The organism is Streptomyces sp. NPDC043812 (assembly GCF_056436245.1).
On record NZ_JBWKCY010000025.1, the window covers coordinates 1 to 57,671 of the forward strand.

45 protein-coding genes (1 of these 45 running past the window's edge) are annotated in these 57,671 nt (G+C 69.7%); 15 read left to right on the forward strand and 30 right to left on the reverse strand.

Annotated features, from left to right (window positions below; translation table 11 throughout):
• From AC067Z_RS29870 to AC067Z_RS29885, 4 genes are all read left to right on the forward strand, one after another.
• Positions 1–3,966: RHS repeat-associated core domain-containing protein (locus tag AC067Z_RS29870; RefSeq protein WP_478792754.1), on the forward strand; the 3,966-nt coding region annotated here is incomplete at its 5' end.
• Complete coding sequence (locus AC067Z_RS29875; protein WP_478792755.1) at positions 3,953–4,324, forward strand: DUF6193 family natural product biosynthesis protein; 372 nt, start codon at positions 3,953–3,955, stop codon at positions 4,322–4,324. The genes AC067Z_RS29870 and AC067Z_RS29875, both read left to right, overlap by 14 nt.
• Positions 4,325–4,338: 14 nt before the next feature.
• Positions 4,339–4,671 (forward strand): DUF6193 family natural product biosynthesis protein, encoded by a 333-nt coding sequence (locus AC067Z_RS29880; protein WP_478792846.1) that lies wholly within the window; start codon positions 4,339–4,341, stop codon positions 4,669–4,671.
• Positions 4,668–5,036, forward strand: coding sequence for a DUF6193 family natural product biosynthesis protein (locus AC067Z_RS29885; protein ID WP_478792756.1), 369 nt, complete (start codon positions 4,668–4,670; stop codon positions 5,034–5,036). The genes AC067Z_RS29880 and AC067Z_RS29885 overlap by 4 nt, the downstream gene beginning before the upstream one ends.
• Positions 5,037–5,226: 190 nt before the next feature.
• Here AC067Z_RS29885 and AC067Z_RS29890 read toward each other — a convergent pair whose 3' ends face one another.
• The 4 genes from AC067Z_RS29890 to AC067Z_RS29905 all read right to left on the reverse strand — a co-directional run bounded on the left by AC067Z_RS29890 (position 5,227) and on the right by AC067Z_RS29905 (position 9,273).
• On the reverse strand, positions 5,227–7,440 hold the full coding sequence (locus AC067Z_RS29890) for a peptidoglycan binding domain-containing protein (RefSeq protein WP_478792757.1): 2,214 nt from the start codon (positions 7,438–7,440) through the stop codon (positions 5,227–5,229).
• A gap of 245 nt (positions 7,441–7,685) precedes the next feature.
• On the reverse strand, positions 7,686–8,096 hold the full coding sequence (locus AC067Z_RS29895) for a DUF6113 family protein (RefSeq protein WP_478792758.1): 411 nt from the start codon (positions 8,094–8,096) through the stop codon (positions 7,686–7,688).
• The gene (gene mshB / locus AC067Z_RS29900) at positions 8,093–9,046 is read right to left on the reverse strand and encodes an N-acetyl-1-D-myo-inositol-2-amino-2-deoxy-alpha-D-glucopyranoside deacetylase (RefSeq protein WP_478792759.1); all 954 of its coding nucleotides are present in this window, start codon (positions 9,044–9,046) and stop codon (positions 8,093–8,095) included. Before mshB ends, AC067Z_RS29895 begins: the two co-directional genes overlap by 4 nt.
• Positions 9,047–9,078: 32 nt before the next feature.
• Positions 9,079–9,273 (reverse strand): hypothetical protein, encoded by a 195-nt coding sequence (locus tag AC067Z_RS29905; protein ID WP_478792760.1) that lies wholly within the window; start codon positions 9,271–9,273, stop codon positions 9,079–9,081.
• Between the two features lie 168 nt (positions 9,274–9,441).
• Here AC067Z_RS29905 and AC067Z_RS29910 point away from each other — a divergent pair, with 168 nt between their 5' ends.
• Positions 9,442–11,616, forward strand: a complete 2,175-nt coding sequence (locus AC067Z_RS29910; protein WP_478792761.1) for a S9 family peptidase — start codon at positions 9,442–9,444, stop codon at positions 11,614–11,616.
• A 19-nt stretch (positions 11,617–11,635) separates the two neighbouring features.
• On the opposite strand, the gene AC067Z_RS29915 is transcribed toward AC067Z_RS29910, so the two are convergent.
• From AC067Z_RS29915 to AC067Z_RS29980, 14 genes are all read right to left on the reverse strand, one after another.
• Positions 11,636–12,670: a hypothetical protein gene (locus AC067Z_RS29915; protein WP_478792762.1), complete on the reverse strand. Its 1,035-nt coding sequence runs from the start codon at positions 12,668–12,670 to the stop codon at positions 11,636–11,638.
• Between the two features lie 226 nt (positions 12,671–12,896).
• A complete protein-coding gene (locus tag AC067Z_RS29920; protein WP_478792763.1) occupies positions 12,897–14,036 on the reverse strand; it encodes an ABC transporter ATP-binding protein in 1,140 nt (379 codons plus the stop codon).
• On the reverse strand, positions 14,029–15,060 hold the full coding sequence (locus AC067Z_RS29925) for an ABC transporter ATP-binding protein (RefSeq protein ID WP_478792764.1): 1,032 nt from the start codon (positions 15,058–15,060) through the stop codon (positions 14,029–14,031). Before AC067Z_RS29925 ends, AC067Z_RS29920 begins: the two co-directional genes overlap by 8 nt.
• A gap of 12 nt (positions 15,061–15,072) precedes the next feature.
• Positions 15,073–16,056, reverse strand: a complete 984-nt coding sequence (locus AC067Z_RS29930) for an ABC transporter permease (protein WP_478792765.1) — start codon at positions 16,054–16,056, stop codon at positions 15,073–15,075.
• Complete coding sequence (locus AC067Z_RS29935) at positions 16,049–16,972, reverse strand: ABC transporter permease (RefSeq protein ID WP_478792766.1); 924 nt, start codon at positions 16,970–16,972, stop codon at positions 16,049–16,051. Before AC067Z_RS29935 ends, AC067Z_RS29930 begins: the two co-directional genes overlap by 8 nt.
• 72 nt (positions 16,973–17,044) lie before the next feature.
• A complete protein-coding gene (locus AC067Z_RS29940) occupies positions 17,045–18,673 on the reverse strand; it encodes a peptide ABC transporter substrate-binding protein (protein WP_478792767.1) in 1,629 nt (542 codons plus the stop codon).
• 68 nt (positions 18,674–18,741) lie between these two features.
• On the reverse strand, positions 18,742–19,695 hold the full coding sequence (locus AC067Z_RS29945) for a GNAT family N-acetyltransferase (RefSeq protein ID WP_478792768.1): 954 nt from the start codon (positions 19,693–19,695) through the stop codon (positions 18,742–18,744).
• A 110-nt stretch (positions 19,696–19,805) separates the two neighbouring features.
• Entirely contained in the window at positions 19,806–20,921 is a 1,116-nt protein-coding gene (locus AC067Z_RS29950; RefSeq protein ID WP_478792769.1) for an ABC transporter ATP-binding protein, read from the reverse strand.
• A gap of 14 nt (positions 20,922–20,935) precedes the next feature.
• Positions 20,936–21,997 carry an ABC transporter ATP-binding protein gene (locus AC067Z_RS29955; RefSeq protein WP_478792770.1) on the reverse strand — a complete coding sequence of 354 codons (1,062 nt, stop codon included), beginning with the start codon at positions 21,995–21,997 and terminating at the stop codon, positions 20,936–20,938.
• Between the two features lie 10 nt (positions 21,998–22,007).
• The gene (locus AC067Z_RS29960; protein WP_478792771.1) at positions 22,008–22,985 is read right to left on the reverse strand and encodes an ABC transporter permease; all 978 of its coding nucleotides are present in this window, start codon (positions 22,983–22,985) and stop codon (positions 22,008–22,010) included.
• A gap of 108 nt (positions 22,986–23,093) precedes the next feature.
• Complete coding sequence (locus AC067Z_RS29965) at positions 23,094–24,890, reverse strand: ABC transporter substrate-binding protein (RefSeq protein WP_478792772.1); 1,797 nt, start codon at positions 24,888–24,890, stop codon at positions 23,094–23,096.
• A 103-nt stretch (positions 24,891–24,993) separates the two neighbouring features.
• Positions 24,994–26,031 carry an ABC transporter permease gene (locus AC067Z_RS29970; protein ID WP_478792773.1) on the reverse strand — a complete coding sequence of 346 codons (1,038 nt, stop codon included), beginning with the start codon at positions 26,029–26,031 and terminating at the stop codon, positions 24,994–24,996.
• 778 nt (positions 26,032–26,809) lie between these two features.
• The gene (gene typA, locus AC067Z_RS29975; RefSeq protein ID WP_478792774.1) at positions 26,810–28,717 is read right to left on the reverse strand and encodes a translational GTPase TypA; all 1,908 of its coding nucleotides are present in this window, start codon (positions 28,715–28,717) and stop codon (positions 26,810–26,812) included.
• Between the two features lie 372 nt (positions 28,718–29,089).
• Positions 29,090–31,411 carry an ABC transporter family substrate-binding protein gene (locus AC067Z_RS29980; protein ID WP_478792775.1) on the reverse strand — a complete coding sequence of 774 codons (2,322 nt, stop codon included), beginning with the start codon at positions 31,409–31,411 and terminating at the stop codon, positions 29,090–29,092.
• A gap of 319 nt (positions 31,412–31,730) precedes the next feature.
• Between AC067Z_RS29980 and AC067Z_RS29985 the strand changes: the two genes are divergently transcribed.
• The 5 genes from AC067Z_RS29985 to AC067Z_RS30005 are packed head-to-tail and all read left to right on the forward strand — an operon-like array spanning position 31,731 to position 36,106.
• Entirely contained in the window at positions 31,731–31,973 is a 243-nt protein-coding gene (locus AC067Z_RS29985) for a hypothetical protein (protein WP_478792776.1), read from the forward strand.
• A gap of 54 nt (positions 31,974–32,027) precedes the next feature.
• Positions 32,028–32,849 (forward strand): hypothetical protein, encoded by an 822-nt coding sequence (locus tag AC067Z_RS29990; protein WP_478792777.1) that lies wholly within the window; start codon positions 32,028–32,030, stop codon positions 32,847–32,849.
• Between the two features lie 18 nt (positions 32,850–32,867).
• A complete protein-coding gene (locus tag AC067Z_RS29995) occupies positions 32,868–34,796 on the forward strand; it encodes a fumarate reductase/succinate dehydrogenase flavoprotein subunit (RefSeq protein ID WP_478792778.1) in 1,929 nt (642 codons plus the stop codon).
• Positions 34,793–35,563, forward strand: coding sequence for a succinate dehydrogenase/fumarate reductase iron-sulfur subunit (locus tag AC067Z_RS30000; RefSeq protein WP_478792779.1), 771 nt, complete (start codon positions 34,793–34,795; stop codon positions 35,561–35,563). Before AC067Z_RS29995 ends, AC067Z_RS30000 begins: the two co-directional genes overlap by 4 nt.
• A gap of 48 nt (positions 35,564–35,611) precedes the next feature.
• The gene (locus AC067Z_RS30005) at positions 35,612–36,106 is read left to right on the forward strand and encodes a hypothetical protein (protein WP_478792780.1); all 495 of its coding nucleotides are present in this window, start codon (positions 35,612–35,614) and stop codon (positions 36,104–36,106) included.
• Positions 36,107–36,129: 23 nt separating this feature from the next.
• Here AC067Z_RS30005 and AC067Z_RS30010 read toward each other — a convergent pair whose 3' ends face one another.
• Positions 36,130–37,212: a hypothetical protein gene (locus AC067Z_RS30010; RefSeq protein WP_478792781.1), complete on the reverse strand. Its 1,083-nt coding sequence runs from the start codon at positions 37,210–37,212 to the stop codon at positions 36,130–36,132.
• 98 nt (positions 37,213–37,310) lie between these two features.
• Here AC067Z_RS30010 and AC067Z_RS30015 point away from each other — a divergent pair, with 98 nt between their 5' ends.
• Together AC067Z_RS30015 and AC067Z_RS30020 are read left to right on the forward strand one after the other, a co-directional pair.
• Positions 37,311–39,437 (forward strand): TPM domain-containing protein, encoded by a 2,127-nt coding sequence (locus AC067Z_RS30015; protein ID WP_478792782.1) that lies wholly within the window; start codon positions 37,311–37,313, stop codon positions 39,435–39,437.
• A gap of 41 nt (positions 39,438–39,478) precedes the next feature.
• On the forward strand, positions 39,479–40,189 hold the full coding sequence (locus tag AC067Z_RS30020; protein ID WP_478792783.1) for a PspA/IM30 family protein: 711 nt from the start codon (positions 39,479–39,481) through the stop codon (positions 40,187–40,189).
• Between the two features lie 44 nt (positions 40,190–40,233).
• Here the strand turns inward: AC067Z_RS30020 and AC067Z_RS30025 are convergent, their stop codons facing one another.
• The 5 genes from AC067Z_RS30025 to AC067Z_RS30045 form a co-directional block, all read right to left on the reverse strand.
• On the reverse strand, positions 40,234–42,825 hold the full coding sequence (locus AC067Z_RS30025) for a SpoIIE family protein phosphatase (RefSeq protein ID WP_478792784.1): 2,592 nt from the start codon (positions 42,823–42,825) through the stop codon (positions 40,234–40,236).
• 147 nt (positions 42,826–42,972) lie between these two features.
• Positions 42,973–43,389 (reverse strand): ATP-binding protein, encoded by a 417-nt coding sequence (locus tag AC067Z_RS30030; protein WP_478792785.1) that lies wholly within the window; start codon positions 43,387–43,389, stop codon positions 42,973–42,975.
• 126 nt (positions 43,390–43,515) lie between these two features.
• A complete protein-coding gene (locus tag AC067Z_RS30035; RefSeq protein WP_478792786.1) occupies positions 43,516–43,932 on the reverse strand; it encodes a (deoxy)nucleoside triphosphate pyrophosphohydrolase in 417 nt (138 codons plus the stop codon).
• A 121-nt stretch (positions 43,933–44,053) separates the two neighbouring features.
• Positions 44,054–44,233, reverse strand: a complete 180-nt coding sequence (locus tag AC067Z_RS30040) for an SPOR domain-containing protein (protein ID WP_478792787.1) — start codon at positions 44,231–44,233, stop codon at positions 44,054–44,056.
• Between the two features lie 469 nt (positions 44,234–44,702).
• Positions 44,703–45,455, reverse strand: a complete 753-nt coding sequence (locus tag AC067Z_RS30045) for a GntR family transcriptional regulator (RefSeq protein WP_478792788.1) — start codon at positions 45,453–45,455, stop codon at positions 44,703–44,705.
• A 242-nt stretch (positions 45,456–45,697) separates the two neighbouring features.
• Here AC067Z_RS30045 and AC067Z_RS30050 point away from each other — a divergent pair, with 242 nt between their 5' ends.
• The gene (locus AC067Z_RS30050; protein WP_478792789.1) at positions 45,698–47,053 is read left to right on the forward strand and encodes a glycoside hydrolase family 18 protein; all 1,356 of its coding nucleotides are present in this window, start codon (positions 45,698–45,700) and stop codon (positions 47,051–47,053) included.
• Positions 47,054–47,187: 134 nt separating this feature from the next.
• Here the strand turns inward: AC067Z_RS30050 and AC067Z_RS30055 are convergent, their stop codons facing one another.
• Complete coding sequence (locus AC067Z_RS30055; protein WP_478792790.1) at positions 47,188–48,762, reverse strand: S8 family peptidase; 1,575 nt, start codon at positions 48,760–48,762, stop codon at positions 47,188–47,190.
• Positions 48,763–49,226: 464 nt separating this feature from the next.
• Here AC067Z_RS30055 and AC067Z_RS30060 point away from each other — a divergent pair, with 464 nt between their 5' ends.
• Positions 49,227–49,721 carry a hypothetical protein gene (locus AC067Z_RS30060; protein WP_478792791.1) on the forward strand — a complete coding sequence of 165 codons (495 nt, stop codon included), beginning with the start codon at positions 49,227–49,229 and terminating at the stop codon, positions 49,719–49,721.
• Positions 49,722–49,770: 49 nt separating this feature from the next.
• On the opposite strand, the gene AC067Z_RS30065 is transcribed toward AC067Z_RS30060, so the two are convergent.
• The 3 genes from AC067Z_RS30065 to AC067Z_RS30075 form a co-directional block, all read right to left on the reverse strand.
• Positions 49,771–51,585, reverse strand: coding sequence for a hypothetical protein (locus tag AC067Z_RS30065; protein WP_478792792.1), 1,815 nt, complete (start codon positions 51,583–51,585; stop codon positions 49,771–49,773).
• Positions 51,586–51,733: 148 nt separating this feature from the next.
• A complete protein-coding gene (locus AC067Z_RS30070; protein WP_478792793.1) occupies positions 51,734–52,561 on the reverse strand; it encodes a class I SAM-dependent methyltransferase in 828 nt (275 codons plus the stop codon).
• A gap of 54 nt (positions 52,562–52,615) precedes the next feature.
• The gene (locus tag AC067Z_RS30075) at positions 52,616–53,422 is read right to left on the reverse strand and encodes a class I SAM-dependent methyltransferase (RefSeq protein ID WP_478792794.1); all 807 of its coding nucleotides are present in this window, start codon (positions 53,420–53,422) and stop codon (positions 52,616–52,618) included.
• Between the two features lie 300 nt (positions 53,423–53,722).
• On the opposite strand from AC067Z_RS30075, the gene AC067Z_RS30080 reads away from it, so the two are divergent.
• A complete protein-coding gene (locus AC067Z_RS30080; protein ID WP_478792795.1) occupies positions 53,723–54,172 on the forward strand; it encodes a hypothetical protein in 450 nt (149 codons plus the stop codon).
• A 113-nt stretch (positions 54,173–54,285) separates the two neighbouring features.
• Here the strand turns inward: AC067Z_RS30080 and AC067Z_RS30085 are convergent, their stop codons facing one another.
• Complete coding sequence (locus AC067Z_RS30085; RefSeq protein ID WP_478792796.1) at positions 54,286–54,684, reverse strand: Imm7 family immunity protein; 399 nt, start codon at positions 54,682–54,684, stop codon at positions 54,286–54,288.
• Positions 54,685–54,688: 4 nt separating this feature from the next.
• Positions 54,689–57,671 carry the 3' portion of a putative T7SS-secreted protein gene (locus AC067Z_RS30090; RefSeq protein WP_478792797.1) on the reverse strand. It continues 1,682 nt past the right edge of the window, so only the last 2,983 of its 4,665 coding nucleotides appear in the window; the start codon falls outside the window, past its right edge; it ends in the stop codon at positions 54,689–54,691.

A 57,671-nucleotide genomic window follows, 5' to 3' on the forward strand; every position in this document is an offset into this window, starting at 1 on the left:
AGGGGCGGCTCCAAGACCCACAAGGACACCGACGGCGACGTCCGCGACCGCGTCAAGAACATCCTCACCAAGGACGGCAAGGACGACGACGGCCTGGGCGGGCGCAAGGGCAGCTCGGGTCCCGAGGGCCGCCGAGGAGCCGACGACAAGCGGACGAAGCCGGATCGCCTCGACACAGCCAAGGACGACGCCCGCCGCAACGGCATCTCGCTCGAGAAGAAGACCTGTGAGAACGACCCGGTCGATGTCGCCACCGGCGAGATGACGCTCCCCCAGACCGACCTGTCCCTGCCCGGCGTCCTGCCCCTCGTCCTCCGCCGCACGCATCTCTCCGAATACCGTTACGGCCAGTGGTTCGGCCGCAGTTGGGCTTCCACCCTGGACGAGCGGATCGAGCTCGACCCGCTGGGCGCCGGTGCGGTCTGGTCACGCGAGGACGGCTCGCTCCTGATCTATCCCCGGCTGCCGCTGCCGGACGACACCGACGGCGTCCTGCCCCTGGAGGGTGCACGGCTGCCCCTCCTGTACGGCGGACAGGACAACGCGGAAACCACCTACCACGTCACCGACCCGCACTCGGGTCTGACGCGCTCCTTCAGGGGAAGCCCGTACAACGAGTCCCCGGCCTACTGGCTCGCTGAGATCGAGGACCGCAACCTCAACCGGATAGCGTTCGCCCGCCGCGGCGACGGCAGTCCCACGGCTGTCACCCATGACGGCGGCTACCGGGTCACGCTGGCCGTCGAGGACGCCCGAGTACGCGGACTCGCCTTGCGTACGCCCGACGGTCCGGTCACCGTCATGCGCTACGGCTACGACGCGCAGGGCAACCTCGACGCCGTCATCAACTCCTCGGGGCTGCCGCTCCGCTTCACCTACGACCCGGACGCAAGGATCACGTCCTGGACCGACCGCAACGACTCCACGTTCCAGTACGTGTACGACACCGCCGGCCGGGTCGTCCGCACGATCGGCCCGGACGGCTACCTGTCATCGACGTTCGCGTACGACGTCCACCCCGAGACGGGCGACCGCATCACCCGGTACACGGACTCGGCCGGCGCCACGAAGGTCTTCCACTTCAACGACCGCCTCCAGGTCACCGCGGAGACGGACGCGCTGGGACACACGAAGCATCAGGCCTTCGACCGCTACGACCGCCTTCTCTCCCGCACCGACGCACTCGGCCGGACCACCGCATACACCTACGACGACCAAGGCAACCTCACCCGCGTCGACCACCCGGACGGGACCGCGGCCACCATCGAGTACAACGAGCTGAACCAGCTCACCTCGGTCACCGGCCCGGACGGTGCGACGTCACGGCAGGAGTACGACGAGCGCGGCAACCCGACCCTCTTCACCCGCCCGAACGGGTCGACGACCCGGCTCACCCACGGTGCGCGCGGCCAGCTCATCGGAGTCGACGACTCCCTGGGCGCTGTGGACCGGGTGCACTGCAATGTCGCCGGTCTTCCGCTCGCGATCCGCGGCCCGCTCGGCACGATCACCCGCTACGCACGTGACGCGTTCGGTCGCGCGGTCAAGGTCACCGATCCGCAGGGGCGCACCACCGAGCTGGAGTGGACCGTCGAGGGCAAGCTCGCCCGCCGGACCGATCCGGACGGCTCGCAGCAGTCCTGGACGTACGACGGAGAGGGCAACTGTCTCGTCCACACGGACGCGGTGGGCGGCGAGACGCGCTTCGAGTACACCCACTTCGACCTGGTCGCCGCCCGCATCACGCCGGACGGTGCACGCCAGGAGTTCCAGCACGACACGGAGCTGCGCCTCTCTGCCGTGACGAACCCGCAGGGTCTCACCTGGAGCTACGCGTACGACGAGGCGGGCCGTCTCACCTCCGAGACGGACTTCGACGGCCGCACGCTCAGCTACACCCACGATGCGATGGGCCGCCTCTCCTCCCGTACCAACGGCCTGGGGCAGTCGGTGCGCTTCGAGCGCGACTCGGCGGGTCGCGTCGTCACCAAGGACGCCGAGGGGGCGGTCACCCGCTTCACCTACGACATCCACGGCAACCTCGCAGGTGCCGTCGGTCCGGACGCGGAACTGAGCTTCGTACGCGACAGCTCGGGCCGGATCCTCCAGGAGATCTGCAACGGCCGGGAGCTGGCCAACGTCTACGACGAGACCGGCCGCCGTGTCCGCCGCACCACTCCGTCCGGAGCGGTCAGCGCCTGGTCCTTCCCCGCGGACCTCCACGCCGAGCTGAACACCTCCGGCCACCAGGTGGTCTTCGAGTTCGACGAGACGGGCAGGGAGGCCACCCGCCGCATCGGCGACTCCCTCGCCATCGAGCACGCCTACGACGCGGTCGGCCGCCTCACCGAGCAGCGGGTCCGCGGCGCCGACGACCGGACTCTCCAGCACCGCTCGTACACGTACCGCGCGGATGGCCATCTGACCGCGGTCGACGACCGGCTCGCCGGCAGGCGGCAGCTGGAGCTGACGCGCGAAGGCCGGGTCACGGGCGTCACCGCCGAGGACTGGAGCGAGCGGTACGCCTACGACGAGGCCGGAAACCAGACAACGGCGTCCTCGCCCGGCGACGGCGACGCCAACGGCTCACGCGAGTACACCGGCACCCGCATCACCCGCGCGGGGCGGGTCCGCTACGAGCACGACGCCCAGGGCCGGGTCGTCCTGCGCCAGAAGGCCCGCCTGTCGCGGAAGCCGGACACCTGGCACTACGGCTGGGACGCCGAGGACCGCCTGGTCTCGGTCACCACACCCGACGGCACGCGCTGGCGCTACCTGTACGACGCGCTGGGCCGGCGGATCGCGAAACAGCGTCTGGCGGCGGACGGGGCGACGGTCGCCGAAGAGGTGGCCTTCACCTGGGACGGCGACACCCTGTGCGAACAGACCACCTCGTCGGCCGGCTCCGCCGACGCCGTCGCCCTGACCTGGGACCACGACGGCGTGAAGCCGGTCACCCAGGTGGAACGCCGCCTCCTGGACCAGTCGGAGGTCGACCGCCGCTTCTTCGCGATCGTCACGGACCTGGTCGGCACGCCCCGTGAACTCGTCGACGAGCAGGGCGAGGTGGCCTGGCGCACCCGCGCGACGCTGTGGGGCACGACGACATGGAACCGCAGCGCCACCGCGTACACGCCGCTGCGCTTCCCCGGCCAGTACTTCGACCCCGAGTCGGGCCTCCACTACAACCGCCACCGCCATTACGACCCGGAGTCCGGACGGTATGTCTCCCCGGACCCGTTGGGCCTGGTCCCGGCCCCGAACGCGGTCACGTACGTCGACAACCCGACGCGGTGGATCGACCCACTGGGGCTGGCGGGGTGCCCGCATCGCAACGGCGACCACAGGCACAGCGTGGTGCTCGGCGTGGACATGGAACCCCACCGGCAGTCGGAGTCCCTGGCGAGATACCTGCGCAACGATCCTGCTGACCCCGACCATGATCCGAATCGGCCCAGGGACCCGGGGGCACACACCTACAACGGCCCCGACTACGCCGGGGAGGAGCCAGGCGGGCCCATCTGGATGACGAACGTCATGGCCGCCGTCGGAGACCGGAACACAACCCTGTCGATCACTCTTGACGGAATGCCGAACAGCGACGGCAGGGTCGGAAACTGGAGCAGCCCCGCAGACATCGTGGACGCGTTCCAGGCAGCGGCACAGCACGGAGCCCAGTTCAACACCTCTCATGAAGACCATTACCCGGGCCGTGGTTCCGGAACGGCCTGGGAAATGAGCGAGGTGGCTTACGCGGTGCGCAACTACGACGGGGCCGCTGCGTGGGGAGACGCTGACCATGAACGCCCTGGCCGACCTTGGGAAGAAATCCAGTGGTACACCCGCGACGAGGAGAACGGAGGGTACAAAGAGGTCAAGGTGCCCAAGCCTGACATCCCAGAGATCCAGCCAGATCTGTCGAAACTACCGAAGCATCTGAGGGACGCGCTAGATGGCGAATCATGAAACAAATCAGGACGCTGCAGAGATTGTCGCTGCAGAATGGCGCAGCGTTCTGGCTTACGGTCCGGACAGGGTCGACCCTGTGGTCCCCCGCACCGCGTATGCGCACCCCGCGTTGCGAGAGCTCTTCCCCATGGTCAGCCATGGAGTTCTTTATTTGAGTCGTTGCACGAAGTACCCGTGGACCCACGATGTCGGGACCGCTTTTCCCCAAGCGGCCGGTGGTTACCGAGTGCGCCGCAAATCCGACAACACTCTCCTCGGCGTGGTCGAGACCGTCGGGGAGGCCTACGAGTTGATCGCCGCCAACCTCCCGGAGGGCTGCGGCCCCGCCGTCGACGGCACCCCGGACGACCTGTGACCGCAGATCGCGTGGTGGCGGAATGGCAAAACCTCCTGGAAGGGAGCCATGATCTGATCGACGCGGAAACCGTCCGCGCAGCCTGTGCGCAGCCACAATTGCGACACCTCTTCCCGATGGTCAGCCACGGAGTGATGTACTTCAGCCGGTGCACCGGACTGCCGGCAGCCCATGTCGGCGGCCAGGTTTACCCGCGAGGAAAGGACGGACGGTTCTGGGTTCGGGGACCCATGGGTGTAGGGACCGTTGGCCGGGCGGAGACCCTGGAGGAAGCGTTCGCGTTGGTCTCGGCAAATCTCCCGGAAGGGTGCGGGCCCGCCATCCTTGGCACAGCGGAGGACGTGTGACGCAAGGAAGAGTCGAGGATGCCGCTCGGGTCGTTCGCGCCGAATGGCAACAAGTCCTCGCGTACGACGATGACCTGGTCGACCCGGCGGTGATTCGCGCCGCGTACGCGCAGCCTCGGCTGCGGGAGCTTTATCCCGCGGTGAGCCACGGCACCCTGTTCCTCAGCCGGTGCACCAAGCTCCCGGGGTCTTTCGTGCCAGTGGTGTACCACAAGGTCGAAGGCGGCTATCAGGTATCCGCCCACGGCGTCGGCAGTCTCGGCGAGGTGGACACCGTCGAGGAAGCGTTCGCGCTCGTCGTCGCCCACCTCCCCGAGGGCTGCGGCCCGGCCGTCATCGGTACGGCGGACGACGTTCCTGGCTGAGGTCGCCGGTTCGGACGGCGGCGGCCCCTCCCGAACCGGACCCGACCCGGCCGACGCCGAGGGGTGTCGCCCCTGCCCACTCCTCGCTCCGAGGAGGGGCGCAACACGCTGCGTAGGGCCGAGTACCGGCTGCACGGAAAGCGTCGGAGCCCCTTGCCCGGGACGGGCAAGGGGCTCCGACAGAAGCGACTCAGCTCGGGTCGAGCTCGATCACCGCGACCCGCTCCGCGGGCGTCTTGCCCCGCAGCGCCGGGCCCATCGCCTGGGCCACGTCGTCGGCCGAGACCTGGTGCTGCTTGCCGTCACCCTTGGTGATCATCACACCGTCGAAGACGCCCTCCAGCAGCTGGTCGATCGCCTGCTTGTTGTAGACCTCGACCAGCTTTCCGTCGATGGCCTTCATGGACAGGATCTTGGGCAGGGACTTCGCGGGGCCGAACTGGATCTCCTCGGTCCCTGCCTTGATCGTGATCAGGCCGGACATCGCGGGCTCCGCGAACTCCTTCATCGCCCGGTCCAGCTCCGCCTGAGTGACCGTCGGTTCGCGGGTGGCGACCGGCAGGTTCACCACGTTCGGCTTGCCCGTCTCGACCTGTGCGCGGTACGCGTCCTTCACCGCGATCATCGAGGGGCCGATGTCCAGCGCCCGGCCGGCCTTGCCCGGTACGGGAACGGCCTTGCCCGGCTCGAACCGGATCGTGCCGTCGGTGGCCGAGCCCGAGGTGCCCGCGAGGTCGGCGAGCGCGACGCTCAGCTTCTCCTCGTCGACGTTGATCACCGGCTCGGTGACCCGCTCGCCGCCGAAGAGGGAACCGATCACGGACACCGGGTTGTAGTCGCTGCCTGCGGCGGCGCGGACGGTCGCCTGGCTGTCCAGGGACAGTCCCGCCTTGTCCGGGCCCAGTTCCGCCTTCTCGCCGCCGACGGAGAGCTGCAGCGGGCTCCTGGCACGATCACCGAGCTTCGCCTCGAGCTTGACGACGGCCTCGTCCTTCGTACCGCCGCCGATGTCGACGCCGAGGACCGTGGTGCTCTTCGGTACGTCGGAGTGGTTGAGCAGCAGGCCGGCGCCGTACGCGATGCCGAGCAGACCGACCGCACCGGCGCCCGCGAGCACCAGCTTGGAGCGGCCCTTCTTGGCGGGCGCCGACGAGGAGGCCGTGGCGGAAGCGGGCCGGGGCGCAGGGGTGGGGTCCGCGCCCGCGATCGGCCCGGCGGGTCCTGCGGGGCCACCGGGTCCGGCAGGGAACTCCGGTACGGAGAAGTCCGGGTCGGGTCCGTGCGGGCCGGAGCCGGGACCTTGGGAAAAGATCGGGTTGGGGCCTGTGCCGGGACCGGACTGAGGGGCGCCGAGCGGCGGGAACGGCGAGCGGTGCTCGCTCGGTACGACGGGGATGCCACTGGTCAGCGTGTCCCCGGAGACATGGCCGCCACCCGACTCGGGGGCGGGCTTCTGTGGGGTGAGCACGGCGGTGTCGTCGGACATCCGGGGCGCGCCGCCGGGGCCGGACTGCGAGGCCATCGGCGCCATGCCGCCGGTGGCGGGTCCGGAAGTGGGACCGGTCGGACGGCCGGAGCGGTCCGGCCCGATGGGCGGGCGGACAGTCGGCGGGGGTGTGCTCCGTCGAGAGGCGAAGCCGTTGCCGTCGGGGGCGTGGCCGCCCTGACCGCCGGCCGTGCCCTGACCGCCCTGCGACGCGTCCGGGGAGTACGGCGCCCCCGTGCCGCGGGCGGTGCCGCTGCCGCCGCGGGGACGGGTCGGGAGTTCGGGGTTGCCCGCCTGCTCGGCCAGTGCCGCCAAGCCGGACTTCGGGGCGTCGGAGCCGGGGCCGCCCGTGCCGACCCCGTTCGTCGACGGACCACCTGTACCGCCCGAGCCATTGGTGCCCGGACCGCCGCCGGACGGACCGCCGCTCTGCGGGGCGGGCGCGGCGGAGGCGGGCTTGCGCGGTGCGAACCAGTCGCTCGGCGCCGGCTTCTCCTCCGCGGCCGGTGCGGGCGTCTCCGCCTGCTCCCGAGTCGCTCCAGGACGCGGCGTGCTACCCGTGCGTTCGCTGTCGCGGCCGCCCGCGGTGTCCGCGCCGGAGCCGGTGGAGGCGCCGGAGCCGCCGGCCGCCGATCCGGCCCGCGTCGCGGCGTCGGTCTCGCTCATCGGCGTACGCATCACGACCGGCGGGATCGGCCGGGAACCCGGAATGTTGATCCGGATCCGCGTCGTCAGCGTGGTCTCGGTCTTCTTCTCTTCCGGCTGCTCGGGAGCGGCGCCGACGGCCTCGTCCGGTGCGTCCTGCGTCGGATGCAACGACGGATACTGGCGGGATCCGTACGGCGGTGTTCCCGAGGGGTACGCGGCTCCACCGCGCCCCTGGGGGCCGGAGGACGAACTGTCAGTTTCACGACTCAAAGCAGGTTCTCCCGGTTGGCTTCGCCGCCCGTTCTTACTGGAACAGCTACTACTGCGGGCGGCTCGGCGACGCGCACCACCATACTGGCCCATGCCGACGCACACCCGGGGACTGCGGGAAGCGGTCCCTGCCTGCCCTCGGCGGACCATACGGGTACGGCCACTTCAAGGGCATTCCGGCCCCGTTGAGCGACCCACCTTAGGGGTGCGCCGAACCGGCCGCGTGCTGGGGGTACGACGTGTGGCTATCCGCCAAGTCGGCCCTGGCCTGCGCCCGGTTGCGGCAGCCGCGACATCGTGGCACACATCACAGCGGTAGCCATACCGCCCAGCATGAAAACGAGCGGTCCGACCCCACCGGCGAACATGGCGTCGCCCTCGGGACGTCCGACGCTCAGAGCGACGATCGACAGGAGCCAGCCCACCGCCGACGCCGCCACCCCGAGCTGGCCGCCGGTCGCGCGCAGGGACCCGTAGAAGAGGGCCGCCGTGGCGAGCAGCGAGAGCGCCAATCCGCCCGGGAACCAGGCTCCTTGGACCAGTGCGCCGGCGATGCCGACGGCTGCGCCGAGGACGGCCAGGGCGAGATACACGACGACCCGGCCGGGCTTGGGCGTCCCGGTGAGGAACGAACTGCGCATGTCCGGTCCGCTCATTCCGTCACCCCTGTCGCTCCCTGAACTCCCATCGGATCCTCACCTCGTGTAACTCTCCCAAACTCCGCGATTCCCGCGAAGAGGTCACGTTCACGCTCTCCCGCCGGGGCACCCGACTCGCCCACCACCAACTGGTAGTACTCGGTGGTGAAGAGGGGTTGCCCCAGATCGTTGGAGAGTGCGAAGAAGGGGCCGTCCACGGCGATTTGCGTGGCATGCGCCCGCATGGCCGCCGCTTTGTGCCCGGCGTAAGCGGCGCCGTCGATCTCCGTGGTGATCTCGAAATCCTCCACTACGCCCGGAATGTCGCCCACTTCGGCAATGCCGGGAAAGCCCGCACCTGCTGCGGCGCGCAGCCGGGCGAAGCCCTCCTCGGCCACCGACCGGGGGACGCGGTTCCAGTAGATCTTGGTGAGGGAGTGGGGTGCGCCGAGATCGCGCCGGTAGGCGCGTTCGGCGGCCAGCTCGGCGGCGCGCATGGCCACGCGGTGCGCCTGGATGTGGTCGGGGTGCCCGTATCCCCCCTCGGGGTCGTACGTCACCAGCACCTGAGGGCGGACCGAGCGGATGATCTCGACCAGATGTCCCGCGGCGTCGTCCACGTCGGCGTTCCAGAACGCGCCCTCGCGGTGGTTCTGCTCGACGCCCATCATCCCGGAGTCCCGGAACCGGCCCCGGCCGCCGAGGAAACGGTGGTCGGTGACGCCCAGCTCCTTCATCGCGGCGGTCAGTTCGCCGGCACGATGGGGACCCAGCCGGTCCTCCCGGTCGGGTGCGAGATGAGCGAGATCGGCCGGAATGACCTCGCCCTCCTCGCCGAGGGTGCAGGTCACGAGGGTGACCTGGGCACCGGATGCCGCATAGAGGGCCATCGTGGCGCCGTTGTTGATCGACTCGTCGTCCGGGTGCGCGTGCACCAGGAGCAGACGACGGGCGGGAAGATCCTTCATACGGGACAGCCTAGAGCGCGGCGTACAACCGCCTAGAACTTGATGCCCCCGATCATCCCCGCGACATTCGTGGTCAGCTCGGTGATGGTCGGTGCCACCGAGGAGCTGGCGAGGTAGAACCCGAGCAACACACAGACCGCCGCATGTCCTCCTTTCAGTCCGGATTTCCGGATCAGCAGGAAGACGACGATCGCCAGCAGCACCACCGCCGAAATCGAGAGTGCCACGGCGGTTCACCTCCACAGATATTCGGTCGGGACGGTCCCGTTGCATGTGCCAGGAGGTTCATACCCACCTTGCGCTACGGATCATAACTATCCGTACCCACGCATCGATCGGTGCACGGCAGCACACGGGGGCGCACAACGGAGGGCCTGTGCCCTAGTTTCGGACCCATGACAGCGACGCAGCCCTCCGCCCCGCTCTCCTTTCCCCGTCAGTCGGCGCGGACCCAGCGCTTCACCCTCGGGACACCACGCGCCTTCACCGTCTCGCCCGACGGTTCACGAGTGGCGTTCCTCCGGTCGGCTTCCGGGACCGACCGGACCGGCCTGTTGTGGGTGCTCGACCTCGACGCGACCGACGGCGACTCTCCCCGCGAACGGCTCGCCGCGGATCCGAGGGAGCTGCTCGGCGGCGCCGAGGAGCGGCTGTCCGCCGAGGAGCGGACCAGGCGCGAGCGAAGCCGCGAGGGGGCGGCGGGAATCGTCGGCTACGCGGTGGACCGGGCGGTCGAGCTGGCCGCATTCACGCTGTCCGGGCGGCTGTTCACCGCCGAGCTGCGGGCCGGGACGGCGCGTGAACTGAGCACGCCGGGCCCGGTGCTCGACCCCCGGCCCTCTCCCGACGGGCGGCACATCGCCTATGTCGCGCGCGGCGCGCTGCGCATGACCGGCGCCGAGGGTGACGGGGACCGCGCACTGGCCGAGCCGGAGGAGGAGAACGTCTCCTGGGGTCTGGCGGAGTTCGTCGCGGCCGAGGAGATGGGGCGTTCCCGCGGCTTCTGGTGGGGTCCGGAGTCGGACCGGCTGTTGGTGGCCCGGGTGGACGACAGCCCGGTGCGACGCTGGTGGATCGCGGACCCCGCCCATCCGGACCGGCAGCCGGCCGAGGTCGCCTACCCTGCGGCGGGGACACCCAACGCCGAAGTCCGGCTGTACTTCGTCACCTTGGACGGGGAGCGCACCGAGGTCGCCTGGGACCGGGCACGCTATCCGTACCTGGCCAGGGTGCACTGGTCGGCGGCCGGTCCGCCGCTGCTTCTCGTGCAGTCCCGGGATCAGCGCACGCAGCTGTACCTCGCCGTCGACGAGGAGACGGGCGGCACCCGGACGGTGCACGCGGACGAGGACCCCGCGTGGCTGGAACTGTTCCCGGGCGCTCCGGCCTGGGCCCCCGAGTCGTCGTACGCACATGGATTCGGCAACGGAAGGCTCGTCCGGATCGCGGACGAGGGCGGCGCCAGGGTGCTGGTGGCCGGCGACCGGGCGCTGACAGGGGCGCAGTTGCAGCTGCGCGGGGTGCTCGACATCGGGGAGAGCGATGTGCTGGTGTCGGCGGCGGCAGGTGCCGGGGCCGCGGATCCGGAGACCGGTGAGATCCATGTGTACCGGGTCAACGAACTGGGGGTCGAGCGGGTTTCCGAGGGGCCGGGAGTGCACACGGCCATCCGCTCGGGTGAGGTGACGGTGCTCTCGTCGTCGCGGACGGACGTGAGCGGGGCACAGGTCCGGGTGTTCCGGGAGGGCAAGCCGGTAGCGCTCGTCGCCTCGTACGCCGAGCAGCCGGTGCTGACGGCCCGCCCGCGTCTGGTCGAGGCGGGCGAGCGCCGTATCCCGTGCGCGGTGCTGCTGCCGGCGGGCCACAAGGAGTCGGACGGCCCGCTGCCGGTGCTGCTCGATCCCTATGGCGGGCCGCACGGCCAGCGTGTGGTCGCGGCACACAACCCGTATCTGACCTCCCAATGGTTCGCCGACCAGGGTTTCGCCGTGATCGTGGCGGACGGCCGAGGCGCACCCGGCCGCTCCCCCGCGTGGGAGAAGGCGGTCAAGGACGCGTTCACCCTGACCCTCGACGACCAGGTCGAGGCGCTGCACGCGCTGGCGGGGTCGTATCCGCTGGATCTGGAGCGGGTGGCCGTCCGGGGGTGGTCGTACGGCGGGTATCTGGCGGCCATGGCGGTGCTGCGCCGCCCGGATGTGTTCCATGCGGCGGTGGTCGGCGCTCCGGTCACGGATCTGCGGCTGTACGACACCCACTACATGGAGCGGTACCTGGGCGACCCGGCGGAGCAGCCCGAGGTGTACGCGGCCAACTCCCTCGTCGGCGACGACGGGTTGACGGTCGCGGAGACACCGCACCGGCCGATGATGATCATCCATGGCCTTGCGGACGACAATGTGGTGGTGGCACATGCACTGCGACTGTCGTCGGCGCTGCTGGCCGCCGGGCGCCCCCATGAAGTGCTGCCACTGTCGGGCGTGACCCATATGACGCCGCAGGAACAGGTCGCGGAGAACCTGCTGCTGCTCCAGGTCGACTTCCTCAGGCGCTCGCTCGGCCTCGCCTGACGGGGTGCGCTCGTCCCGGCTACCAACCAGGTGGCCGGGACGACGGCGGCGACGGATATCCGTGACCGGACGGCGTGGATGTCCCGCTGCCCCAGGACCCGGTCACCGGGTCGCTCTCGCCGCGGCGCAGCAGCGCCACCAGCAGCACGATGCCCGCGGCGAGCTCGAACAGCCAGGTGACGGTGAGCAGTTGATGCTCCAGACCCAGTTCGCCGAACCGCTCGAAAACCCTTTGCCGCACGGTGAAGTCCAGTCCCACCGCGCCGTCGGCGACCAGCAGCGCGGCCACGACCGCTCCCAGAGGCCGTGTGTGCACGGCCCGTACGAGTCCACCGATTCCCGCCACGAGGGCGAGGACGACGACCAGCGCGGCCAGCCATGCCGACGGCGGTTCGAGCAACAGCAGGGGTGCACGCTCGCTGCCCGTCAGCCGGTCCAGGTAGACATCCGTCCCCGACGTGTACGCCCAGCGGATCTGCCAGGCCGCCGTGACGGCGGCGGCGGTGCCCAGCAGAAGAAGGGCGAGGACCGCGACGGACTGGGCCGGCCGCGTCGGTGTGCGCAGATGCGCGGCGCCGGCGTTGCGCGGGGAGTAGCCCTCGTCCTCCAGGTGGGCGTCGGCGGGCCGGCGGCCGGCGGCGGCCGTGATGAGCACTCCGACGCCGAGGCCGAGTACGGCGAAGGTGCTGTACAGCGCGCGGGTGCGCAGCGCGTCGGTGGCCTGCAGGTCCATGTAGGAGGCGGTGAGCGCCCACAGGGCCGGCAGTCTGACGCCGAGCGTGACGACTCCGGCGGCCACTAGTGCGGCACCCGCGACCGCCGAGCGCGGCACGGCGACGGCCAGAGCGGCGTACACAGTCAGCAGCGCAGGATCGACGATGGTGGTGGTCAGTGGCGCGGTGGCCCGTGTGCGGACGTCGCCCGTCCAGAAGCGCCACAGAGCGAACGGATCCGCCGCGGTCGTCAGGTCCCGTACGATCCACGCTCCCGCGATCAGCGCGAGCAGGGCACACAGCGCCGCTCCTGTGATCCGGGCCCCCCGCGTAAGAGTCACAGCTCGATCGTGCATCCGCCCGGAAGGGCCGACAAGGCCACTCCGGGCCACCGACGGCCGGTTTCCGCCGGCCGGGGACGCGGGTGGCCGGCCGGGCCCAAAGGGTCCCGGCCGGCCCAACGGCACCCGCACGGCCGTACGCAGTAGAGCCTGCCGCGTCCGTATATCGGACCCGCGACGGCGAAGTTGCCACGCTGTTAAGGACGCCGCGGGAACTGAGTCCTCGTCACAGGTGTTTGCCACCAGGCTCGTCGGTGCCGGACGTGTCCCTGCCGGTTGCGCCGGTTGCGCCGGTTGCGCCGGTTGCGCCGGGGCCGGCGGCGTCGGGCCCTCGTTCGTCGGCCCCCGGCACCACTTGACGCTGCTCCGCGAAGTGGCACGCCGACGGATGCTGCACCGGCCCGCCCACCGACCGCAGATGGGCGGGCACGGCGAGCAGCGGCACCTCCTTCGCGCAGCGCTCCTGCGCCTTCCAGCAGCGGGTGCGGAACCGGCACCCGGACGGGACGTTGGTCGGCGAGGGCACGTCGCCGGTGAGGATGATGCGCTCCCTGCGCTCGCGCGCCTCCGGGTCGGGCACGGGCACGGCCGACAGCAGTGCCTGGGTGTAGGGGTGGGTGGGATGGTCGTAGATCTCGGCGTCCTTGCCGATCTCCACGATCCGTCCGAGGTACATCACGCCCACCCGGTCGGAGATGTGGCGCACGATGGACAGGTCATGGGCGATGAACACATAGCTGAGCGAGAACTCGCTCTGCAGCTTGTCCAGGAGGTTGATGACCTGCGCCTGCACGGACACGTCCAGCGCGGAGACCGGCTCGTCCGCGACGATGATCTCGGGCTGCAGCGCCAGACCTCGCGCGATGCCGATGCGCTGGCGCTGCCCGCCGGAGAACTGGTGCGGATAGCGGTTGATGTACTCCGGGTTGAGACCGACGACGTCCAGCAGGTCCTGGACCTTCTGCCGCCGCGAGCCCTTGGGGGCGACCTCGGGATGGATCTCGTACGGCTCGCCGATGATGTCGCCGACGGTCATCCTCGGGTTGAGCGAGGTGTACGGGTCCTGGAACACCATCTGGATGTTGCGCCGGACCGCCTTCAGGGCCCGGCCGGAGAGCGTGGTGATGTCGTCGCCCTTGTACCGGATCGTGCCGGCCGTGGGGCGCTCCAGATGGACGAGCATCCTGGCGAGCGTGGACTTCCCGCAGCCGGACTCCCCCACGATGCCGAGCGTCTCACCCGCGACGAGGTCCACGTCGACACCGTCGACGGCCTTGACCGCGCCGACCTGCTTCCTGAAGAGGATGCCCCGGGTGAGCGGGTAGTGCTTGACCAGGTCGCGGACTTCGAGGATCGCTTCAGCCATGGAGGGTCGCCTCCCAGAAGTGGCACGCGCTCCGGCGTTCCTCGTCCACCTCGTACAGCGGGGGCTCGTCGGTGCGGCACACGTCCTGGGCGAAGGGGCAGCGGGGGTTGAAGGCGCAGCCGGGCGGGATGTCCAGCAGGTTGGGCGGCAGGCCCTTGATGGCGTAGAGCTCCCGGCCCTTCTGGTCCAGGCGCGGGATCGACTCCAGCAGGCCCTTGGTGTACGGGTGGGCGGGCGCCCGGTAGATGTCGTGGACGGGGGCCGACTCCACGATCCGGCCGGCGTACATCACCGCGATCCTGTCGGCGACGTCGGCGACGACACCGAGGTCATGGGTGATCAGGATCAGCCCCATGTCGAGTTCGCGCTGCAGCTCGGCGAGGAGATCCATCACCTGTGCCTGGACGGTGACGTCGAGCGCGGTCGTCGGTTCGTCGGCGATGATCAGGTCGGGCTCCAGCGAGAGCGCCATCGCGATCATGATGCGCTGACGCATCCCGCCGGAGAACTGGTGCGGGTACTGGCCGACGCGTTCCTTCGCGGCCGGGATGCGGACCCGGTCCATCAGCTCGATCGCCCTGAGTCTGGCGCCCTTGCGCGACATCCCGTGGTGGACGGTGAACATCTCGCCGAGCTGTTCCCCCACGCTGAGCACCGGATTGAGCGAGGACAGCGCGTCCTGGAAGATCATGGCCATCTGCGCGCCCCGGATCCTGCGCCGCTCGTCCTCCCTGAGCTTCAGCAGGTCCTGCCCCTTGAAGAGGATCTCGCCGCCGGCGATCCGGCCTGGGGGCATGTCCAGAATCCCCATCACGGCCTGTGCGGTCACGGACTTGCCGGAGCCCGACTCGCCCAGCACCGCGAGGGTTTCACCCGCGTCCACCTCGTAGTGGACGCCGTTGACGGCCTTGGCCACCCCTTCCCTGGTGTGGAACTCGACGTGCAGGTCGCGTACCTCGAGCAGCGGGCCGGACGCGGCGGCCGGTCCGGCGGGCTGCACGGTTTCGGACGAGGTGCTGGGCATGGCGGGCGTCCCCTAACGCAGCTTGGGGTCGAGGGCGTCGCGCACCGCGTCGCCGAGCATGATGAACGCGAGCACCGTGACGGCCAGCGCCCCGGCCGGCCACAGCAGCATCTGGGGGGCGTTGCGGATGTAGGGGGACGCGGCGGAGATGTCGATGCCCCATGACACGGTCGGCGGTTTCAGACCGACGCCGAGGAACGACAGCGTGGCCTCCAGGGAGATGTAGGTGCCCAGCGCGATGGTCGCGACCACGATGACCGGGGCAACCGCGTTGGGGGCGATGTGGCGCAGCAGCATCCGGGTGTTGGACGCGCCGAGTGCCCGGGCCGCCTGCACGTAGTCGTTCTGCTTCGCGGTGATGACCGAGCCGCGGGCGATACGGGACAGTTGCGGCCAGCCCAGCAGCACCATGAAGCCGACCACCGGCCAGACGGTGGAGCTGGTGACGACGGACAGCAGGACCAACCCGCCGAGGACCACCGGGATGCCGAAGAAGATGTCGGTGATCCGGGACAGGAGCCCGTCCCAGCCACCACCGAAGAATCCGGCGAGCCCGCCGAGCACCGAGCCGAGCAGGGCCACACCGAGAGTCGCGCAGATGCCGACGCTCACGGAGGCACGCGCGCCGTAGACCGTGCGGGTGTACACGTCGCATCCCTGCCCGTTGAAGCCGAAGGGGTGGCCCGGCTGGGAGCCCTGCTGCGCCTTGGCGAGGTCGCAGTCGAGCGGGTCCTGCGTGGTGATGAGCTGGGGCCAGATCGAGATGACGACCAGGAAGAGGATGACCAGGGCGGAGACGATGAACACGGGATTGCGTCGAAGGTCGTGCCAGGCGTCCGACCACAGGCTGCGGGGCTTGCCCGCCGGGCCGGCACCCGCCGGGCCCCCTGGTGTCCTCTCCAGGGTCTCGGCTTCGCTCATGGCCAGGTCCGTCGCCCCGCCGGCTCCGGTCGGCGCGATGGCGGAGTCGTCGAACGGTCTCTGGGGCTCAGGCATACCGGATCCTCGGGTCGAGAACGCCGTACAGGAGGTCGACGAGGAGGTTGGCCACAAGGAAGACGATCACGAGCACGCTGACGAAGCCGACGACGGTCTGGGTGTTCTGGCGGAGGATGCCCTGGTAGAGCTGGTAGCCGACGCCGTGGATGTTGAAGATGCGCTCGGTGACGATCGCCCCGCCCATCAGGGCGCCGATGTCGGTGCCGATGAACGTGACGACGGGGATCAGTGAGTTGCGCAGCAGATGGCGGCGGATCACCCGGCCGCGGGGCAGGCCCTTCGCCTTCGCCGTGCGCACGTAGTCGGAACGGGCGTTCTCGGCGATCGAGGTCCGGGTCAGCCGGGTGACGTAGGCCAGAGACACGGAGGCGAGTACCAGGCCCGGCAGGATCAGCTCGCCGAGCGGCGCCTCGGAGGAGACCGACGGGTCGACGATGCCCCACTCGTAGCCGAAGAGCAGTTGCAACAGCAGGCCGGTGACGAAGGTGGGCACGGAGATGACCACCAGCGTCAGGAGCAGGATGCCGGTGTCGACGGGCCTGCCGCGCCGCAGCCCGGTGACCACGCCGAGGGTGATGCCGATGACGATCTCGAAGAAGATGGCGACCAGGGTGAGCCTGATGGTGACCGGGAAGGCGTCGGCCATCAGTTCGGTGACTTCCTGACCGTTGAACGCGGTGCCGAAGTCCCCGGTGAAGACGTTGCCCATGTAGGTCAGGTATTGCTGCCACACCGGCTTGTCGAGTCCGAACTCGCTGCGCAGCTGCGCCTCGGTCGCGGGGTCGCACTGGCGCTCGCCGCACAGGCCCGCGATGGGGTCGCCCATGACGTTGACCATGAGGAAGATCAACAGGGTGGCACCGAAGAAGACCGGGATCATCTGCAGCAGACGCCGGATCACATAACGTCCCATGAAGGGCTCCGGGGGGTCGTGGGAAGGGTGACGGCACGTCGGGGCGGTGCCGGGCCGGTTCCTTCCGTGCCGTCAGTTGACCGTGATCTCGTTGTAGACCGGGACGCTGAACGGGTTCAGGGCGACGTTGGAGAGGCGTTCCGAGTAACCCGCGCTGCCGTTCTGGTACCAGAGCGGGATGGCCGCCATCTCGTCCCGTACGACTTCTTCCGCCTGCTTGAACGTGTCGACCGCCTTGGCCGTGTCGGTCTTGGCGTTGGCCTGATCGACGAGATCGTCGAACTTCTGGTTGCTCCACTTGCCGTCGTTGGAAGAGGCGTTGGTGTAGTAGAGCGGCTGGAGGAAGTTCTGGATCAGCGGGTAGTCCATCTGCCAGCCGGCCCGGAAGGGCCCGGTCATCTTGGAGCCGGTGATCTGGTTGCGGAAGTCGGCGAACGTGCCGACCGGCCGGCCGACACAGGCCCGGTTGTTGCCGACGGCGTTGTTGATGGAGTTGCAGACGGCGTCCACCCAGGTCTTGTGGGAGCCGGTGTCGGCGTTGTACGAGATCGTCATGCTGCCGCCGGGGATCCCGCCCGCCTCGTTGATCAGCTTCTTCGCCTCGGTGGGGTTGTACTCGCAGGCGTCGCCGCACAGGGTGTCGTCGAAGCCACCGTCCTCACCCAGCACGGGTGAGGTCCAGTCCTTGGCGGGCGTGCGGGTCTTCTGGAAGATGGTGTCGGTGATCTGTTCACGGTTGATCGCCATCGACAGGCCGGTGCGGAGCTTGGCACCGTCCGGGGTGTCCCACGCTTCGTCGTAGTACGGGAACGCGAGGGTCTGGATGATGCCGGCGGGCGTGTTGATGTAGCGGTCGCCGATGTCCGCCTGCACGTTCGTCAGCTGGGCGGCGGGCACGTCGTCGACGAGGTCGAGGTTGCCGGCGATCAGGTCGGTGTAGGCGGTGTTGTTGTCGGTGTAGACGTTGAGGTCGATGCCGCCGTTTTGGGCCTTGTCGTTCCCGGGGTAGGCGTCCCACCGGCGCAGCGACATCTTGGAGCCCTTGGTGTACGAGTCGACCGCGTACGGGCCGTTCCCGACCGGCTTCGAGAGCCAGCCGGCGTGGTCGTCGAAGAAGGCCTGGGGCAGCGGCGCGAAGGCCGCGTATCCGAGGGTGTCCGGCCACGTGGAGAACTTCTGGTTGAGCTTGACCGTGAAGGTGAGGCCGTCGACGACCTTGAGCCCGGACAGGGTCTTCGCCGTGGGCTGCCCTTTCTCGGGGTGGACCTGCTCGTAGCCGTCGATCTGGCCGAAGAAGTAGGCGTTGCGCTGGTTGTTGCGCAGGTCGGCGCCGTAGTTCCAGGCGTCGACGAAGGAGCCGGCGGTGACCTTCTCGCCGTTGCTGAAGGTCCAGCCGTCCTTGATCTTGATGGTGAAGTTCGTCGAGTCGGTGGTCTCGATGGATTCGGCGAGCATGTTCTCGGCGGCGCCGGTCTTCGAGTTGTAGCGCTTGAGCCCGCGGAAGATCATGTCGAGGACCTTGCCGCCCTGCACCTCGTTGGTGTTCGCGGGCTCCAGTGGGTTCTGCGGGTCGCCCCAGGAGGAACTGACGATCCCGTCGGCGCCACCGGCTCCGCTGTCGCTTCCACCCCCGCAGCCCGTCGCCGCGAGGGCTACGACGACCGCACATGCGGCCCATGTGGCATGCGTGGCTCCGCGCATGGGGTTCCTCCTGTGTCTCCGGTCCGCCTTAGGACCGAATATCACCCCATTACAGAACTAACGCACTTTCAGGGCGTCCGGCTGGACAGTGCCGTGGTCGCGAGGACGGCTTCCCAGGTGTCGACGGCGTAGTGCAGGGCCATCCCGTGTGCTTCGTAAAGGGCAAGAGCCCGCGACTCGTTGGCCGTGTCCACGCCCAGACCGATGGTGTCGCGCCCACGAGCCGTGTACACGGCGAAGGCGTGACGGAGCAGATGGCCGCCGATGCCCCGGCCGCGGGCCGACTTGCGCACACCGATGTTGCGGATCCACGCCATGGCCTCGCGGTCGTCCCGGCTCAGCAGCACCGCGACGTCGCGCTCTTCCGGCATCGACGCGATCCACACCAGCGACCAGTCCAGACGGTCCCCGTCGATGTCCTCCAGCCACTGCTCGTAGGTGCGGGCGTGGTGGTCGAAGTGGTCGGCGAAGGTCTCCTCGACGAGGGCGTGGGCGATGCGGCGGTCGGCCTCGTCGCTGCAGTCCCGGAGTGTCAGCCCCACGGGGAGAGCTGCCGCGGCGGCGGCCTGTGCGGGCAGCGGCCTGGTCATCACCTGGTAGCGGCGCACGGTCCGCCAGCCGCGGTCCACCAGCAGCGCGGTGTCGAGGGTGGGACGGATGTTGAGGTGCAGATGCACCACGGCCTGCGCGGCGCCGGCCTCGGCAGCCATGCCGGCGGCGCGGGCCTCCATCAGCTCCAGCAGCCGGACGGCGGCTGCGGTCCGGCCGGGCAGGACGTAGTGGTCGATGCCGATGTGCCCGTCGCCGGATTCGCTCCACACGATTCCGTACGCCACGAGGACGGTGTCCTCGAAGGCCAGCCAGGAGTCGCTGGCGAGGTCGACGTCGGCGTGGGAGAGGTCGGACTCGACCGAGTGCAGGTCGGTCTCGGCGCGCCCGATCTCGTACTCGTCGACGGCGTTGAGGAGTTCGCATATGGCGGGTGCGTCCGCGAGGACGGCGGGGCGGACGGTGAAGGACATGGGCCAACTGTCCGTCCCGGCCGCGGGTGGTGCAACGCATTTTCGCCGCCCACGCGTACGCCCCGGCCACCCTTGGGGGTGACCGGGGCGTACGACAGCACACCGGCGCGTCAGTCCTTGACGGCGCCCTTCTCCAGCGCCAGCAGCGCCGGGTCCATGACGACGCTCTTCTCACGCTCGACCGTCGGGTCCTCCGGGAAGTGGCAGGCCGTCAGGTGGCCCTCCCTGTTCCCGGAGATCTGCACCAGCGGGGGCTCCTCCGTCGCGCACTTTTCCTGCGCCTTCCAGCAACGCGTGCGGAACCGGCAGCCGGTCGGCGGGTTGATCGGCGAAGGAACGTCGCCGTACAGCCGGATGCGCTCCTTGTTCGCCGCGTCGACGTCGGCCTCGGGCACGGCGGACAGCAGCGCGTGCGTGTACGGGTGCCGGGGCCGGTTGTACAGCGAGTCCCGGTCCGCGACTTCCACGACCTTGCCGAGGTACATCACGGCCACACGCTGTGAGAAGTGCCGCACCACCGCGAGGTCGTGCGCGATGAAGAGGAAGGCGATGCCCAGCTCTTCCTGGACCTTCTGCAGCAGGTTGACGACCTGCGCCTGGATCGACACGTCCAGCGCCGAGACCGGCTCGTCGGCGACGATCAGCTTCGGCTCGAGCGCGAGCGCACGCGCCACGCCGATGCGCTGACGCTGACCGCCGGAGAACTCGTGCGGGAAGCGGTTGTAGTGCTCGGGGTTGAGGCCCACGAGCTCCAGCAGCTCCCGCACCCGCTTCTCACGCCCGCCGGGCGGGTTGATGCCGTTGACCTCCATCGGGCTCTTGATGATGGTGCCGACGGTCTGGCGCGGGTTCAGGGACGAGTAGGGGTCCTGGAAGATCATCTGGATCTCGGACCGGATCGGCGCCAGCTGCTTGCGGCCGGCGTGCGTGATGTCCTGGTCCCGGTAGGTGATCTTGCCGCCGGTGGGCTCCAGCAGCCGGGTGATCATCCGGCCGGTGGTGGACTTGCCGCAGCCGGACTCACCGACGAGGCCGAGGCTCTCACCGGGGTACACCTGCAGGTCGATCCCGTCGACCGCCTTGACCGCGCCGACCTTCCGCTTGAACGGAAAGCCCCCGTAGATCGGGAAGTGCATCTTCATGCCTTCGACGGAGAGCAGTGGTTCACGCGAACCCGTGCCCTCCGTGTGACCCTGCTGCTCCGGCAGAGTGACGTTGTCGCTCATGTCTCTACGTCTCCTCAGCCCAGCCTGGGCTTGATCTCATCGATGAAGATGGTCTGCTTCTGCTCCGCGGACAGGTGGCACGCTGCCGCGCGGCCCTCGGCGAGCGCCGGACGCTCCGAGGAGCACAGTCCGCCCGCGACCTTGTCCTTGAAGGCACAGCGCGGGTGGAAGGGGCAGCCGGGCGGCGGGTTCAGCAGACTCGGCGGCGATCCGGGGATCGGCACCAGCGGCTCGTCGATGTCGCCGCCGAGGCGCGGCATCGAGCTGAGCAGACCCCAGGTGTACGGGTGGGTGGGCGCCTGGAGCACCTCGCGGACGCTGCCGCGCTCCACTGCCCGTCCCGCGTACATCACCAGCAGGTCGTCGGCCATGTTGGCGATGACGCCCAGGTCGTGGGTGATGAAGATGATCGCGGAGCCGAACTCCTGCTGGAGGTCCTTGAGCAGGTCCAGGATCTGGGCCTGCACAGTGACATCGAGCGCGGTGGTCGGCTCGTCGGCGATCAGCAGATCGGGGTCGCAGATCAGCGCCATGGCGATCATGGCGCGCTGGCGCATACCGCCGGAGAACTGGTGGGGGTAGTCGTTGAAGCGCATCGCGGGCTGCGGGATGCCGACCTTGTCGAGCATCTCGATGACCCGGGCCTTGGCCTCCCTCTTGGAGGCGCCGGTGTGCTTCATGTACGGCTCGGCGATCTGGCGGCCCACGGTGTAGTACGGCGAGAGGGCCGTCAGCGGGTCCTGGAAGATCATCGCGGCCTTGTTGCCGCGGAGCTTCTCGAGGTCCTTCTCGGGCGCCCCGGTGAGCTCCTGGCCGTCCAGGATGATCTCGCCGCCGATGTCCGTGGTCTTGCGGTTGTGCAGGCCGAGGATCGTCAGGTTGGTGACGGACTTGCCGGAGCCCGACTCACCCACGATGCCGAGCGTCTTACCGCGCTCGACGTCGAAGGAGAGCCCGTCCACCGCGTTGACGATGCCGTCCTCGGTGGAGAACCGCACCCGCAGATCGCGCACCGAGAGGAAGGCACCCGACCCGTTCGGGGCCGGTGCGTCTTCGGTCTTGGTCAGTGTGGTCACGGTCGTTCTCCTAGGCGAGGCGCACGCGCGGGTCGATGTAGGCGTAGGCGAGGTCCACGATGATGTTCAGGAGCAGGATGAAGAAGGCTCCGAACAGCATCACGCCCATGGTCAGCGGGAGGTCCTTGGTCAGCGAGGACTCGACGGCGAGGCGTCCGATGCCCGCCAGGTCGAAGGTGAACTCGGTGACGACCGCGCCGGCGAGGAGTGCGCTGAGGTCCATGCCGATGATGGTGACGATCGGCGTGAGCGAACCGCGCCAGGCGTAGCGGAAGAAGACGTAGCGCTGACGCATGCCCTTCGCCTTCGCGGTGCGGACGTGCTCCTCCTGGAGCTGCTCGATCATGGTGGAACGGGCCATACGCGTGTACTGCGCGGTGAAGATGGTCGCCATCACCGCCCACGGGATCAGCATGCCGACGGCCCAGTCCACCGGGTTCTCGGTGAACGGCACGTACTTGGGGTTCTCCATCCAGCCCGTGCTGTAGACGAGAAGGCCCAGAACGATCGGTCCCAGGAAGTAGATCTGGAACGAGCTCAGCACCATCGAGGCCCCGCTGACCGCCTTGTCGATCGCGGTTCCGCGCTTCCATGCGGCGAGCAGACCCGAGCCGAGGCCCAGGATCAGGAAGATGATCAGGCCGCCCACGGTCAGCGACAGCGTCAGCGGGAAGCGGTCCTTGATGGAGTCCCAGACGAAGTTGCCCGTGTCGAAGGAGACTCCGAGGCACGGCGCTGGGCAGTGCCCGGTGGCGAAATCACGGCCGGTGACAATACCGCCCATGAACTCCCAGAACTGCTGCGTGATGGGCTTGTCGAGACCGAGGTTCTCGCGAATGACCGCGATGTTCTCCGGCGTGCAGGTTCTGCCGCAGGCAAGCTCGGCGAAGTCCTGGGGAATTGTGTAGAACAGGAAGAATGTGAAGGCGCCGATCAGGAACATGATGACGACGGCGCCGGTCAACCTGCGGATGAGGAACTGAAGCATCGCGGGAGGCTGCTCTCTTCGGAAGCGGCGGGGTGTGAGGGGCGAGTGTCCGTGGGGGTGCGCTCCGCCGGGCGCGCACCCCCACGGATCAACCGTGCGGTTGTGGTGTTACGGCTGCTTCAGGAACAGGTCGTTGATGTCGATGTAGCTCGACTCCGTGCTGTACCTGACGCCACCGACGTTCGAGCCGGAGAGCTGGATCTGCTTCGAGTAGTAGACCGGGGCGGCCGGGTTGATCTCCTCCACGATGCGGTGGTGGATCTCCTCCCACTTCTTGGCGGCGGCCTCGGGCTCCATCGTCAGGGCCTCGTTGATGCCCTCGGTGACCTGCTTGTCCTTGATGTGCGAGTAGTTCGGCGCACCGTCGGCGACCAGGTCACCGTCGTAGACCGGGGTGATGACGGTGGACGGCGACGGCCAGTCCTGGCCCCAGCCGGTCATGTAGAGGTCGAACTTGTTGTTGACCTTGCCGATCTGCTCGTAGAACGTGGCGCGGTCGATCTCCTTCGCCTGGATGTCGAAGCCGATCTTCTTCAGCGCGTCCTTGATGATGACCATCTGGGCCTGGCCACGCGGGGTGTTGGAGTAGGCGTAGGTGAGCTTCGAGCCCTCCTTGACACCCGCCTCCTTCAGCAGCTCCTTGGCCTTGGCCGGGTCACCGTTCGGCTTCTTCAGCTTGCCGAACGGGTCGTACGTCGGGTCGTAGCCCGGCAGGGTCGGCGCGAGCAGACCGCCGGCGAGCTCGCCGCCGTACTTGCCGCCGTCCGCCTGGATCATGGACTGGTTGGGGATCGCGTACGTGATGGCGTCGCGGATCCGCTTGTCCTTGATGCGGTCCAGGTTGAAGGACATCTGCCACACGTAGGGCTGGTAGCCCTTGACCGTCCGCTTGTTGACGGCCGCGTTGTTGACGACCGACTGGATCTGCGCGGGGTCGACCGAGTCCGTGAACTGGATCGCGTTCTTGGCCTCACCCTGGTCCGCCACGAGGCGCTTGGTCTGGCTGGCCTGGTCGATCGTGGTGGTGAAGTTGTAGCCGTCGACGTACTGGTGGCGCACCACGTCCGTCTTCGGGTCCCAGTTGGGGTTCTTCACCAGCGTGAGGGACTTGCCGGCCTTGTGGTCGGAGATCTTGTACGGGCCGAGGGACTTCGGGGCCTTGTCGTACTTCTCCTTCGTGTCCGCCTTCTCGGGCACGATGGCGTAGCCGGCCATGGCCAGCGCCTGCGGCAGGTCCGGCTGCGCCTTGTCGAAGTTGAAGACGACCGTCTTCTCGTCCGGCGTCGCGAGGACGCTGTCCGGCAGGTGCTTGCCCTTGTACGGTCCGTCCGGCAGGTCCTTGCGGTAGTCACCGCCGGACAGCCAGTCCTGGATGTAGGTCGGGCCGTCGAAGATGACCTTCGAGTACATGCGCTCGATGGTGTGGCGGACGTCCTTGGACGTGATGACGTTGCCGTCCTCGTCCTTGATGCCGTCCTTCAGGGTGTACGTCCAGGTCTTGCCGCCGTTGGACGACTTGCCGGAGTCGGTGGCGATGTCACCGACGACGGTCAGGTTGCCCTTGTCGTCCTCCTGGAAGTTCGTCAGACCGCGGTGGATCAGGTTGGCGAACTGGCCGGCGTCGCTGACGTAGATCTGACCCGGGTCCATGTGGCTCAGGTCGGACTGCATGTAGACGTTGATGATGCCACCGGGCTTGGAGCCCGGGACCTCGGCGGCGGGACCGTTGGAGGCGGCAGCGTCACCATAGGCAACCGGCTTGGACTGCTCGGCCGCGTCCTTCTGGTTCTTGGACTCGTCCTTGCCCTGCTTGCCGCTGTTGCTGGAGCAGCCGGTGAGCGCAAGGGAGCCCGCCGCCGCAGCGACGATTATGGCGCGCGCTGTGCGCGATCGAATGGCCTTCATGATGCTCTGTGCACCTACCTGTCCGTTGTAATCCATCCAGAAGAAGCTGCCTGACCGTCCGGTTGCCCGGCGCGAGGGCGGCAGCTGCCCTCGCACATGGACGTCACCGTCCGGTCTTGGGGTCGAACGCGTCTCGGACCGAGTCACCGAGCAGGTTGAACGACAGGACGAAGACGACCATGGCGATACCCGGGAAGAACATGAACGCCGGGTCCTGCTCGTAGATCTCGGCGCCGATCGCGAACATCCGCCCCCAGTCCGGGGTCGGCTCGACGAAGCCGACACCGACGAAGGAGAGGAACGCGATGCTCAGGATGGCGCTGGGCAGCATGTACGTGCCCTGCACCAGGATCGGCGTGACGATGTTCGGAAGGATCTCCTTGCGGACGATCCGCCATCGGGAGGCGCCGGATACCTTGGCCGCCTCCACGAACTCACGCTCGCGCAGGGAGAGTACGGAACTCCGCACGAGTCGCGCCATACCCATCCAGCCGAGGAACCACATCACGAGGACGATGGCCACGGCACGGAGGTAGGTCGGGGTCTCGTCCGTCGGGGAGACGAACAGAGCGGTCACCACCGGCATGAAGGCGATGAAGAACAGCTGGTTCGGGAACGCCAGGAAGAAGTCCGTCGTCCGGCCGAGCCAGTAGTCGACCTTGCCACCGAAGTAGCCGCCGACCATGCCGATGACGACACCGGTGAGAACACTCAGGAATGTCAGGACCAGCGCCATGTACAGCGACGTGCGCATGCCGTACAGCAGCATGGTGAACACGTCTCGCCCCAGCTTCGGTTCGACACCGAACCAGAACTCGCCGGAGATGCCACCGAGCGTGCCGGTCGGCATGGCGAAGTCGTCCAGCAGGAACGGGTAGTCCGGCTCCTGGGCGTAGAGCGTGTAGGGATCCTTGCCGTACAGGGCGGAGATCACCGGCGCGAGGGCGGAGATGGCGAAGTAGAAGAGCACCACCGCTGCGGAGATCATGCCCGTGCGGTCGCGCCGGAAGCGCATCCACATGAGCTGGCCCGGGGAACGTCCCACCGGATCCTTGGATCCCGCGTCTGCGGTCTTCGGCTCGGTCTGCTTGTCCAAGGCGACAGAGGCCTCGGCGCCCTCGGTCTCAATTGGACTGGTCATGGTGTGTCCATTCACAGGTGTCGGGTTACCCGCGGTCCTGCACGCTGGAACGGTCGAGCGAGTACCGCTCGTACCGTCGTCGCTGCTGCATGACGATTCCCCGGCACCGACCGTCACCGATTACGGGTACGACCGAGGTCCGCCCGCCCGACGGGATCATCCTGCGAGCGGTACGGCTGAAGAAGCGTCAACAGGGTGGATTCCACCCCTAGGAGCGCGAGTTGAGGGGTTGAGCGGGCCTCAGAGTCGCCGGCCGCCGAGGGCGGCGGCCGGACCGGATGAGCCGTGCAATACGAAACCGGTCGTTCGAGCCATCGTCGACGACCCGACCCCACTGGTGCTCGTGGCACCGCGCATGGGTTCCTCCTCATGAGTCCACGTGTTCACTGCAAGTGTGGGTACGCGCGCTCCTCACCGACACCCCTGCAGGCGAAGAGCAGTACCCAGTGTGCTCGTGGGCCTCGGCGCTCCCCACAGCGCGCTTGACCCATTGACCCGAGCTCAATGGAGCCAACTATTAAGGAGGACAGGGCTGTAAACCACACTTAAAGGGTCTCGTTTTGACAACATCGATGGCACGTGGTGGATCGAAATCCGGACAAAGCGATCACAGACAGACACCCGCGAAACGGACCGTTAACACATGTTCCGGAGAGCGACGGCCGATATGCGGACACCTGCACCACAAAAACCCGTTGACGAACGACTCGGCCCCCCACAGTGTCTGCGGGGGGCCGAGCCGTGTGTTCGTTGTTTTTTGCGAGGTTTTGCCGGTCCGTCAGCCGTGCTTGGCGCGCGACGCGGCGCGGCCGCGCTCCTTCTGGTCGAGGACGACCTTACGGATGCGCACAGCCTCCGGAGTGACCTCGACGCACTCGTCGTCGCGGCAGAACTCCAGCGACTGCTCCAGCGAGAGCTTGCGCGGCGGGACCACGTTCTCGGTGTTGTCCGCGGAAGCCGCACGCATGTTGGTGAGCTTCTTCTCCTTGGTGATGTTCACGTCCATGTCGTCGGAGCGCGAGTTCTCACCGACGATCATGCCCTCGTAGACCTCGGTGCCGGGCTCGGTGAACAACACACCGCGCTCCTGGAGGTTGATCATCGCGAACGGGGTGACCGAACCCGACCGGTCGGCGACCAGCGAGCCGTTGTTACGGGTGACCAGCGGGCCGAACCACGGCTCGTGGCCCTCGTGGATGGAGTGCGCGATACCCGTACCGCGGGTGTTGGTCAGGAACTCCGTACGGAAGCCGATGAGGCCTCGGGACGGAACGACGAACTCCATGCGGACCCAGCCGGAGCCGTGGTTCGACATGTTGTCCATGCGGCCCTTGCGTACACCCATGAGCTGCGTGACCGCGCCCATGTGCTCCTCGGGGACGTCGATCGTCATGCGCTCGACGGGCTCGTGGACCTTGCCGTCGACGTCCTTGGTGACGACCTGCGGCTTGCCGATGGTGAGTTCGAAGCCCTCACGGCGCATCTGCTCGACGAGGATGGCGAGCGCGAGCTCACCGCGGCCCTGCACCTCCCAGGCGTCCGGGCGGTCGGTGTCGATGACGCGCAGCGAGACGTTACCGATCAGCTCCCGGTCGAGGCGGTCCTTGACCTGGCGGGCCGTGACCTTGCGGTCCTTGACCGCGGACTTGGCGTCCGCGCCCTTGCCGGTGCCGCCCCGGCCGACGAGCGGCGAGGTGTTCGTACCGATGGTCATGGAGATCGCCGGCTGGTCGACCGTGATCAGCGGCAGGGCGATGGGGTTCTCCGGGTCGGCCAGCGTCTCGCCGATCATGATGTCCGGGATACCGGCGACGGCGCAGATGTCACCGGGGCCGGCCACCTCCGCAGGCTTGCGGGTGAGCGCCTCGGTCATCATCAGCTCGGTGATGCGGACGTTGGAGATCGTGCCGTCACGCTTGATCCAGGCCACGGTCTGGCCCTTGCGCAGCTCGCCCTGCTCGACACGCAGCAGCGCGATACGGCCGAGGAAGTTGTCGGCGTCGAGGTTGGTGACGTGGGCCTGCAGCGGCGCGGACTCGTCGTACTCGGGGGCCGGGACGTGCTCGAGCAGCGTGGAGAAGAACGGCTCCAGGCTGTCGCTGTCGGCCGGGACGGTGCCGTCCTCCGGCTTGGTCAGCGACGCGACGCCGTCACGGGCGCAGGCGTAGACGATCGGGAACTCGATCTGCTCCTCGGTCGCGTCCAGGTCCAGGAACAGGTCGTACGTCTCGTCGACGACCTCGGCGATCCGGGAGTCCGGACGGTCCGTCTTGTTGATGCACAGGATGACCGGCATCTTCGCGGCGAGCGCCTTGCGCAGCACGAAGCGGGTCTGCGGGAGCGGGCCCTCGGAGGCGTCGACGAGGAGGACGACCGCGTCCACCATCGACAGACCGCGCTCCACCTCGCCGCCGAAGTCGGCGTGGCCGGGGGTGTCGATGATGTTGATGGTGATCGGGGCCCCGCCGGCCTTGGGGTGGTACTTCACGGCGGTGTTCTTGGCCAGGATCGTGATGCCCTTCTCACGCTCCAGGTCGTTCGAGTCCATCATCCGGTCGTCGAGGTGCTCCGCTGCGTGCGCGGCGAAGGCTCCGGCCTGCTTCAGCATGGCGTCGACCAGGGTGGTCTTGCCGTGGTCGACGTGGGCGACGATGGCAACGTTACGGATGTCGTGGCGCGTGGGCATGCTGGCTGGCGCTTCTCTCGATCGTGGGATGCGGCGTCGTTCGTTCCTTGTACGCCCGCCGGGCGGACACGCCACGGCTTGTCCCATGGTACGGGCCCGGCGCGTCGGCGGCTTCCCGGGAAGGGATCAGGGGCCGGGAACGAGGCGGGGATCACGCCCGGCAGGGGTGCGGACAAAGGGATCGGCGACGATCGGGGGAACAGCGGGCGAAGCGCCGGTGCCGGACGGCGGACGCGCTGGTCGGGGAGCGCGAGGGCCTGGCGACGGAGGGGAGGAGGCTGGGTCGGAGGACGGCACGACCTTGCCCGCCGGCGCTGCCGGCGGGCAAGGGAATTGAGCGGGTTCAGAGGTTGCGCAAGCGCCCGTGCGGCGTCACTGCTGCGCAGCGGTGGCGGCCTGGGGCTTCTTGTACCCGATGTCCTGGTACTTCGGGGTCGCGAAGCCGAAGGCACCGGCGTTGACCAGCGTGGATCGTGCGGCGACCAGCTCGGGGCGCTGGTAGAGGGGGATGGAGCCGGCCGCGGCCCAGATCCTTGCGTCCGCCCGGCGCATCAGCTCACGGGCGGCGTCCTCGTCCAGCTCGCCGGCCGCCTCGTCGAAGAGCTGGTCGATGTAGTCGGTGCCGACGCGGGTGTAGTTCTGCTCGACCAGCAGGGAGCCGTCCGAGGCGGGGCGGGGCTTGGCGTAGATCGGCCGGGCGTCGGTGGCCGGGAATGCGCTGGCGGGCCAGGAATAGAGGGCGAGGTCGTAGTCGCCCGACGCGATGTGGTCCTTGAAGTAGCTCTCGTCGGCGACCTTGGTGACCTCGGTGGCAATGCCGATGCCTCGCAGCATCTGGGAGATCCTCTCCCCGACGGAGCGCAGCACCTCCGAGCCGGGCCCCGAGGGGAGCACGAACCGCAGGGTCAGCGGCTTGCCGTCCTTGCCGATGGCGCCGCCGGCGGAGACGGGCGTCGGCGCGGCGGTGCCGCGCGGCGCGTAGGCACCGGCCATGCCGTCCTTCTTCTCCTGCGCCTTGGTGTCCGCGGTGTCCGCCGCCCATGCCTCGTCGCCGAGCGCACGCGCCTGGCGCTCGACGGCCCGGCTCTGGAGGGCGGCGGCGGGGGCGGGCGCGAGAACGCGGGTGCCAGCAGGGCCGTGGTCGCGCAGCCGGGTGTCGCCGCCGGGCTTGTCGTCGCCGACGATGTAGAGGCCCTCGTCGGAGGCGGTGTCGGCGTCCGACGGCTTCCCGTCGGTGTCGGCGCCCTTCTCGCCCTTCACCCCGGCGCGGTTCTTCTCGCCGGCCTCTCCGCCCGCCTTGGCCGGTGCGGACTTCTTCAGCGCTCCGCCCGTCGTCCAGCCCGCGTCGGTGAGCAGGGCCTGCGCCTCCTTGGTGTTCGGGTCCCCGAGCGCGCTGCTGCTGTCCTTGTAGACCCGCTGACCGGCGAGCGCGAGGTGACTGCCGGGCGGGTCTGCGGGCAGACCGAGCGGGGCCAGCACCAGTTCGGCCAGTTCCTTGCGGTCCAGGGCGCGGGCGACCGCCCGGCGCACCCGGTCGTCGGCCAGCGGTCCGGACTCCCCGTTCATCGCGAGCTGGGTGTACGCGGGCTCGAGCGACTTGCGGACCTGGAAGCGGCGCAGCACGGACTGCTCCTCGGCGTACTTCTTCTGCGCCTCCGCGGCCCGCTCGCGGGCCTGCTGCGACGCCTCGGCCAGGCCCTCGTCGGACCCGTTGGCCTGCGCCCAGGACATGAGTGCGGCGGACGGGGTCAGCTCGGAGCCGGGGCCGTGCGCCAGCGGGCGGCCGCCTCGGCCGGCGTCCTTCGCGGCATAGGAGATACGTTCCGCCGCGGATCTGTCGATCTCCGCCAGGTCGAGCGAGCCGGAGGTGAGCGCGGCGACGCGCTCCTCGCGCGGCACGGCGGCGAGCACCAGGGTGTCGAGCTTGGCCCGCCGCCCCCACCAGCGGGGATTGCGTACGAGGGTGGTGACGGCGGCCTTGCGGTCGACCTTCGCGACCTGGAAGGGGCCGGCCGTCCTCGCGAGCGCGGTGCGGGCGCCGTCGTTGAAGGTGCCGGGGGTGCCGGTCACCTCCTTCGGGTACAGCGGCGTGAACAGGGCCTGCCAGTCCGCGTAGGGCTTCGTGAAGGTGACCTTGACCTCGAGGTCGCTGTCGCCCCGCTCGATCCGTTCGATCCGGTTGTAGCCGGCATTGCGTGCCGTCCAGTACGCGGAATCCTTGCCGCTCAGCGCGCGCCACTGCGCGAGGAAGTCGGGCGCGCCGATCTCGCGGCCGTCGCTCCACACGGCCTGCTGATTGATCTTGTAGAGCACGACCTGCTGCGGCTCCCGCTCGACGATCTCGGCGGATTCGAGGTAGTCGGCGTTGCGCTCCGGCCTCCCTCGTTCGTCGAGGACGAACAGGGCCGGCAGTACGGCGCCCGCGATACGGCTCGTGGTCGCGTCGGCGTCGGCCTGGAAGGCGTTGAGCGTGCTGGGCACGGAGTCGACCGCCCAGCGCAGGGTGCCGCCGTCGGCGGTGCGGTCCCGCCCGGCGGGAGCGATGTCCTGGGCCGCGGGCTTCGCGTCGCTCTCGTCGTCACCGGCGCCGCAACCGGCGAGAACGGGCAGAGCGAGTACACCGCCGGCGAGCAGCGCGACGGAGCGGAGCCTTCGGGAGCATGTCCGCCCGCGGGGGGCCTCGACCTGGGACATGGCTTGTACCTCTTAGTCCTGGGTTGTCGAATTTGGAGATGATCACACTGATTCCCCCCACTGAAGTGGACGGACCCCGTGCGCCGTCGCAGACACGGCGGCGGCCACTCCAAGCCCACCCGTGCGGCCCAACCGCGAATGAGGCATACAGCTACGGAAAGGACGAAAATGGGCCGAGCGAGACACCAACCACAAGGGGCGCGCCGACAACGCGTGCGCCGGGAATCCCTGCACATCCCTTCACAAGCGGGGATGTGGCGCGCGACACTCTCAGGCGCATGAGCGATGCCACCGCACCCTGCGGAAGTGAGGGCAAGTCATGTCCCAGCAGGAAGAGATGACGGCGATGCAGCAGCGCATCGACGAGTTGACCCAGCGTGTCGGACAGCTGGAGCAGATCGTCGACGAACTGCGGGGGCCCGGGCGGGCCGCTGCCGGCGAACGGCCGAAGGCACAGAGCCGCCCTGAACTGGTCACCATCCCCGACACCCCGTACAACAACGCCCTGTGGACCGACTCGGACGACGAGGGGCTGGGCGCGCGCGACCGGCACGCACCCTGACCGGCCCGTACGCCCGGACCTCACACCCCGATCCCACTCCACCCGGAGTCCTCGTTGGCCACAGGTACCGAACCACCACAAATCAATACGGGCGTGCACGGGGCCGGCCGAGCCACGATCGGAGTCCGCCATCTGCGGACCGACCGCTGGTGGCTCTCCCCGGCCCTGACAGCCGCCGGGCTGTTCGCCTTCATCGTCTACTCGACCTGGCGGGCGTTCGCGAACGCCGACTACTACGCGGCCCCGTACGTCTCACCGTTCTACTCGCCATGCCTGGCCGAGAACTGTGAGCCCATGCGCGGGGGACCCAACTGGGAGATCTTCGGCAGCTGGTGGGGACTGTCCCCCGCCCTGCTGATCCTTATCTTCCCGCTCGGCTTCCGGCTGACCTGCTACTACTACCGCAAGGCCTACTACCGGGGCTTCTGGGCGTCGCCCCCGGCCTGCGCGGTCGCCGAGCCGCACAAGAAGTACAGCGGCGAGACCCGCTTCCCGCTGATCCTGCAGAACATCCACCGGTACTTCTTCTACGCCGCCGTGCCGGTCGCCGGGATCCTCACGTACGACACCGTGCTCGCCTTCCGGGACGAGCACTACGCCTGGGGACACATGGGTCTCGGGACGGTCGTCTTCCTGATCAACATCGTGCTGATCTGGGCGTACACCCTCTCCTGCCACTCCTGCCGGCACATCATCGGCGGACGGTTGCGGCACTTCTCCAGACATCCGCTGCGATACCGCCTGTGGGGCTGGGTCGGCAAGCTGAATGCCCGTCATATGCAGTTGGCCTGGGCGTCGTTGATCAGCGTGGCGGTCGCCGACCTCTACGTCTATCTCCTCGCCTCCGGTGCCTTCGACGATCCGCGCTTCTTCTAGGGGAAGGTGCCTTCGCACATGACAGAGCTCGAACGGCAGCAGTGGGACGTCGTGGTAGTGGGCGCGGGCGGCGCGGGCCTGCGCGCCGCCATCGAGGCACGTGAACGGGGCGCCCGCACGGCTGTCATCTGCAAGTCCCTCTTCGGCAAGGCCCATACGGTCATGGCCGAAGGGGGCATCGCCGCCTCCATGGGCAACGTCAACGACCACGACAACTGGCAGGTCCACTTCCGCGACACGATGCGCGGCGGGAAGTTCCTCAACCAGTGGCGGATGGCCGAACTGCACGCGCAGGAAGCGCCGGACCGGGTGTGGGAGCTGGAGACCTGGGGTGCGCTCTTCGACCGCACCGAGGACGGCAGGATCTCCCAGCGCAACTTCGGCGGCCATGAGTACCCGCGGCTCGCACACGTCGGCGACCGGACCGGACTGGAGCTGATCCGCACCCTCCAGCAGAAGATCGTCTCGCTGCAGCAGGAGGACAAGGAGGAGTTCGGGGACTACGAGGCCAGGCTCAAGGTCTTCCAGGAGTGCACGGTCACCCGCGTGCTCAAGGAGGCCGACAGGGTGTCCGGGGCCTTCTGCTACGAGCGCGAGTCCGGCCGGTTCTTCGTCCTCGAAGCGCCCTCGGTGGTGCTGGCCACCGGTGGTATCGGCAAGTCGTTCAAGGTGACGTCCAACTCCTGGGAGTACACCGGCGACGGCCAGGCGCTGGCCCTGCTCGCCGGGGCACCGCTCGTCAACATGGAGTTCGTGCAGTTCCATCCCACCGGGATGGTCTGGCCCCCGTCGGTGAAAGGCATCCTCGTCACCGAGTCGGTGCGTGGCGACGGCGGGGTGCTGCGCAATTCCGAGGGCAAGCGGTTCATGTTCGACTACATCCCGGACGTCTTCAAGGAGAAGTACGCCGAGTCCGAGGACGAGGGCGACCGCTGGTACGAGGACCCGGACAACAACCGGCGCCCGCCCGAGCTGCTCCCCCGCGACGAGGTCGCCCGCGCCATCAACGCCGAGGTGAAGGCGGGCCGCGGCTCGCCGCACGGCGGTGTCTTCCTCGACGTCTCCACCCGGATGCCGGCCGAGGTCATCCGGCGGCGCCTGCCGTCGATGTACCACCAGTTCAAGGAACTGGCCGACGTCGACATCACCGCCGAGGCCATGGAGGTCGGGCCGACCTGCCACTACGTGATGGGCGGGATCGCCGTCGAATCCGACACCGCGGCGGCGGTCGGGGTCCCGGGCCTGTTCGCCGCCGGCGAGGTGGCCGGCGGTATGCACGGCTCCAACAGGCTCGGCGGCAACTCCCTGTCCGACCTGCTGGTCTTCGGCCGGCGCGCGGGCCTGCACGCGGCCGAGTACGCCGAGGGCGCGGTGCCGCGCCCGGCCGTCGACGAGACCCGGATCGACACGGCTGCCGCCGAGGCGCTGCGCCCGTTCAGCGCGGAGGGCCCGGAGGCGGGTACGGCGCCCGAGAACCCGTACACGCTCCACCAGGAGCTGCAGCAGACGATGAACGACCTCGTCGGCATCATCAGGCGCGCGGGCGAGATGGAGCACGCCCTGGAGAAACTGGCCGAACTCCGGGTGCGGGCACGACGGGCCGGGGTCGAGGGCCACCGCCAGTTCAATCCGGGCTGGCACCTGTCCCTGGACCTGCGCAACATGCTGCTCGTCAGCGAGTGCATCGCCCGTGCGGCGCTGGAACGCACCGAGAGCCGCGGCGGTCACACCCGGGAGGACTGCCCCACGATGGAGCGCTCCTGGCGCCGGGCGAACCTGGTGTGCCGGCTCGCGGATCCGAGCGGCGAGAGCGCCGCCACCGATCCCGAACGCGGCCAGATCGAGCTGGAGCGAAGGACGACCGAGCCCATCCGCCCCGACCTGCTCGCCCTCTTCGAGAAGGAGGAGCTGGTCAAGTACCTCGCCGAAGAGGAGCTCCACGAATGAGCACGTACGACGCCCGGTTCCGGGTCTGGCGGGGCGACCAGGACGGCGGGGAGCTCGAGGACTTCACCGTCGAGGTGCACGACGGCGAGGTCGTCCTCGACATCATCCATCGCCTCCAGGCCACCCAGGCATCCGATCTCGCGGTCCGCTGGAACTGCAAGGCGGGCAAGTGCGGTTCGTGCAGCGCCGAGATCAACGGGCGCCCGCGGCTGATGTGCATGACGCGGATGTCGGTCTTCACGCGTGAGGAGACGATCACGGTCACCCCGCTGCGCGCGTTTCCCGTGGTGCGGGACTTGGTGACCGATGTGTCCTTCAACTACACGAAGGCCAGGGAGGTTCCTTCCTTCGTGCCCCCGCCGGGGGTCGCGGCCGGCGACTACCGGATGAAGCAGATGGATGTGGACCGGTCCCAGGAGTTCCGCAAGTGCATCGAGTGCTTCCTGTGCCAGGACACCTGCCATGTGGTGCGCGACCACGAGGAGAACAAGAAGGCATTCGCGGGGCCGCGCTTCCTCATGCGCGTGGCCGAACTGGACATGCACCCCCTCGACGCGGCCGCCGGGACGGGCCTCGACCGCAAGGTGACCGCCCAGGACGAACACGGCCTGGGCTTCTGCAACATCACCAAGTGCTGCACCGAGGTCTGCCCGGAAGGCATCAAGATCACGGACAATGCCCTGATCCCGCTGAAGGAACGTGCGGCGGACCGCAAGTACGACCCACTGGTGTGGCTGGGCAACAAGATCAGGCGGCGGGAGGGGTGACCGCGGCCCGCTGCTAGTCTTCCCCCTCGTTTTTACCGAGGGGGAGCCATGTCCGACGAGTTGACGTACAGCCTCGATCTGTCGCCGGAGCGCCCCGCGCGCACCTGGCGGCAGCTCTCGATCGCCCTCGTGCCGACGGCGGTCAGCGTGGTCTTCGTGGTGTCGACGTCACTGCCGAACGACCCGAGTTGGTGGCTGCTCACACCCGTTCTCGTGTTTCTGCTGACGTGTCTGCTGCTCGTGGCGATGAATCGGCTGGTGCAGCCTCTGAGGATCGACGCACACGGCATCACCGGACGGCGCGGCGAGCTGGTGCCGTGGAACAACATCCGCCTGGTGCACTTCCAGGGTTCGGTGCTCCAGGTCCGGCTGCACCGGCACGACTCGGTGGCCCCGCTCGTCCCGATCCACAACGAGGGCTTCGCTCTGCCCGCCGAGCGCCGCGACGAGCGCCGCAGGTCCGTCGTCGCCGCGGTCGAGCACTTCGCTCCCGGCCGCTTCGTCGACGACCGCAAGGAAGCGCTCCGCCGCGCCACATCCTGACGGCCCCAGGGAACGGACATGGTCTAGCGCTCGCCCCAGCCCTTGCGGTACGCGGCCCAGTCCTTCTCCTGCGCCGCGAAGTCCACGTACAGCGCGACGCCGAACCGCTTGCGGTCGCGGTCCGTGCGGCCCAGGCCCAGCCGGGTGCCGCGGACCGCGGCCTCGACCGTTTCCGCGTTCTCGTGGTGGCCGAGGTCGTCCTCGTGGAAGAACGGCAGTCCCATGAGCAGATCGGTGTCCTCAGGGGTGACTTCGAGAGCCAGCGCCGTCTGCTGAGCGACATAGCCGCCGTACATGCCCTCCAGCGGCATCCACGTGTCGTACGACATCACGGCGATCTGATCGACGCGGCGCGCCACCTCGCCGAAGAAGGCCTGCGACCACCACTTCTCGCTGCCGCTCAGCACGCCGTTCACCTGGTGCAGGGCCGGCAGCGGGTCGATCTGGTGGGCGGCGACGGAGAGCGGCGCCCCGCGGGACGCGGTCAGAGCGCCGAGGTCGTCCAGCAGCGACAGATAGTTGCGGTCGTCGGAGTGCAGTGGCTCCAGGTCGAAGTGGACCCCGTCGAAGCCCGCGTCCAGGATCTGGCGGGTCGATCCCACCACCGCCGCGCGGGACCCGGCCTTCTCCAGGTTCAGCCCGTCCGGGCCCTCGGTCGCCAGTACGTCACCGAGCCAGGCCTGGACGCGGATGCCCGGCATCGTGCGGTGGACCGCGTCGATCAGCCATCGCGCCCGCGGATACCGGTCGGCGGGCAGGGTGCCGTCGTGCTCCAGCGGTCCCGCGTGGACGTAGAGGTCCCGGATGCCCGTGCCTCGTATCCGCTCGGCGAAGGCGGCCAGGTCGGCGTCCTTCTTACGGCCGTCCACCCAGGCGTGCCCGAGCCAGACGGCGTCCTGACCGCGCGTACGTGTCCCGTCCTCGATGTCGCCCGTGTAGTTGATGCGCAGCGCGACGGCGGCCGCCGTGGGCGGCACGATCAGGACGAGCACCAGCACGAGAGCGATCCGTTTGGGCCACCTGAGACGAGGGCTGCGCCACCGCCGTACGAACGTCCGGGCGCGGCCTCGCCACGCGCCCTCCCCCACCCCGTTGTCGTTCCCCATGCGTGGCAAGGGTAGGGCCTGATCGGCAGGAACGGCTCGGGGCGGTCCGGCAGCCCGTCCGGTCGCGGGCGCCCAACACCCGGCATAGCCTCCCAAATGTGACGCGTAGAGCCACCCGAGCCATTCTCGCCGTGCTGGTGGCGGCGTGGTGGCTGGTCGTGCCCGCCGCCTCCGGGGTCCGCGCAGACGAGCCCGTCGAACTGTCCCAGCAGGGGCAGATCACCGACCGAGTGGATGCGCTGGGCAACCGTGAACCGCAGGTCGTCGAGGCGCTGGACCGGCTCTACGACGACCAGCGGCTGCAGCTGTTCGTGGTCTACGTCCGCGACTTCTCCGGCCTCGACGCCCCGCAGTGGGCAGCCGAGACGGCGCAGAGGAACGGGCTCGGTCAGAACGACGTGCTGCTCACCGTCGCCACCGGGGCCCGTCAGTACTCCTACTGGGTCGCCGACGACTCCCGGCTCACCGATCAGCAGCTCGCCGACGTCGCCCAGGACGGCATCGAGCCGCCGCTGCGGCAGAGCGACTGGGCGGGCGCCGCGATCGGCGCCGCAGACGGCTACGACGCCGTGCTGGCGGGCCGGCCGGTACCGGAGGTCGATGTCACGCCCGGCGAGGAGGACCCGGTCGCGGACCAGGGCGCCGGCACGGGCGCGGGAGATCTGGTGCTGCCGATCGCGGTGGTCGGCGGCGCGGGTGCGCTCGCCGCCTACGCGTACGTCAAGCGCCGGCGCAGGACAGCGACCCGTACGACGCCGCAGGGCGGCCAGGAGGGATGGGGCGGGCCGCGCGCGACCCCGCTGCCGGAGCTCGACGCCGCGGCGCGGCAGACACTCGTGGACACCGACGACGCCGTGCGCACCAGCCAGGAGGAACTCGGCTTCGCCACTGCGCAGTTCGGGGAGGAGGCGGCGAAACCGTTCACCGAGGCCATGGCCCACGCGACCGACGAACTGACCGCCGCCTTCCGGCTGCGGCAGCAGCTCGACGACGCTTATCCGGAGGACGACGCGACCAGGCGCAGGATGCTCGACGAGATCGTGGCACGGTGCGCCGAGGCCAACCACCGGCTGGATGCGCAGGCCGAGGACTTCGACCGGCTGCGTGCGCTGGAACAGAACGCCCCGGAGGCACTCACGGCGGCGGATGCCGCGTTCGCCGACGTCGACGGACGCATGGTGAGCGCCGGGGCCACGCTCGGCGTGATGCGCGAACGGTACGCGGCGACCGCGTCCGCACCGGTTGCCGACGACGTGGAACAGGCCAAGGACCGGCTGGAGTTCGCGTCGACCAGCCTCGGCCGGGCCCGCAAGGCCGTCGAAGGCGGCGACAACGCCGCGGCCGCCGTGCACGTACGGGCCGCGGAGGGCGCCGTCGCCCAGGCGAGGAGGCTTGTCGACGCGGTCGACCGGCGGGCGCAGGAACTCGCGGAGGCGGCCGGGAAGCTCCCCGGTGCCCTCACCGAGACCGACGCCGATCTGGCGGAGGCACGTGGACTGCTCGAGGGCACGCAGGAGGGGGTGTCCACCGCCGGTCTGCAGGGCCGGGTGGCGCGGGCCGGGACGGTGTCGGCCGAGGTGCGGCGGGAGATCGAGGCCGGACCGTACGACCCCATCGACGCACTGCGCCGGGTGGAGGAGGCCGACTCCGCGCTCGACGAGGCGCTGGCGGGCGCGCGCGAGAACGAGCAGGGGACGCGTCGGACCCGTGCGCTGCTGGACAGGGCGATGCTCGGGGCGCGCTCCGCCGTGGGCGCGGCGGCCGACTACATCACGACGCATCGCGGTGCGGTCGGGAGCGAGGCGCGCACCCGGCTGGTGGAGGCACAGCGACGGCTGGAGCGGGCGCAGGAGCTGGCCGGGGAGGACGACGGCGGGCGGGCCGCGGGCGGCGGCGATCCGCAGGGCGCGCTGGCCGAGGCGCAGCAGGCGGACGCACTGGCGCAGCAGGCGCAGACGCTGGCCGAAAACGATGTGCGCGGATATGGGAACCCGTTCGGGCCGGGCGGTGTATCAGGAGTGGGAAGCGCGGGGGGTGGGCTCGGGGGCGCGGTGCTCGGCGGGATCATCCTCGGCGGACTGTTCGGCGGCGGGGGAAGGAGCGGGGGCCATGGGGGCTTCGGCGGCGGTCTTGGCGGGGGTTTCGGGGACGGCGGCTTCGGCGGCGGGCCCGGCAGTTTCGGCGGCGGTGGGACCCGTGGCCGGATGGGTGGCGGCCGTTTCTGACCCAGTTCCCCGTTTCGGCACGGTGTTCAAGGAGAGGTGCGATGACCAAGCAGACCATCCTCGGGCGGGTCGCCCAGCTGGCGAAGGCCAATGTCAACGCTCTGCTGGACCAGGCGGAGGATCCGCAGCTGATGCTCGACCAGCTGATCCGCGATTACACGAACAACATCAGCGAGGCGGAGCAGGCGGTTGCCGCCACCATCGGCAATCTGCGGCTGATGGAGCAGGACCACCAAGAGGACGAGGAAGCCGCGAAGCAATGGGGCGGCAAGGCGCTCGCGGCGAGCAGCAAGGCGGACGAGCTGCGCGGTGCGGGTCGGGCTGCCGATGCCGACAGGTTCGACAATCTGGCGAAGGTGGCGCTGGGCCGGCAGCTGCAGTCCGAGAACGAGGCGAGGACCGCGGAGCCCACGATCGCCTCCCAGACGGAGGTGGTGGACAAGCTCAAGTCCGGTCTGGAGCAGATGAAGTCGAAGCTGACCGAGCTTCAGTCGAAGCGGGACGAGCTGGTGGCGCGCGCCAAGTCGGCCGAGGCTCAGAACCGGATGATGGACGCCGTGAAGAGCATCGACGTGCTGGACCCGACGAGCGAGCTCGGCCGCTTCGAGGACAAGGTGCGGCGCGAGGAGGCCCGGGCGATGGGCAAGCAGGAGCTGGCCGCGTCGTCGCTGGACGCCCAATTCGAGCAGTTGGACAGCATGGGCGACAGCGCGGAGATCGAGGCGCGGCTGGCGGCGCTGAAGGCGGCATGACGTCCGGGCACGTTCGCCCGGGGCCGTGCACCACGGTGCCCCTGTCAGAACATGCTCAGCAGCTGCTCCACCGTGGGCTCCGCCGCTCCGTCCCCGTCGGGCAGGGCGAGTTCGAACCACACCGTCTTGCCCCGTGGCGTCCGGCGCGAGCCCCATGCCGCGCTGAGCAGGCCCACCAGCTGAAGGCCCCGGCCGCCTTCGTCCGTGTCGCGGGCCCGGCGTCTGCGCGGCTGGACCAGCCCGGCGTCCCACACCTCGCACACGAGGGTCCGGTCACGCAGCAGCCGGAGCCTGATCTCGCCCTCGCCGTAGCGCAGAGCATTGGTGACGAGTTCGCTGACGAGCAGTTCCACGGTGTCGACAAGCGCTTCGAGGTCCCAGGCGACGAGCTGGGTGCGGGCGAGCTCGCGGGCACGGCCGACAGACCGCGGCTCGCGCGGCAGGCTCCAGTCGCCCACCGCCTCGGCGGGCAGGCCCTGGATGCGGGCCATCAGAAGGGCGATGTCGTCCTCGCCGTGCCGGGTGTCGAGCGTGGTCAGCACGTGGTCACAGACGTCCTCCAGGGCGCGGCCGGGGTCGGTGAGTGCGGTGCGGAAGGCGTCGAGTCCTTCGTCGAGCGGATGGTCACGGGATTCGACGAGCCCGTCGGTGTACAGCGCGAGGAGGGATCCCTCGGGCAGTTCGACCTCGACCTCCTCGAAGGGTTCACCGCCGACCCCGAGCGGCATGCCGGGGGGCACGTCGAGCAGCAGGGCCTCCTCGCCGGGTTCGACGAGGACGGGTGGCAGGTGACCGGCGTTGGCGAAGGTGCAGCGGCGGGTCACCGGGTCGTAGACGGCATAGACACAGGTGGCGAGATAGACCTCGGAGAGGTCCGCCTCGCGGGACTTGTGGGAGATACGGGTCGGTGCCTGTGCACCGCCTCCGGAGCGCCTGAGCTGGGACGGATTACCCGGGCTGCCGAGACCCCGGGCGATCTCGTCGAGCGCGGAGAGCACTTCGGCGGGCTCCAGGTCCAGCAGGGCCAAGGTCCGTACGGCGGTGCGCAGTTCTCCCATGGCGACGGCGGCACGCAGCCCGCGTCCCATGACGTCGCCGACGACCAGCGCGGTGCGGTGCCCGGGGAGTTCGATGACGTCGAACCAGTCGCCGCCCACCTCGGTGGCGGTGGTGCCAGGCAGATAGCGGCAGGCGATGTCGAGGCCGGCGGCCTCGGGGTCGCCGGGGGGAAGCAGGCTGCGCTGGAGGATGAGCGCGCGCTCGTGCTCCCTGCGGTAGAGGCGGGCGTTGTCGATGCAGACGGCCGCGCGGGCGGCCAGTTCGACGGCGAGAGCGCGGTCCCGTTCCCCGAAGGGTTCGCTGCCCTTGGTCCGGGAGAACTGCGCGAGGCCGACGACGGTGTCGTGCGCCACCATCGGCACCGCGAGGGTGGACTGGACGAGACTGCCGTCCTCGCCGGGAATGGACTGCACACTCGCGGTCCGAAGTGCGCTCGCGCAGGGCGAGTTGAACGGGTAGCGGTGGACCTCACCGACGGCGGTGGGCGTCCCGTCCACGGGGCCGCAGTCGGGCGTGGTCATCAGCGGGGCGTCGGACACAGCGCTGGCGAAGGCGACCCGGCGCAGTTCGGCGCTGCCTCCCCCGAAGCTCTCCGCGTGCGCGGAGGCGAACTGTCCGGGCGGGGCCTCGTCACCGGTGAGCAGCCCCTGGTAGAGGTCGACGGAGGCGAGGTCGCAGAATCCGGGCACGGCGACGTCGAGCAGTTCGCGGGCGGTGGTCTCGAGATCGAGGGAGTTGCCGATGCGGGCGCTCGCCTCATTGAGGATGGCGAGATTGCGCCGGGCGCTCGCGGCCTCGCGAGCGGCGATGTGACGGCGTGTGACATCGGTACCGAGCCCGGCGACTCCCACGGGTCGACCGGATCCGCTGTGCACGCGATACAGGTTGATGGACCAGTGCCTGCGGTCGCTGGCGCCCGGTGCAGTGCCCACTATCTGGAGGTCGGTGACCGACTCCCCGGTCTCCAGCACGCGGCGCAGGGCTGCGCTCATCCGATCGGCCTCGGAGCGGGACAGATAGTCGTGGACGGTTCTTCCCCGGTGGTCCTCGGCAGCGCCGCCGAAGACGGTGGCGAAGCGTTGGTTGGCGCGCTGCACGGTGAGATCCGGACCGAAGAGCAGAAACCCGAAAGGAGATTGGCCGAATATTGCCTGCGAGGCGGCGAGGTCGCTCTCGATCCGGCGCAGGGCGCGGACGTCGACCACGATGCACAGTGCGGCCTGTTCGCCGCGCTCGGTCTCACTCGGCATCACATAGAGCTCGGCAAGACCGTGCGCGCGTGCGTTGCCCGGCACACGGAAAGGGACGAGGCCCGTCCACTCCTTGCCGTCCAGGACGTCGGCGACCCTGCGGTGGCCTCGGGACCGCAGCTCGGCGGGCATGAAGACCTCGACAGGGTCCTTGCCCCTGACCTGGTCGGCGGTGATGCCGAAGAGGTCCGCGGCCCGCCGGCTCCACTGGTCGACGAGCCCGTCGGGGCCGATCGAGAAGGACGCGACCTTGATGTAGTCATAGATCGAGCCAGGCGGGCTGCTCTGCCACATGACACCGCTCGCCGTCTCAGGTATCTCGCTCACGCGACCGTCCCCTCCAGCTCACCGCACCGGACCGGCCATGACCGCAGTATTCAGCACTACGGCCCCGGCAGGCACGGCGTTCACGATCACAGAGAGGTCTCGTTCGTTTTTGGCCGAGTCGTCCGTGATCGTTGTCCCTCCTGACTCCTAACCAGTCAGGGCCAGCTCGAACCACACGGTCTTGCCGGTCCTCCCCCGCCTCGTACCCCAGCGGCGGGCGGAACAGGCCACCAGTTGCAGGCCGCGCCCGCCCTCGTCGTCGGGACGAGCATCCCGCTCCAGGGGCGGTTCCGGAACCGGGTCGGAGACTTCGACCAGCAGGGTCGGATGGGCACCGTCGACGGCAGGACAGACCAGCCGGACTCCGATCGGGCCGGAGGTGTACCGCTGGGAATTGGTCACCAGCTCGCTGACCAGCAACACCGTCACATCACGGACCGCGGCGTCCAGACCCCAGGCACTGAGTGTGTCGCGGACCGCATGGCGAGCGGCGCGCACCGCGTCCGGCTGCGCCGGGAAGGACCACTCGGCGCATTCGCCTTCGGTGCCGATCACGCCGATCACTTCCCCAGATCACCAGCGGACCCGCGTCCCATTTCGGGGGGTTAATGGGCACATACCCCATTTCCCGTGCTCGTTATCGTGATTCGCGGACCAATGGGCGTACGGGCGACTGGACAGGCGTACGGCTCAGTCGCATGCGCCCTCATCCCGCTGCGCGAGCAGCCGGTGCCTGACCTCGGCCACGGCGGGCCGGTCCTGATCGAGCCAGTCGACGTCCTGCATCTCGTTGGGCGCGAGCCAGCGCAGCGCGTCGTGATCCTGAAGAGGCCGAGGCTCCCCGGATACCAGTCGGACCGTCCATACCCGCAGGACGTAACCGGGCTTCAGCGGCCATTCGCCAGGGATGCGCTCGACGGGCTCGGTCTCGACGCCCAGCTCCTCACGCAGCTCGCGCACCAGTGCCTCTTCGGGGCTCTCCCCCGGCTCGAGTTTCCCTCCGGGCAGCTCCCAGCGGCCGGCCAGCTCCTCGGGCGCGCTGCGCCGCGCGGCGAGCAGCCGCCCCCGGTCGTATACGGCCCCGGCCACCACCACGCGATCAGTCATGCGCCGGAGCGTACTGCGGGGCACGGCCCGGCTCGGGGACCGCCCGGTACGGCCCGAAGGCGGCGGCCGCCGCCGGAGCACACGCGGCCACAAGTCGGCCGCGCCGTACGGGAGTCGGTGGTCAGCGTGCCGCCTGCCCGATGCGCTCCACCCAATAGAGCTGTTTGTGCCCGCGACCGTCGAGCGTGTCCGCGATCTGCTGAGCCTCGTCCTCAGTGGCATACCGGCCGACGCGGTAGCGGTTGCCGTTGTCGTCCTGACGGATGACCTGCCACGAGAGCACGGCGCCACCGTCGTTCATCGTGCCCCTCCCTCGGTCGCCCCTGTCCTTGACCTTCTCCAGGAAACCGCACTACGCATATGCCCGAGCGTACGCCTGACCTTTACTGAGCGGATACGTGTTTTTACAAAGAGGCACGAAACAGGGGCGTATCCGGCTGGATACGCCCCCAGTGCGCCGCGCTCGATCCTGCGTCGCAGCTCAGCCGGCCGCCCGCGCTGTCGGCGCGGGCATCAGGGCCGGGCCGGAGGCCGGTTCCTTGCGGCAGATGTCGCCGCATTCGGTGTCCGGAGAGCTGCACAGTGAGGAGAACCGGTCGGAGCGGGCCGGGCAGTCCGCGATGTCGGGAAGTTCGGGGAGGTCAGGGAGGAGGGAGGTCAGGCAGTTCGTATGCCGCTGTGCATGGCATGCCGCGGCGACGGCGCGCCGCCCGGGCCTTACTGCGCACGGACAGCGGCTGACTCACCGTCACGGGCAGGGAATCCCGAGGTCACCGCACAGGGAGGTGGTACGCGACGCGGTAGCGGTCCGCCGGGACGACGACGTCCGCCGTCTCGACCGCCCGCCCCGAGGCGTAGTACGTCCGCTCGATCACCATCACCACATGGCCGGGCACTCCTCCGAGCGCCAGCAGTTCCTCCGCAAGGCCGGGGCGCGCGCCGACCTCCTCCGCCACGTTGTCCACGACGATGTCGATGGCGGCCATCCGCTCGACGACTCCGCAGCCACCGAGGGGCCCCTCCTCCGGGAGCATCACGGGGGTCCGGCCCGTGACCTCCAGGGGCTCCCACGAGGTGGCGATCATCATCGACTCACCCGCGTCCCGGTAGAGGTAGCGGGTGCGCATCACCCGGTCTCCGAGCTGAATGTCGAGCCGGGCGGCGATCTCCGGGGACGCGCCCTCCTGCTCGCTGCGCGACTCCCAGGTGCCCCGCGCCCCAGCCTCGGCCTGCTCCTGGCGGAACGGACTGGCACCCGACGGCGGCCGGAAGCCGGACCGGGCGACCCGGCGTGGGACGGGCCGCTCACGGACATAGGTCCCCGAGCCGGACCTGCCCTCCACGAGCCCCTCGGCCATGAGGACCTTGCGTGCCTCGAGGGCGACCGTGTCGGAGACGCCGTACTCCTCCCGGATACGGGCCTGCGAGGGCAACCGGGTGTGCGGCGGCAGCGAGCCGTTGACGATCTTTTCCCGCAGATCGCTCGCAACGCGCAGGTAGGCGGGCTGCTCACCGAATGTCACTGGCCACTCCCCAAGAGATTGACAGACTGCAACAGCCTCGCAACCGTGGGTTGTTGACCGCAAGTGTGGGCCATCGTTTCACTCGATGTGATGATTTGCCGGTGGGCGGGGGTTTACCGCCGGTACAACCGCTCCCGGTTCGCGGGCCCTTGACCTTAATGGTCCAGACCAATAACTTCCTGCGTGTACGCACGACTTCGCTCACCACATGCCCGGCACACGCACAGGAATGAGCCAGCCCCATGCGTCGAAGAAGCCTTTTCCGTACGGCCGTTGCCGTCAGCTCGCTCTCGCTCCTCGCCACCCTCTCCCCCGCGGCTGCCTCCGCCTCCGCCGACAGCGCGCCCCACCACGGCAGGCCGTCGTACAAGCGCATCGGCTACTTCACCCAATGGGGCGTCTACGGCCGGGACTTCCAGGTCAAGGACATGGACAAGAGCGGCCAGGCCGCGAAGCTCACGCACATCAACTACGCCTTCGGGAACGTCAGCGCCGAAGGCACGTGCTTCACCGGAAACGTGCCGGGCGAGGCCGACGCGTGGGCCGACTACGCCCGCCCGCTGGAGGCTGCCGACTCGGTCGACGGCGTCGCCGACACCGCGGAGCAGCCGCTCGCAGGGAACTTCAACCAACTGCGCGAGCTCAAGGCCAAGTATCCCGGCCTGAAGGTGATGATCTCGCTGGGCGGCTGGAGCTGGTCCACCCACTTCTCGGACGCCGTGCGCACCGCCGAGTCCCGCAAGGCCCTGGTCGCCTCCTGCATCGACCTCTACATCAAGGGGAATCTGCCCGTCGACGGCGCCCGCGGCGGCCAGGGGGCGGCGGCCGGCCTCTTCGACGGCGTCGACATCGACTGGGAGTGGCCGGGCTCCGCGGGCGACACGGACACGGTGTACCGCCCGGAGGACAAGCAGAACTTCACCGCGCTGGTGCACGAGTTCCGTACGCAGCTCGACTCCTACGCGAGGGCGCAGCACAAGGAGCGCGGCGGCAAGCGCAAGCACTACGAGCTGTCCGCTTTCGTACCCACGGCGCCGGCGAAGATCGACGCGGGCTTCGAGGTACGCAAGATCATGCGCGACTTCGACTTCGTGAACCTCCAGGGCTACGACTTCCATGTCTCCGGCGAGCCCACCACCGCCCAGCAGTCGGCGCTGCGGGCCCCGCGCGGCGACTTCAGCGTGGACCAGACCGTGCGCGACTGGCTGCGCCGCGGAGCGCCCGCACGCAAACTCGTCGTCGGCATGCCCTTCTACGGGCAGGGCTGGACCGGGGTGACCGGCGGCGGCAACGGCCTCGGCCGGCCGGCGACCGGACCCGCGCCCGCCACCTGGGCTGCCGGATACGAGGACTACAAGGCGCTCAAGAAGCTTGCCGACTCGGGAACGTTCACGGTCCACCGGGACCTCAGGAACGGGCACGCGTGGCTCTTCGACGGCACCACGCTGTGGACGTACGACGATCCGCAGGTGCTGCGCGCCAAGACCTCCTACATCCGCGGCATGGGGCTCGGCGGTGCGATGTTCTGGTCGCTGGACGGGGACACCTCGGACGGTGAGCTCATGGCCGCGGTCGACAAGGGGCTGAGCCGCCGCTGAACGTGCCGCGCCCTGCCCTGCGAACCGGCGCCGGCTCGGGCGCCGGTCCCTTCCATGGAGATCGGGCGGTCCGAGGGTGAACAAAAGGGGCGGCCGTGAACGGCCGCCCCTTTCGCCTGTGGACTCAGGAACTGTCAGAACTGGAGCGACCAGGCGTCGATCTTGCCCGTGTCGTAGTTCGCGTTGTCACCGACCCGCAGCTTCCAGGTGCCGTTGGAGACCTCGGACGTGGCGTTCACCGAGTAGGTGGTGATCACGTTGTCCGCGCTGCCGCCGGAGCCGTAGGCCTTGAGGTTGTAGACCGAACCGTCGGGGGCGACGAGATCGACACGCAGGTCACCGATGTAGGTGTGCTTGATGTCGACCGAGACGGTCAGACCGGCGGGCACGTTGCCGGCGACGCCGCTGACGGTGATCGGCGACTCGACCGTGGCGTTGTCGTTGATGGTGTAGTCGCCGGTGTTCTCGAACTTCGGGCCGGGCGGCTGGGTGCTGCCGCCGCCGACGTACAGCAGGCGGTTCGGCGAGCCGGTTCCCGGGTTGCCGACGACGCCCTGAGTGGCCGCTCCGGTCAGGGCGGAGGAGACCTGGGCCGGGGTGGCCGTCTTGTTGCCCGCGAGGTAGAGCGCGGCAGCGCCCGCGACGTGCGGGGTCGCCATCGAGGTGCCGGAGATCGTGTTCGTCGCCGAGTCGCTGGTGTTCCAGGTGGACTTGATCGACGAGCCCGGCGCGAAGATGTCGAGCGCGCTTCCGTAGTTGGAGAAGCTGGACCGCGCGTCGGAGCTGGTGGTGGAGCCGACGGTGATGGCCTCGGCGACCCGCGCGGGCGAGTAGTTGGAGGCGTTGGCACCGTCGTTGCCGGCGGCGACCGCGTAGGTGACGCCCGAGGCGATGGAGTTGCGCACGGCCGTGTCGAGGGCGGTGTCGATGCCGCCACCCAGGCTCATGTTGGCGACGGCCGGCTTGACGGCGTTCTGCGTCACCCAGTCGATGCCGGCGACGACCTGCTCGGTCGTGCCCGAACCCGCGTTGTCGAGCACGCGGACAGCCACGATCTTGGCCTTCTTGGCCACACCGTAGGAGGACCCTGCAACGGTGCCCGCGACATGCGTGCCGTGGCCGTGGCCGTCCTGTGCCGTGTTGTCGTTGTCGATCGCGTCGTAGCCGTTGGACGCACGGCCGCCGAAGTCGCTGTGGGAGATCCGCACACCGGTGTCGAGGATGTACGCCGTCACACCTTCGCCGGCGGGGTCGGGGTAGGTGTAGCTCTGGTTGAGCGGCAGCGCCTTCTGGTCGATCCGGTCGAGGCCCCAGGACGGCGGGCTCGGCTGCGTGCCGGAGATCTTGAAGACGCGGTTCTGCACGACGGACTCGACGGCCGGGTCCGCGGCGAACTTCTTGGCCTGCGCCTCTGTGAGCTGGACGGAGTAGCCGTTGAGTGCGGCGTTGTACGTGCGCTTGATCTTCGCGCCGTACTCCGCGGCAAGGGCCTTGCCCGCCTTCGAGCCCGCGTCCGCCTCGGATTCGTCGAGGGTGACGATGTAGCTGCCCTTGACGGCACCGGGTGCGCCCGCGTTCTGGATGACGCCTTCCGGCGCCGTCTCCACCGCGGTGGCCGGAAGGGCAGAGGCCGCGCCGAGCGAGAGCGCGGCGACGGCTATGGCGCTGGCCGCGGCGAGTCTTCGCCGCGAGTCACGCATCACAGTCATGTGAGGGGTCCTCCTCATAGGTGGTGCGTTGCTGTGGGGGTCATGACAGACGAGCGGCAGGAGCATGCCAACGATTCGGCATCAAAGCGTGGGCCCCCCTTGTCCGTCTGCCGAGCGAAAGATTGGCGGATCCATAGGAATCGCACAAGAGGCCGGGAGGCTACGCAATACGAGCGCCACACAGCCGACATACCGACGATTCATGACCCGCTTGTCGCCGCCCCCGCCGCAAACGCTGTTGACCGCTCGATTCTGCCACCTGGGGCGTCGCGACCAGCCGGACCCCCGGCCCGGGACGTCCGGCATCGGCGCCCGGTGACACCGCAGGCGCGCAGCACGGGAATTCACGTTGCGCAACGAAGCGGCTCCGTCGAACCCCGGGGGGCGTCCGGCCGGGCGGCCGTTCTCGGCGCGGCCCCGCCGGGCGGCTACGATCAGCGGCTCGACGCGACGAGGGGGCGGGGATGTCAGAGGTGTCGCGGCGGGCTGTGCTCGCCATGGGAGTGGTGGCGGTCGCTTCCGCCTGCACGGCCGAGGCCGCATCGCAGGGACCCGACGAAGGGCCCCTGCGTACGGAATCCGAACCGCTCGAGAAGCGCTTCCCGCTGCTCGGCACGCTCACCGACGCGCACTGGCTCGGCTACGACCTCGTGCGGAACAACGACGGCCGGTCGGTGCCCGGCCCCTCGGACATCCGGCTGGTCGGCGTGGCACGGCCCGCGGTCGGCAGGATCGCCGAACTGACGCAGGACTCCTCGCGCGGACTGCGGCCCGCGCCGATCGGTGAAGTGCCCGGGCGACTGTCCGAGTTCGTCCCCCAGGGCGCGGGGTGGCTGCACAGCGAGACATTCGACATGGAGGTGACGGGCGGCCTGTACACGGGCACGTTCTTCCTCTCCCCCGCATCCGGACTCGTTCTGTTCGACACGGTCAACGCGATCGCACCGCCAGGTCCCTGACCACCGGGCATGCCCCTGCCGCTGACCGTCCCGGTCGTCCGCCGGGGCGTCAGTCACCCTCCTGACCTGACTCCGGCCAGGTGAAGCCGAGCGCTTCGGCGTTCCGACGGCTGCCGCCGGTGATCCGGGCGTACCCGGCCTGGCGCAGCCGGGCCAGCATGGCGTCGGCCTGTGCGGACGGCGGGTCTCCGCTGTCCGCCGCCTCCCAGGTGAAGTACAGCCACCAGTTCTCCTGACCGGACCGGGGCTCGGCCGGGTAGGAGAAACTCAGCATGGTCGTGTCCTGGCGCTCGTAGTGCGTCCAGGTCCAGCCCCGGAAGCAGTTCCACCGTGACAGCAGCCCCGGCTCGGCGGACAGCCGTTCGCGTACGAGCCTGGCCGTGGTGCGGGCGGGCCACTCCCAGGTGCGGTCCCTCTCCGCGCGGGCGATCTCCGCGTCGTACAGTGCGGCGTCGAAGCGCAGATCCGGCAGGACGGCAGGCCCGCGCAACGACAGGGCCCCGTCCCGCCGATGCCAGTCCTTCCAGCGGACGGTGGCGCCGTCCCGCACGATCGTGACGTACAGCGCCCCGCAGCAGCCCTCGGAACACGGCGCCTCCGCCAGTTGCACCTCGCGCGCCTCGTCCGTCGCCCGCAACCGTCCCCGCTCCAGCAGGTCTTCGGGCGGATGCGGTGCACCCGGCGAGAAGGCCTCGGCGATCACCGGCCTGCCGTCCACCATGATCCGCGTCTGCACCGCGGCGCCGCTGCCCGGCCCGGGGACGACGACCAGAACCTCGAACGCGGGGGCGGGCGCCAGAGGAGTCTCCGGCGCGGCCGACGCGATCCGCGCCGCTGCCCTCCGCAGCCAGTGGCCGTTCCGGCCCGCTCCGGCGTTCTGTGCCTGGCGCTGCCACTCCGGGCGGCTCAGCAGGATCCGCAGCCGGTCGAGCACGTCCTCGCGTTCCCGCGGCCACCAGTCGAGCAGCCTGCCGGCCCCGCTGTGCAGTTCCTCGGCGAGCGCGGCGAGCGACGCGAACCGCTCGGGAGTCGGCGCCAGTCGGGGTGCGCGCCGCACCAGACTCCGGTATGCCCGGACACATCCCTCGTAGACCCGCTCGCCGGGCTCGTACCTGTCCGCGGCGACGAGGACCGACAGCAGGCGTGCCGCGTCCGCGACGGACCGGTCGCTCCCGTCCGGGTCGTCGAGCACGGCTGCCAGGTCGACCCGTTCGGCGATGTCGTTCGCAAGGGAGGCAGGGCAATTGGGCAGGGCGGCAACGGTACGCAACAGCACGCTGCGCAGTCCCGGTTCGTCGCGGGCGCACAGTGCCTCGACGGCCCGTAGACGGGACCGGCCCGTCGTGCGGGGCACGAGCCAGAGCAGATCCTTCGCCGACCGGTCCATGGACGCCAGCGCACCGACCGCGGCGCGGTTGAGTACCGGCAGCAGGGCGAGGGTTTTGACGAGGTGTCTGTCCCGGGGCTGCGCGACACCGGTGAGCAGGGCCAGCCCCAGCCGGACGGCGCGGCGGTCCGTCCCGTACCGGGCGAGCCGGCGGCCGACTGTCAGGGAGCGTTCGGGGTCCGTCCGACCGGATGCACGCAGTGAGGCGAGCGCATGCTCGGCCATCCCCTCGGAGAGGTCGAGACCGACGGCCACGGAGGCCAGTCGGGAGGGATCGACGGACTCCACGGTGAAGGCGGTTCTGAGGACCGAGAGCAACGACGCGTTCCGCTGCTGCCGCGGCCTGCGGTCGGACGACGGTTCCGCGCCGGCCGCCCGGTCGGGGTAGGTGGTGCCGCGCAGGGGCAGTGGTCCGGCGGGATTCCGGCGGCTCAGCCGCAGCGCGAACAGGTAGAAGGACACGTCGGACCGGGGCACGCCGTGCCCTTCGGCGGCGGTCACCGCGCGGTGGGGAACTCGATTCGCTTGATCATGAAGGGGATGCTGTCAGCCGCTGCGGTGGTGGGCAAACGGGTTTCGGCCGGCCGTCATGCCCTACGGCGCCGGGCATCCCGCCTCGTCGCGGTCACCCCGACGGCAAGCGGACGGCGGCGGCGATACGAATGTTCATCCCGCAGGGAAGGGTTCCGTCCGGCTCCGTCAGCGCGGCGGCCTCGGCGAGGAACGTCGCCCGGAGCGAGGCGACCACGTCAGGGGCGAGCGGCCCGAGGTCGTAGATCCCGGACACCGTCGCCCACACCTGCTCAGACGTCCCGCTCAGGTCGATCTGTGCCGTCTCCCAGTCGACCGGCCCGAATCCGGCGAGCCCTAGGACCTCGTCCAGACCCTCTCGACTGCGCGTCCGCCGGTCCCCCAGAGGAGGAATCCGCTGCTCGGCCGGGGCGGCGGCGATCACCGGGCGCAGCAGCCCGAGGAACATCTCGTACGCCTCGCCTCCCGCTGCCCCGCCGCCCACCGAGCAGGCCAACAGGCCTCCGGGGACGAGCACCCGGCCGATCTCCGCCGCGACCTGCTCGACGTCCGCCATCAGCATCAGGGCCATGTGGGAGACGCAGGCGTCGAAACGGCCGTCGGGGAACGGGAGTTCCTGTGCGCGGCCCTCGCACAGCGTCGTTCCGGCGAGCGCGGGCCGCTGCCGTGCCAGCGACAGCGCGTCGGGGGACAGATCCACTCCGGCGAGCTCGAGCGCCCCGGACTCGGCAAGGAGTTCGAGCAACAGTCCGTCGCCGCAGCCGAGATCGAGCACACGGTCGCGGCCGGACACACGGTCCCGCAGGATCTCGTAGCTGGACCGCGCGTCCGCGGCACGCCCGCCGCCGAACAACTCCGATGTCACGGCAGGGCGCTCGGCGTGGAAGGCCCGCAGGAAGGCCTCCTGGGTTGTCGATGTCATCTGCCCAACCCTAAGAGGCGCGGCGTGCCGGCCGCGCCGATCCGAGAGAAAGCCCTACGCCCGGCCGCGGGCCAGCAGGGCGGCGTGCGGCAGTACGAGCACACCGTCCGCGCCGGTGAAGTCGGCGCCGAGCGCGTCGTAGCACCTCTTGATCTCCGCGATCACTTCTGGCGTCTGGCTCACGACCACCTGCCCGATGGTCCCGACGCCCCTGGCCGGACCGCTCCACCATTCCTCGGCCGACGCCCGGTGGTCCCAGGTGAGCGTGCGGCAGTCGGTCTCGCGGAGCCCTGCCCCGGTGAGCAGGCCGGCCAGGCCCTCCTCGGTCCGCGCGAAGTCGTCCTCGGGAGCCAGTGCGGGCAGGTCGTCGGGGCGGGTGACGCCGGCCGCCTGGACTGCCCTCGGGACCAGCGTCCCGCCCGCCCCGGCCGGAGCGGACCAGATGGTCACCGCGATCCGCCCGCCGGGCCGGGTGACCCGCCGCAGCTCGGCGACGGCGGCACGCGGCCGGCCCACGTGGTTGAGCACGAAGTTGCCCACGACCGCGTCGAACTCCCCGTCCCCGAAGGGGAGATCGGGCAGCACCGCAACACGCACCTCCGCGGACGGAACTTCGTCGCCCGCCATGGCGACCATGCCGGGATCGGCGTCCACCGCCGTCACCGCGGCACCGCGTCCGGCGGCGACCGCGGCCACGGCTCCCGTCCCGGTCCCGACGTCGAGCACACGGTCCCCGGCGCCCACCCCCGCCGAGTCGAGCAGCGCCTCCACCGGGTACGCGCAGAGCCTGGCGTAGGTCCCGGCGTACGCATCCGCCCGCCCTGCCCAGATCCTGCGTTCCGACTCGTCGAACTCCGTCACCGCGAACTCCCCCGTCCCAGGCGCCTGTACGAGGGCCGACCCTACCCGTCGGGCGTCGGTCATCCCCTGGTCAGGGCCCTGCGGGCTCGATCGAACTGCGACATCGCACCTCAGCGCACGTCCCGGAAACTCCGACGGCGGCGGGCCGTTGAGCACGGTCGCTCCGCATCGCCTCATCCGTCTTCGACTGCTGTGCCGCGCAGCCTCCAGCAGCCCGCCGAGCGAGCATGCTGCGGACCGGTCCATCAGACTGCGGAGCGTTTCCTCCGCATTGCCCCCGTTTCGGGACATAGTGCGGGCATGACACGCGCCCCCTTCCGTACGCGCCCGCGCACTCCCGCACGCACCCGCAGAGCCCTCCTCGGCGCCGCCGCCCTCCTCGTCGCCGTGCTCCAGACCACCGCCGCCGCGCCGGTGCTCGCCGGGGGCCGTGACGCGCATGGCGGCTCCGGATGCGGCCGGACCGAGGGCCTCGTCGACGGCGAGTCCCGCCTGAGCGTCCTGGCCGGGCCCCTCGGCACGCCCCTCCTCCAACTGATCGAGGAGGGGAAAGTCCGTCTCGACGGAGCCGTGGAGCGCCGGCTGCCCGCTCTGCACTACGCGGACAAGCTCGCCGTGCGGATGCCGACCGCCAACACCACGGGGCTCCTGGCCGTACTGGAGGCTCACCCGTTCCACCGGTGGATCCCGGGGGCGCCTGTCGCGTACTGCCTCGGCCACCCGCTCCGGTACGTGCCCGGCACGAACTGAGGCTGCTCCCACGCCGACCACACGCCTCTGACCGCAGCGCTTTTCCCCTGCTCGCCATGCTCCCGGAGCTGCGCGCCCCACGTCCGGGCGTCTCCCGGCGAGCCTCGTAGAGCTCAGTCCTCGATCACCGGATTGCACGGCGAGAGGAATGGATCCAGACGCTCCTCGACGCTCCCCCTGCGCATGACGCGCACCCGGAACGCGTTGTCGGCGTTCGGGATGTCGCCTTCGTCGGAGCGGTCGTAGAGCAGCCCCCACGAGCCGGGGAAGCGGCGCGCGATGTACGCGACCAGTTCGTCCAACTGCCCTGCCTCGTAGCCGATGTGGTTCGTGTGGCCGGTGGCAGTGACGACGTCCAGCCCGTTGAACACGTCGAGCACGACCTTGCAGCTGGAGGACCACTGGACCGCGTCGATTCGCGCACGCAACTCCTCGACGCCCGCCCTCATGGACTGCGCGTCGTCCTCATCCGGGTCCTCGGAGATGCCGAACCAGCCATGGAACTCGTACATGCCCTCACTCCAGCGGAGTCGTGTCGATCACCGGCTCGACGCCGTACCGGCGTCCGTACTCCTGGAGCTTATCGATCACGCCTGGTCCGGGCGGTCCGTCGAAGTGGAAGTACGGCGTGCGGCCGCTCTGGATCGCGGCCTCGAACGTGGCTTGCGCCTGCGTCCGGAACTTCTTGTTCAGGGTGAAGTCCGCGGGCTTCGCCTGGGCCACGTACTCATCGCTGATCGCGTCGAACTCACGCCCGCTCGGGTCGTTCTCGAACCTCCTGCGCGGCAGTCCTCCGAGCTTCTCGGCCAGCTTGTCCGCATCCGCGTCGGGCTTGTTGACCTCGATGAGTTCGCCGAGCCCACCGTTGTTCTCGTACGGCGCGAGGCCCAGCGGGTCGCTGAACCGGTGCGGATTGTGCACGTACGCCGTCGGGTTGGGCGCGGGCGCGAGGCCAAGCGGGTCGGGCGTGGTGTACCGGGCGGTCTGCGGGTCGTAGTAGCGGTGGTGGTTGTAGTGGAGGCCGGTCTCCGGGTCGAAGTACTGGCCGGGGAACCGCAGCGGCGTGTAGGCGGCCGCGTCGGCGTTCCACGTCGTGACACCCCACAGCGTGGTGCGGCTCTGCCAGGCGATGCGCCCGTCCTCGTCGATGAGCTCGGTCGGGGTGCCGATGAGGTCGGTCGCGATCGCGAAGAACCGCGCGTCGATCTCCCTCTGGGTGGACGCGTCGCTGAGCCGTTCGGTCTGGGCGACAGGGGTCAGGCCCTCGTGGTCCCAGCTCAGCGTGGTGTGGTGTGACAGCTCGCCGGGGATCTCCGTGGTCTGCTCCGCGAGCACGGCACCGTCCCAGACGAAGCGCGTGCGCTCGGCCACCGCCTGGCCGTCGGCCGCCATGCACTCCTTGGCGATGCGCCGGCCGAGCGGGTCGTACCGGTAGCGCCACAGAGTGCCGTCCGGGGTCGTGACCTCGGTGAGCCGGTCCTCGGCGTCGTACATGTACGTCCACACGTCACGCTTCTTCGACAGCCGGGTCTTCGAGCGGCGGATCAGCCGGCCGGCGTCGTCGTACACGTAGCGGTTGGCCCCGGCCTCCGTGATCCGGGTGCCGGTGTAGGAGCGCTTGCCACGCGCGTCGCCACTGGCGTGGCGGTCCGGCCAGGCGGCGGAGACGTTGTTGCCGCCGCTGTCGTACGCATAGGACTCGCTCCACTGGTCGGCCGTGACGGCGGTGACCCGGCCCGTCGCGTCCAGGCCGAAGCGGCGCGGGCCGCGCAGGGCGTCGTCGACCGCGACGAGATGGCCGTCCTCGCGGTACGCGTACGTCCGCAGGTTCAGCCGGTCGCCGCCGCGCGTGATCTCCTGGGCGGTGAGTCGGCCCGCGGCGTCCCAGTCCGACGTCAGCGTCAGCGTCTCCCCGACGCTGCGGGTCAGCTCGAGCCCCGCAGCATCACGCGTGAACACGATGTCGTGGCCCGCGACGGTCAGCGCGGCGGCACGGCCCTCGCTGTCGTGCGTGTACGAGGTGACATGGCCGCTCGGGGTGACGCGCCGGGTGCGGCGACCGGCAGCGTCGTACGAGAACGACAGCGCACGCCCGTCGACCAGCTCGGTCTTGACGTGGCCCCGGCGGTCGTACGCGTACGTCAGCTCCGCGTCGGGCCCGACGGCCCGCTGCAGCCGGCCCGCGGGGTCGTACTCGTACGTCGTCACGGCGCCGCCGGCGTCCTTGCGGACGACCTGGCCGAGCAGGTCCCGCTCGTAGCGGACCGCCGCGCCGAGCGGGGTGGTGCGGGTCAGCACCCGGCCGAGCGGATCGACGTCGTAGGCGACGGTGCGGCCGTCGAAGTCGGTCTCGGCGACGAGGTTGCCGACCGGGTCGTAGGTGTAGCTCCACCGCAGGCCCAGGGGGTTGCTGACCCCGGTGAGGCGCAGCTCGGTGTCGTGCGTGAACTCGTGGCGGGTGCCGTCGGGGTCGGTGCGGACCGTGAGCAGGTCGAAGTGGGTGTACTCGAAGGTCGTGGTGCGGCCCTCGGGGTCGGTGTGGCTGAGGCAGTTGCCCTCGCCGTCGTACGTCCACGACTCCACGGCGCCGTCCGGGCCCGTGAACCGCGCGAGCCGGCCCTCAGGGGTCCACTCGAAGCGGGCGGTGCCGCCGCTCGCTCCGGTGCGCTCGGTGATCCGGCCGAAGGCGTCCCGCACGTACGACGTCGTGCCGCCGTCCGGGGACGTCTGGGCCATGAGAAGGCCCGCGGCGTTGTGGCGCAGCAGGGTCGTGGCGCCGAGGGGGTCGGTGACCGAGGTGACGTGGCCGAGCGCGTCGTGGGTGTAACGGGTGGTGCGCCCGGCGGGGTTGGTGACCGCGACCCGGTTGCCTCGTTCGTCGAACTCCTGCTTCCAGCGCAGCCCGCCCGGCTGGACCAGTTCGACCGGGCGGCCGTCGCCGCCGTAGGCCGCCGTCTGCACGCTGCCGTCGGGGCGGGTCGTCGAGACGAGACGGCCCTCGTCGTCCCAGCAGAACTCGGTGCACGCGCCGAGCGGGTCGGTACGGGACAGCAGCCGGTCGTCGCGGTCGTAGGCGTACCGGATCGTCGCGCCCGTGGGCCAGGTCTCGGCGACGACCTGGACGTGGCTGTTGACCGTGTAGCGCCAGGTGTGACCGAGGGAGTCGGTGACCGTGGTGGTGGTCAGGCCGGTGGCGGGGTGTCGGTCGCTGTAGTGGAACTCCGAGCGCAGATGCCCCTCGGCACCGGTCTGGGACACGCACCGGTCCCTGTCGTCGTACACGAAGCTGAAGCTGGAGCCGTTCGTGTCGGTCCAGGCGACGATGCGGCCTTCGGTGTCGTAGGCGAACCGGGTGGGGATGCCGGAGGACTTGACGATCTCGGCGAGATGGCCTTCCTCGCTGTATCCGTACCTGGCGATCTCGGTGCCGCCGAGGCTCAGCGAGGTGATCCGGCGGTTCTCCGTGGTGAACGTGAGGCGGTAGCCCCCCGAGTGGGTG

Bases quoted from the DNA above. Each gene is read 5' to 3' on its own strand.
- AC067Z_RS29895 (WP_478792758.1), bottom strand. From the start codon at position 8,096: ATGAGCGGACCGGACATGCGCAGTTCGTTCCTCACCGGGACGCCCAAG.
- AC067Z_RS29995 (WP_478792778.1), top strand. From the start codon at position 32,868: ATGACAGAGCTCGAACGGCAGCAGTGGGACGTCGTGGTAGTGGGCGCG.
- AC067Z_RS30020 (WP_478792783.1), top strand. From the start codon at position 39,479: ATGACCAAGCAGACCATCCTCGGGCGGGTCGCCCAGCTGGCGAAGGCC.
- AC067Z_RS29910 (WP_478792761.1), top strand. From the start codon at position 9,442: ATGACAGCGACGCAGCCCTCCGCCCCGCTCTCCTTTCCCCGTCAGTCG.
- AC067Z_RS29925 (WP_478792764.1), bottom strand. From the start codon at position 15,060: ATGCCCAGCACCTCGTCCGAAACCGTGCAGCCCGCCGGACCGGCCGCC.
- AC067Z_RS30050 (WP_478792789.1), top strand. From the start codon at position 45,698: ATGCGTCGAAGAAGCCTTTTCCGTACGGCCGTTGCCGTCAGCTCGCTC.
- AC067Z_RS29930 (WP_478792765.1), bottom strand. From the start codon at position 16,056: ATGCCTGAGCCCCAGAGACCGTTCGACGACTCCGCCATCGCGCCGACC.
- AC067Z_RS29950 (WP_478792769.1), bottom strand. From the start codon at position 20,921: ATGAGCGACAACGTCACTCTGCCGGAGCAGCAGGGTCACACGGAGGGC.
- AC067Z_RS29970 (WP_478792773.1), bottom strand. From the start codon at position 26,031: ATGACCAGTCCAATTGAGACCGAGGGCGCCGAGGCCTCTGTCGCCTTG.
- AC067Z_RS30005 (WP_478792780.1), top strand. From the start codon at position 35,612: ATGTCCGACGAGTTGACGTACAGCCTCGATCTGTCGCCGGAGCGCCCC.
- AC067Z_RS29935 (WP_478792766.1), bottom strand. From the start codon at position 16,972: ATGGGACGTTATGTGATCCGGCGTCTGCTGCAGATGATCCCGGTCTTC.
- AC067Z_RS30060 (WP_478792791.1), top strand. From the start codon at position 49,227: ATGTCAGAGGTGTCGCGGCGGGCTGTGCTCGCCATGGGAGTGGTGGCG.
- mshB (WP_478792759.1), bottom strand. From the start codon at position 9,046: ATGAAGGATCTTCCCGCCCGTCGTCTGCTCCTGGTGCACGCGCACCCG.
- AC067Z_RS30070 (WP_478792793.1), bottom strand. From the start codon at position 52,561: ATGACATCGACAACCCAGGAGGCCTTCCTGCGGGCCTTCCACGCCGAG.
- AC067Z_RS29980 (WP_478792775.1), bottom strand. From the start codon at position 31,411: ATGTCCCAGGTCGAGGCCCCCCGCGGGCGGACATGCTCCCGAAGGCTC.
- AC067Z_RS29965 (WP_478792772.1), bottom strand. From the start codon at position 24,890: ATGAAGGCCATTCGATCGCGCACAGCGCGCGCCATAATCGTCGCTGCG.
- AC067Z_RS30010 (WP_478792781.1), bottom strand. From the start codon at position 37,212: ATGGGGAACGACAACGGGGTGGGGGAGGGCGCGTGGCGAGGCCGCGCC.
- AC067Z_RS30085 (WP_478792796.1), bottom strand. From the start codon at position 54,684: ATGTACGAGTTCCATGGCTGGTTCGGCATCTCCGAGGACCCGGATGAG.
- AC067Z_RS29920 (WP_478792763.1), bottom strand. From the start codon at position 14,036: ATGGCTGAAGCGATCCTCGAAGTCCGCGACCTGGTCAAGCACTACCCG.
- AC067Z_RS30055 (WP_478792790.1), bottom strand. From the start codon at position 48,762: ATGACTGTGATGCGTGACTCGCGGCGAAGACTCGCCGCGGCCAGCGCC.
- AC067Z_RS30040 (WP_478792787.1), bottom strand. From the start codon at position 44,233: ATGAACGACGGTGGCGCCGTGCTCTCGTGGCAGGTCATCCGTCAGGAC.
- AC067Z_RS29945 (WP_478792768.1), bottom strand. From the start codon at position 19,695: ATGTCCTTCACCGTCCGCCCCGCCGTCCTCGCGGACGCACCCGCCATA.
- AC067Z_RS29960 (WP_478792771.1), bottom strand. From the start codon at position 22,985: ATGCTTCAGTTCCTCATCCGCAGGTTGACCGGCGCCGTCGTCATCATG.
- AC067Z_RS30035 (WP_478792786.1), bottom strand. From the start codon at position 43,932: ATGACTGATCGCGTGGTGGTGGCCGGGGCCGTATACGACCGGGGGCGG.
- typA (WP_478792774.1), bottom strand. From the start codon at position 28,717: ATGCCCACGCGCCACGACATCCGTAACGTTGCCATCGTCGCCCACGTC.
- AC067Z_RS30080 (WP_478792795.1), top strand. From the start codon at position 53,723: ATGACACGCGCCCCCTTCCGTACGCGCCCGCGCACTCCCGCACGCACC.
- AC067Z_RS30000 (WP_478792779.1), top strand. From the start codon at position 34,793: ATGAGCACGTACGACGCCCGGTTCCGGGTCTGGCGGGGCGACCAGGAC.
- AC067Z_RS29875 (WP_478792755.1), top strand. From the start codon at position 3,953: ATGGCGAATCATGAAACAAATCAGGACGCTGCAGAGATTGTCGCTGCA.
- AC067Z_RS29940 (WP_478792767.1), bottom strand. From the start codon at position 18,673: ATGCGCGGAGCCACGCATGCCACATGGGCCGCATGTGCGGTCGTCGTA.
- AC067Z_RS29985 (WP_478792776.1), top strand. From the start codon at position 31,731: ATGTCCCAGCAGGAAGAGATGACGGCGATGCAGCAGCGCATCGACGAG.